Annotated in this window: 52 protein-coding genes; 28 read left to right on the top strand and 24 right to left on the bottom strand. The window is 62.1% G+C overall.

Going from position 1 to position 56,745, the window contains the following annotated elements; genetic code table 11:
* The first annotated feature begins 110 nt into the window (after positions 1–110).
* Together VGM61_RS16995 and VGM61_RS16990 are read left to right on the top strand one after the other, a co-directional pair.
* The gene (locus VGM61_RS16995) at positions 111–713 is read left to right on the top strand and encodes a DUF6338 family protein (protein ID WP_331524082.1); all 603 of its coding nucleotides are present in this window, start codon (positions 111–113) and stop codon (positions 711–713) included.
* Positions 714–950: 237 nt separating this feature from the next.
* Positions 951–1,922, top strand: a complete 972-nt coding sequence (locus VGM61_RS16990; RefSeq protein WP_331524081.1) for a glycoside hydrolase family 43 protein — start codon at positions 951–953, stop codon at positions 1,920–1,922.
* Here VGM61_RS16990 and VGM61_RS16985 read toward each other — a convergent pair.
* On the bottom strand, positions 1,916–2,836 hold the full coding sequence (locus VGM61_RS16985) for a LysR family transcriptional regulator (protein ID WP_331524080.1): 921 nt from the start codon (positions 2,834–2,836) through the stop codon (positions 1,916–1,918). The genes VGM61_RS16990 and VGM61_RS16985 overlap by 7 nt on opposite strands.
* 102 nt (positions 2,837–2,938) lie before the next feature.
* On the opposite strand from VGM61_RS16985, the gene VGM61_RS16980 reads away from it, so the two are divergent.
* A complete protein-coding gene (locus VGM61_RS16980; RefSeq protein ID WP_331524079.1) occupies positions 2,939–3,814 on the top strand; it encodes an SDR family oxidoreductase in 876 nt (291 codons plus the stop codon).
* 41 nt (positions 3,815–3,855) lie between these two features.
* Here VGM61_RS16980 and VGM61_RS16975 read toward each other — a convergent pair whose 3' ends face one another.
* The 4 genes from VGM61_RS16975 to VGM61_RS16960 all read right to left on the bottom strand — a co-directional run bounded on the left by VGM61_RS16975 (position 3,856) and on the right by VGM61_RS16960 (position 10,796).
* The gene (locus tag VGM61_RS16975) at positions 3,856–6,792 is read right to left on the bottom strand and encodes a TonB-dependent receptor domain-containing protein (RefSeq protein WP_331524078.1); all 2,937 of its coding nucleotides are present in this window, start codon (positions 6,790–6,792) and stop codon (positions 3,856–3,858) included.
* A gap of 233 nt (positions 6,793–7,025) precedes the next feature.
* Positions 7,026–8,003, bottom strand: a complete 978-nt coding sequence (locus VGM61_RS16970; protein ID WP_331524077.1) for a hypothetical protein — start codon at positions 8,001–8,003, stop codon at positions 7,026–7,028.
* Entirely contained in the window at positions 8,000–8,986 is a 987-nt protein-coding gene (locus tag VGM61_RS16965; RefSeq protein WP_331524076.1) for a hypothetical protein, read from the bottom strand. The genes VGM61_RS16970 and VGM61_RS16965 overlap by 4 nt, the downstream gene beginning before the upstream one ends.
* A 169-nt stretch (positions 8,987–9,155) precedes the next feature.
* Positions 9,156–10,796, bottom strand: coding sequence for a hypothetical protein (locus VGM61_RS16960; protein ID WP_331524075.1), 1,641 nt, complete (start codon positions 10,794–10,796; stop codon positions 9,156–9,158).
* A 90-nt stretch (positions 10,797–10,886) separates the two neighbouring features.
* Here VGM61_RS16960 and VGM61_RS16955 point away from each other — a divergent pair, with 90 nt between their 5' ends.
* Together VGM61_RS16955 and VGM61_RS16950 are read left to right on the top strand one after the other, a co-directional pair.
* On the top strand, positions 10,887–12,269 hold the full coding sequence (locus tag VGM61_RS16955) for an alpha-L-fucosidase (protein WP_331524074.1): 1,383 nt from the start codon (positions 10,887–10,889) through the stop codon (positions 12,267–12,269).
* 5 nt (positions 12,270–12,274) lie between these two features.
* Positions 12,275–12,724 (top strand): RidA family protein, encoded by a 450-nt coding sequence (locus VGM61_RS16950; protein WP_331524073.1) that lies wholly within the window; start codon positions 12,275–12,277, stop codon positions 12,722–12,724.
* A gap of 21 nt (positions 12,725–12,745) precedes the next feature.
* Here the strand turns inward: VGM61_RS16950 and VGM61_RS16945 are convergent, their stop codons facing one another.
* Positions 12,746–14,548: a glycoside hydrolase family 2 protein gene (locus VGM61_RS16945; protein WP_331524072.1), complete on the bottom strand. Its 1,803-nt coding sequence runs from the start codon at positions 14,546–14,548 to the stop codon at positions 12,746–12,748.
* A gap of 260 nt (positions 14,549–14,808) precedes the next feature.
* Here VGM61_RS16945 and VGM61_RS16940 point away from each other — a divergent pair, with 260 nt between their 5' ends.
* Genes VGM61_RS16940 through VGM61_RS16930 form a run of 3 tightly spaced genes read left to right on the top strand, consistent with a single transcriptional unit; the run spans position 14,809 to position 18,777 of the window.
* Entirely contained in the window at positions 14,809–15,807 is a 999-nt protein-coding gene (locus VGM61_RS16940) for an HlyD family secretion protein (protein ID WP_331524071.1), read from the top strand.
* Positions 15,804–17,354, top strand: coding sequence for a DHA2 family efflux MFS transporter permease subunit (locus tag VGM61_RS16935; RefSeq protein ID WP_331524070.1), 1,551 nt, complete (start codon positions 15,804–15,806; stop codon positions 17,352–17,354). Before VGM61_RS16940 ends, VGM61_RS16935 begins: the two co-directional genes overlap by 4 nt.
* Positions 17,344–18,777, top strand: a complete 1,434-nt coding sequence (locus VGM61_RS16930; RefSeq protein ID WP_331524069.1) for an efflux transporter outer membrane subunit — start codon at positions 17,344–17,346, stop codon at positions 18,775–18,777. Before VGM61_RS16935 ends, VGM61_RS16930 begins: the two co-directional genes overlap by 11 nt.
* Here VGM61_RS16930 and VGM61_RS16925 read toward each other — a convergent pair.
* Positions 18,771–19,079 (bottom strand): UBP-type zinc finger domain-containing protein, encoded by a 309-nt coding sequence (locus VGM61_RS16925; RefSeq protein WP_331524068.1) that lies wholly within the window; start codon positions 19,077–19,079, stop codon positions 18,771–18,773. The two genes, VGM61_RS16930 and VGM61_RS16925, sit on opposite strands and share 7 nt — an antisense overlap.
* Before the next feature lie 152 nt (positions 19,080–19,231).
* Between VGM61_RS16925 and VGM61_RS16920 the strand changes: the two genes are divergently transcribed.
* A complete protein-coding gene (locus VGM61_RS16920; RefSeq protein WP_331524067.1) occupies positions 19,232–19,813 on the top strand; it encodes a TetR/AcrR family transcriptional regulator in 582 nt (193 codons plus the stop codon).
* 10 nt (positions 19,814–19,823) lie between these two features.
* Here the strand turns inward: VGM61_RS16920 and VGM61_RS16915 are convergent, their stop codons facing one another.
* Positions 19,824–20,450 carry a phosphatase PAP2 family protein gene (locus tag VGM61_RS16915; RefSeq protein ID WP_331524066.1) on the bottom strand — a complete coding sequence of 209 codons (627 nt, stop codon included), beginning with the start codon at positions 20,448–20,450 and terminating at the stop codon, positions 19,824–19,826.
* A 145-nt stretch (positions 20,451–20,595) separates the two neighbouring features.
* Between VGM61_RS16915 and VGM61_RS16910 the strand changes: the two genes are divergently transcribed.
* From VGM61_RS16910 to VGM61_RS16895, 4 genes are all read left to right on the top strand, one after another.
* Positions 20,596–21,033, top strand: a complete 438-nt coding sequence (locus tag VGM61_RS16910; protein WP_331524065.1) for a low molecular weight protein-tyrosine-phosphatase — start codon at positions 20,596–20,598, stop codon at positions 21,031–21,033.
* 188 nt (positions 21,034–21,221) lie between these two features.
* Positions 21,222–21,902, top strand: a complete 681-nt coding sequence (locus VGM61_RS16905; RefSeq protein ID WP_331524064.1) for a YjbF family lipoprotein — start codon at positions 21,222–21,224, stop codon at positions 21,900–21,902.
* On the top strand, positions 21,899–22,693 hold the full coding sequence (locus VGM61_RS16900; protein WP_331524063.1) for a capsule biosynthesis GfcC family protein: 795 nt from the start codon (positions 21,899–21,901) through the stop codon (positions 22,691–22,693). The genes VGM61_RS16905 and VGM61_RS16900 overlap by 4 nt, the downstream gene beginning before the upstream one ends.
* Positions 22,693–24,921, top strand: a complete 2,229-nt coding sequence (locus tag VGM61_RS16895; protein WP_331524062.1) for a YjbH domain-containing protein — start codon at positions 22,693–22,695, stop codon at positions 24,919–24,921. The genes VGM61_RS16900 and VGM61_RS16895 overlap by 1 nt, the downstream gene beginning before the upstream one ends.
* 3 nt (positions 24,922–24,924) lie before the next feature.
* Here the strand turns inward: VGM61_RS16895 and VGM61_RS16890 are convergent, their stop codons facing one another.
* Entirely contained in the window at positions 24,925–26,040 is a 1,116-nt protein-coding gene (locus VGM61_RS16890) for a polysaccharide biosynthesis/export family protein (RefSeq protein WP_331524061.1), read from the bottom strand.
* 843 nt (positions 26,041–26,883) lie between these two features.
* On the opposite strand from VGM61_RS16890, the gene VGM61_RS16885 reads away from it, so the two are divergent.
* From VGM61_RS16885 to VGM61_RS16875, 3 genes are read left to right on the top strand one after another with little or no spacing between them, the layout of a single operon-like run.
* On the top strand, positions 26,884–28,335 hold the full coding sequence (locus VGM61_RS16885; RefSeq protein ID WP_331524060.1) for an undecaprenyl-phosphate glucose phosphotransferase: 1,452 nt from the start codon (positions 26,884–26,886) through the stop codon (positions 28,333–28,335).
* A gap of 52 nt (positions 28,336–28,387) precedes the next feature.
* Complete coding sequence (gene galE / locus VGM61_RS16880; protein ID WP_331524058.1) at positions 28,388–29,368, top strand: UDP-glucose 4-epimerase GalE; 981 nt, start codon at positions 28,388–28,390, stop codon at positions 29,366–29,368.
* A 2-nt stretch (positions 29,369–29,370) separates the two neighbouring features.
* Entirely contained in the window at positions 29,371–30,570 is a 1,200-nt protein-coding gene (locus VGM61_RS16875) for an acyltransferase (RefSeq protein WP_331524056.1), read from the top strand.
* Here the strand turns inward: VGM61_RS16875 and VGM61_RS16870 are convergent.
* From VGM61_RS16870 to VGM61_RS16830, 9 genes are all read right to left on the bottom strand, one after another.
* Positions 30,567–32,048 (bottom strand): right-handed parallel beta-helix repeat-containing protein, encoded by a 1,482-nt coding sequence (locus tag VGM61_RS16870; protein ID WP_331524055.1) that lies wholly within the window; start codon positions 32,046–32,048, stop codon positions 30,567–30,569. The genes VGM61_RS16875 and VGM61_RS16870 overlap by 4 nt on opposite strands.
* Before the next feature lie 15 nt (positions 32,049–32,063).
* The gene (locus tag VGM61_RS16865; protein ID WP_331524054.1) at positions 32,064–32,885 is read right to left on the bottom strand and encodes a glycosyltransferase; all 822 of its coding nucleotides are present in this window, start codon (positions 32,883–32,885) and stop codon (positions 32,064–32,066) included.
* Entirely contained in the window at positions 32,882–33,370 is a 489-nt protein-coding gene (locus VGM61_RS16860; protein ID WP_331524053.1) for a DapH/DapD/GlmU-related protein, read from the bottom strand. The genes VGM61_RS16865 and VGM61_RS16860 overlap by 4 nt, the downstream gene beginning before the upstream one ends.
* On the bottom strand, positions 33,363–34,592 hold the full coding sequence (locus VGM61_RS16855) for an O-antigen ligase family protein (RefSeq protein WP_331524052.1): 1,230 nt from the start codon (positions 34,590–34,592) through the stop codon (positions 33,363–33,365). The genes VGM61_RS16860 and VGM61_RS16855 overlap by 8 nt, the downstream gene beginning before the upstream one ends.
* Before the next feature lie 67 nt (positions 34,593–34,659).
* A complete protein-coding gene (locus VGM61_RS16850) occupies positions 34,660–35,532 on the bottom strand; it encodes a glycosyltransferase family 2 protein (RefSeq protein ID WP_331524051.1) in 873 nt (290 codons plus the stop codon).
* Positions 35,533–35,574: 42 nt separating this feature from the next.
* On the bottom strand, positions 35,575–36,999 hold the full coding sequence (locus VGM61_RS16845) for a lipopolysaccharide biosynthesis protein (RefSeq protein WP_331524050.1): 1,425 nt from the start codon (positions 36,997–36,999) through the stop codon (positions 35,575–35,577).
* A 12-nt stretch (positions 37,000–37,011) separates the two neighbouring features.
* The gene (locus VGM61_RS16840; protein ID WP_331524049.1) at positions 37,012–38,250 is read right to left on the bottom strand and encodes a glycosyltransferase; all 1,239 of its coding nucleotides are present in this window, start codon (positions 38,248–38,250) and stop codon (positions 37,012–37,014) included.
* The gene (gene wcaK / locus VGM61_RS16835) at positions 38,247–39,479 is read right to left on the bottom strand and encodes a colanic acid biosynthesis pyruvyl transferase WcaK (protein ID WP_331524048.1); all 1,233 of its coding nucleotides are present in this window, start codon (positions 39,477–39,479) and stop codon (positions 38,247–38,249) included. Before wcaK ends, VGM61_RS16840 begins: the two co-directional genes overlap by 4 nt.
* A 41-nt stretch (positions 39,480–39,520) precedes the next feature.
* Positions 39,521–41,710, bottom strand: coding sequence for a polysaccharide biosynthesis tyrosine autokinase (locus tag VGM61_RS16830; RefSeq protein WP_331524047.1), 2,190 nt, complete (start codon positions 41,708–41,710; stop codon positions 39,521–39,523).
* Between the two features lie 694 nt (positions 41,711–42,404).
* Between VGM61_RS16830 and VGM61_RS16825 the strand changes: the two genes are divergently transcribed.
* On the top strand, positions 42,405–43,628 hold the full coding sequence (locus VGM61_RS16825) for an acyltransferase (RefSeq protein ID WP_331524046.1): 1,224 nt from the start codon (positions 42,405–42,407) through the stop codon (positions 43,626–43,628).
* Here the strand turns inward: VGM61_RS16825 and VGM61_RS16820 are convergent.
* Positions 43,525–44,214, bottom strand: a complete 690-nt coding sequence (locus tag VGM61_RS16820; RefSeq protein WP_331524045.1) for a TetR/AcrR family transcriptional regulator — start codon at positions 44,212–44,214, stop codon at positions 43,525–43,527. The genes VGM61_RS16825 and VGM61_RS16820 overlap by 104 nt on opposite strands.
* 199 nt (positions 44,215–44,413) lie before the next feature.
* On the opposite strand from VGM61_RS16820, the gene VGM61_RS16815 reads away from it, so the two are divergent.
* From VGM61_RS16815 to VGM61_RS16805, 3 genes are all read left to right on the top strand, one after another.
* The gene (locus VGM61_RS16815; protein ID WP_331524044.1) at positions 44,414–44,923 is read left to right on the top strand and encodes a hypothetical protein; all 510 of its coding nucleotides are present in this window, start codon (positions 44,414–44,416) and stop codon (positions 44,921–44,923) included.
* Positions 44,924–45,006: 83 nt separating this feature from the next.
* Entirely contained in the window at positions 45,007–45,519 is a 513-nt protein-coding gene (locus tag VGM61_RS16810; RefSeq protein ID WP_331524043.1) for an SgcJ/EcaC family oxidoreductase, read from the top strand.
* Positions 45,520–45,810: 291 nt separating this feature from the next.
* Positions 45,811–46,233 carry a hypothetical protein gene (locus VGM61_RS16805; protein WP_331524042.1) on the top strand — a complete coding sequence of 141 codons (423 nt, stop codon included), beginning with the start codon at positions 45,811–45,813 and terminating at the stop codon, positions 46,231–46,233.
* Between the two features lie 81 nt (positions 46,234–46,314).
* Here VGM61_RS16805 and VGM61_RS16800 read toward each other — a convergent pair whose 3' ends face one another.
* From VGM61_RS16800 to VGM61_RS16790, 3 genes are read right to left on the bottom strand one after another with little or no spacing between them, the layout of a single operon-like run.
* Positions 46,315–47,001 (bottom strand): helix-turn-helix transcriptional regulator, encoded by a 687-nt coding sequence (locus VGM61_RS16800; RefSeq protein WP_331524124.1) that lies wholly within the window; start codon positions 46,999–47,001, stop codon positions 46,315–46,317.
* Between the two features lie 2 nt (positions 47,002–47,003).
* Positions 47,004–48,038, bottom strand: coding sequence for an alpha/beta hydrolase (locus tag VGM61_RS16795; RefSeq protein WP_331524041.1), 1,035 nt, complete (start codon positions 48,036–48,038; stop codon positions 47,004–47,006).
* Between the two features lie 40 nt (positions 48,039–48,078).
* Positions 48,079–48,582, bottom strand: coding sequence for a DinB family protein (locus VGM61_RS16790; protein ID WP_331524040.1), 504 nt, complete (start codon positions 48,580–48,582; stop codon positions 48,079–48,081).
* 95 nt (positions 48,583–48,677) lie between these two features.
* Between VGM61_RS16790 and VGM61_RS16785 the strand changes: the two genes are divergently transcribed.
* The 3 genes from VGM61_RS16785 to VGM61_RS16775 all read left to right on the top strand — a co-directional run bounded on the left by VGM61_RS16785 (position 48,678) and on the right by VGM61_RS16775 (position 50,604).
* Positions 48,678–49,304 (top strand): TetR/AcrR family transcriptional regulator, encoded by a 627-nt coding sequence (locus tag VGM61_RS16785; RefSeq protein ID WP_331524039.1) that lies wholly within the window; start codon positions 48,678–48,680, stop codon positions 49,302–49,304.
* A 107-nt stretch (positions 49,305–49,411) separates the two neighbouring features.
* The gene (locus VGM61_RS16780; RefSeq protein ID WP_331524037.1) at positions 49,412–49,741 is read left to right on the top strand and encodes a metalloregulator ArsR/SmtB family transcription factor; all 330 of its coding nucleotides are present in this window, start codon (positions 49,412–49,414) and stop codon (positions 49,739–49,741) included.
* Entirely contained in the window at positions 49,738–50,604 is an 867-nt protein-coding gene (locus VGM61_RS16775) for an SRPBCC domain-containing protein (protein ID WP_331524036.1), read from the top strand. Before VGM61_RS16780 ends, VGM61_RS16775 begins: the two co-directional genes overlap by 4 nt.
* Positions 50,605–50,626: 22 nt before the next feature.
* On the opposite strand, the gene VGM61_RS16770 is transcribed toward VGM61_RS16775, so the two are convergent.
* Entirely contained in the window at positions 50,627–52,003 is a 1,377-nt protein-coding gene (locus tag VGM61_RS16770; protein WP_331524035.1) for a chloride channel protein, read from the bottom strand.
* 172 nt (positions 52,004–52,175) lie between these two features.
* Between VGM61_RS16770 and nhaA the strand changes: the two genes are divergently transcribed.
* From nhaA to VGM61_RS16755, 3 genes are all read left to right on the top strand, one after another.
* Positions 52,176–53,405: a Na+/H+ antiporter NhaA gene (gene nhaA / locus VGM61_RS16765; protein ID WP_331524034.1), complete on the top strand. Its 1,230-nt coding sequence runs from the start codon at positions 52,176–52,178 to the stop codon at positions 53,403–53,405.
* Positions 53,406–53,422: 17 nt separating this feature from the next.
* Positions 53,423–54,217, top strand: coding sequence for a TIGR04222 domain-containing membrane protein (locus tag VGM61_RS16760; RefSeq protein ID WP_331524033.1), 795 nt, complete (start codon positions 53,423–53,425; stop codon positions 54,215–54,217).
* Between the two features lie 155 nt (positions 54,218–54,372).
* Entirely contained in the window at positions 54,373–54,657 is a 285-nt protein-coding gene (locus tag VGM61_RS16755; protein WP_331524031.1) for a DUF6150 family protein, read from the top strand.
* Here the strand turns inward: VGM61_RS16755 and VGM61_RS16750 are convergent.
* Positions 54,649–55,173, bottom strand: a complete 525-nt coding sequence (locus VGM61_RS16750; RefSeq protein ID WP_331524028.1) for an SPOR domain-containing protein — start codon at positions 55,171–55,173, stop codon at positions 54,649–54,651. The genes VGM61_RS16755 and VGM61_RS16750 overlap by 9 nt on opposite strands.
* A 216-nt stretch (positions 55,174–55,389) precedes the next feature.
* Between VGM61_RS16750 and VGM61_RS16745 the strand changes: the two genes are divergently transcribed.
* Both VGM61_RS16745 and VGM61_RS16740 read left to right on the top strand, forming a co-directional pair.
* Complete coding sequence (locus VGM61_RS16745; RefSeq protein WP_331524027.1) at positions 55,390–56,382, top strand: sigma-54 dependent transcriptional regulator; 993 nt, start codon at positions 55,390–55,392, stop codon at positions 56,380–56,382.
* A 22-nt stretch (positions 56,383–56,404) separates the two neighbouring features.
* Entirely contained in the window at positions 56,405–56,641 is a 237-nt protein-coding gene (locus VGM61_RS16740) for a hypothetical protein (protein ID WP_331524026.1), read from the top strand.
* The last annotated feature ends 104 nt before the right edge of the window (positions 56,642–56,745 follow it).

The raw sequence follows: 56,745 nt of genomic DNA, 5'->3' as shown, positions 1-56,745 counted from the left end.
TTTACGGAAAGCCTTAGCACCATGATCAAAGTCCCACGGGATCGGAGCGACATGTGGTTCCCTTGCGGGGTCTGCCTGGAGCGCCAGGTGCCATCGCGCCGATCCACGCCATGCCCGAGCTTTCGAAGGACTTCATATCTTTACTGCAATACCTCGTGCCGGGCTTCATCGTGGCATGGGTGTTCTTTGGAATTACCGCATACTCAAAGCCGCTACAGTTCGAGAGGGTCGTCCAAGCGTTGGTGTATACCGTGCTGATCCAGGCATTGGTTACCCTGGAGAAAGGCGTGGCGTTGTTTTTCGGGCGGTGGATCATGATGGCATCGTGGACGAACGCATCGGATTTGCTCGCATCACTGGTTACCGCGTTCGTCCTGGGCTTCACGCTGTCGATTGCGGTCCATCGCGACTTTCCCTTTCGCCACCTGCGCAAGCGCGGCTATACGCTACGTTCGGGGCATCCGTGCCACTGGTATGCAGCGTTCTCCAGACACAACCGATACGTAGCCCTGCAACTGAAGGATGGAACCCGCGTCCTCGGATGGCCCAGCTGCTGGCCGATCCAGCCAGGCCAGGGACATTTCTTCATTACATCGGCGGCGCGAGCCGCAGGCCACGACCACCAGGACCTCCTCCACCTGGAGGGGATCCTGATCAACGCCGCGGACGTCGTGTTCGTGGAATTCTTCAAGGAAGAGGAGCCAAGCTGTTGAAAGACAAGTCCAAACGCAAGGATAGCGAGAATCCGTCCGACAACTTGTGGGAACGCTACTACAACGTCAATCCGCCACCTCATTATCCGAGGCCCCCGATGCCGCCGCCGCCGCCGATGCCCAGGCAGGGATCTATGCAACCCCTCCACATGTTGCCTCGATCTAAATGGCGAACATTGCTACGATCCGGAGCTGATGAGGGCTCGGAGATTCAATATGCGCTTTGGCAGGGTTTTGATGGGCATCACATTCGCCGCGGTGATTACCCCGTCTGCGTGGGCGGCCACGCCGCCGGCCGGGTACTCGGGTAATCCCGTGTTCCCCGGCTGGTACGCCGACCCTGAAGCGGCGATCTTCGACCACCAGTACTGGATCTATCCCACCACCTCGCTCAAGTACAGCGCGCAGGTGGGGTTCGATGCGTTCTCGTCGCCGGATCTGGTCCATTGGACCAAGCACCCGCAAGTGCTGGACATCAAAGATATCCCCTGGGCGAAGAAGGCGCTGTGGGCGCCGGCGATGATCGAGAAGGGCGGCAAGTACTACTTCTTCTTCGGCGCCAATGACATCCAGAGCGACAAGGAGCTCGGCGGCATCGGCGTGGCGGTGAGCGACAAGCCGGAGGGGCCGTTCAAGGATCTGCTGGGCAAGCCATTGATCGGCGCCTTCCACAACGGTGCGCAACCCATCGACCAGTTCGTCTTCAAGGACGATGACGGCACGTATTACATGATCTACGGCGGATGGAAGCACGCCAACATCGTCAAGCTCAAGCCTGACTTCACCGGCGTGGAGCCGATGGCCGATGGCACCACCTTCCGTGAAATTACCCCGGGGCCGGAATACGTCGAGGGACCGATGATGTTCAAGCGCAACGGCAAGTACTACCTGATGTGGTCCGAGGGCGGCTGGACGGGCCCTGACTATTCCGTGGCCTACGCCATTGCCGACAAGGTCACCGGTCCATTCAAGCGCATCGGCAAGATTCTTGAGCAGGATCCGAAAGTCGCCACGGGGGCAGGGCACAACTCCCTGTTCCATGTGGCCAGGAACGACAGCTGGTACATCGTCTATCACCGCCATCCGTTGGGCGATACCGTCGGCAACGACCGCGTGACCTGCATCGACCGCATGGTTTTCGACAAGAACGGCCACATCCTGCCGGTAAAGATCACCAACGAGGGCGTCAAGGCCAATCCGCTTCAGTGACCGCGTGTGCGCCGTGTGGCCACCGTCGGCATGGGTGTCTGTGGCGTCGGGTAGGTATCGCAAAGATAGTTCACGAATGCCGATACCTTCGGGCTTACCAGCCGGCGTGATGCATGCAGCACCCAGGCTTCCACCTGGCCATCGCGCATCTCACCCCAGGCAACCAGCCGTCCGCTGGCAAGGTCTTCATCAACGATCGAGCGTGCCATCATGGCCACGCCGGCGCCTTCGCGTACGGCCTCGCGTATCAGCAGCGGCGTGGAGAACCACATCACGCCATGTGGCCGGTAGGACATCTCACGCTTGCCGTCGATGACTGTCCACGATGATGGATCGTTGCCCGTGCGCAGCACCGCCGGTACGGGCGGCGCAGGTTTGCCGCGCGCGGCCTGGCCGGGCCGCGGTAGTGAAGGCGATGCCACCAGGGTAATGCCCGCGCGCAGGAAGCAACGGCCCACCAGGGTTTCGTCAGGCTTGGGGTTGACGCGCACCACCACGTCATAACCATCTTCGGCAAGATCGACGAAGCGGTCGTCGGCAGTCACATCGAGCTGGACATCCGGATAGGCCCTGGCGAAACCTGCCGCGATGCGACCCAGTGCCGCGTGCGCAAAGAACAGCGGCACGTTTACCCGTAGCCGGCCGCGTACCCGGCCCAGGCCCGCGGCCACATCGTTGCCGGCCTCGGCGATCTCACCGAGCAGGCCTTCGGTGCGTGCATGCAGCATCGCACCCTCGTCGGTAAGCCGCAGCGTTTGCGATCCGCGTTCGATCAGGCGCACGCCCAGGCTTTCTTCCAGGTCACGGACCCGGCGGGACAGTGTCGCCTTGGGTTGTCCTGTGGCGCGGCTGGCACGTCCGAAACCGCCATGAAGGGCCACCAGGTTGAAGTACGACAGTGCCGAGAGGTCCATCAAACTGTTCCATATTCGGGACGTGGTATCCAGATATTAGATCTTACGCATCGATTACGGAACACCTATCTTAAGGTCATTCCAAGCCAAAGGAGTTATCCCATGAGCATTCTCGTCACTGGCAGTACCGGCCGGATCGGTTCGCAGGTCGTTTCCAAGCTCGTCGCCAGCGGTTCCCAGGTTCGCGCCATGACGCGATCACCGGAGAAGGCGACATTTCCGGCGGGTGTCGAGGTGATCAAGGGCGACCTGCTCGACACCACCAGCGTTCGCGAAGCCCTGGCAGGTGTAAGCACACTGTTCCTGCTGGTCCCCAACTCGCCCGATGAAATTACCCAAGCCATGAATACCGTGGGCCTGGCGCAGGACGCCGGTGTGCGCGGCATCGTGTACCTGTCGGTGACGCGCAGTGATGTGTTCGCCGACGTCCCTCACTTCGCCTCCAAGCACGCGGTGGAACGGATGATGGCGCAGCGTGGCATCGGCGCTACCGTGTTGCGGCCGTCTTACTTCATCCAGAACGACCTTGGCCAGAAAGAACCCATGCTCGGTGGCGGGCTGTACGTATCCCCCATCGGCGACAAGGGCGTATCGATGGTGGACACCGACGACATCGCCGAAGCCGCCGCGCGCGAACTGCTTCGCCGCGAGAAGTCCGCCACGCCGCTGCCTACGGAAGTGTATGAGGTGGTGGGTCCCGACGCCCTGACCGGCGATGCCGTGGCGCGCATCTGGGCGGAGGCGTTGGGTCGCGAGGTGAAGTATGCCGGCGACGACCTCGATGCCATGGAGAACGCGATGAAGCGGTTCGCGCCTGGCTGGCTGGCCTACGACATGCGCCTGATGATGCATCGCTACCAACGTGATGGCGCGGCGGCCTCGACAGCCGATGTCGATCGCTTCACCCAGCTGCTGGGACGGGCACCACGCAGCTACCGTGACTTCGCGCAGGCCGCGGCGAAAGGTTGGAGCGCCTGATTGGGGATGGGCCCGGCGCACACGGCGCCGGGCCCATCTGTTCAGTCCAGCTTGTAATTGAGGTTCAGGAAGACCTCGCGGCCGTTGTACGTCGCTCCCTGCAGGTTCGAGATGTACTCGAAGCCACCCGCGTTATACGGGATCTCGCCAATGTTGTTGAAGATGTTGTTGACCTGAAGGCCGACACGGATCTTCGGCGAGAAGCGGTAACCCACCGAGCCGTTCCAGACGATCCAGGGTTTGAGGTCGTTGAGGTAGACCGAGCAGTCCGCATCACCCAGCGAGGGTTGGATGCCGTTGGCCAGGCGGCGACAGCTATTCCAGGCCGGCGCGCGTACCGAACCGTTGCGCTCGCCGTACAGCGAGGCATCCCAGGGGCCGTCACTCCAGGTCAATGTGCCGGTGATCTTGCTTGCCACATGCTGGTAGCGCGTGTTGAGCAGCGGATCGGTCGGCAGGATGCGCTCCTTATACGAGAGGTTGTTGGTGTACTCGAGGTCGAAGAAGAACTTGCCGTAGTCGTGGGTTTCGAAGTTGTAGCGCACCGAGGCATCGATGCCGCTTACGTAAAGCGAGCGTTCGTTGATCGGGCCGACGAAGATGTCGGTAATGTTGCCGGCGCCGTCGCGGTGTACATTTGCAATGGCAAGAGTGCAGTACTCCGAACCCGGTGTGTGGTCCGTGTATGCCTCACCGGTGATCTTCACGCCTGTTCGACAACCAGCCTCGTCGGTCAGAAGCGTTCCCTGATCAATGTAATTGATGGCATTTTTGATTCCCATGTGCCAGTAATCGGCGGCCACTGACAGGCCCTCGACACCGGGAATATCCCAGACGAAGCCATAGGTCCAGGAGTGGCCCGTTTCTGGCAAGAGGTTGCGGCTGCCACCAGAGTGCTGCGTAAAGTACGTGGAGTGTTGGCTAGCCTGGCACGAAGCATCGTGAGTCTGTGTGATACACAGGTAAGGATCGGAATAGATGCCCACCGGCACTTCCGAATCCGTCTGGTAGATCGCCTGCATGTCCGGCGCGTGGAAGTTGGTGCCATAGCTGCCGCGCAGCAGCAGGCTGTCGAAGGGACGAAACTCGATGCCGCTGCCCCAGGTGCGGGCGATGTTGGCGATCGATGCATCGCGGTACTGGTCGAAGCGGCCGGAGATGGTCCAGGTAATCATGGACGACAGCGGCACGCGGAATTCCGTGCCAACCGAATGTCGGGTACGCGTGCCGCCACCGGTGTTGTAATCCTGGAACGGGTCGCCGAACGTGGTGGTGCTGCCACGCGGGTCGGGCGACAGCTTGTAACCCTGGTAGTTCTCTTCAAGCACAGCCGCCCAACCTACGGGGCCGGCCCAGGTGTTGAAGAGGTCGCCGTTGATATTGAAGGTGGCCTGGTCCATCCAGGTGGCCGAACTGTTCTCGCCATTGACGCCGAAGGTGGAGTACTGGCCGGGAGTGATCGGGCTGTAGTAGCGCTGGGAGTTCAGTGCATAAGTGTCATAAGCGGTGCCGCCAACCGTCGTGGTGCCCAGGTTCGGCCCGAAGAAGAAATCGAACATGCCCTGTTCGTTCAGGCCCGTGTAGTCCTCGTGCACGATGTAGCGGGACGACCCCAGGTCCAGGTCCCAGTTGAACTTGCCATCGAAAATCGTGCCACGCACGCCCGTATGGAAATCCCAGTTGAGCTCGTGGTCGTGCGTGTTGCCATAGCCGCCGATTTCGTTGGGCGTGAGCTGGCGCAGGTAGTTGCTGATGACCTGGCCCGTAGTGCGATCGTAGAAATTGTTCGGTATGCCACCCATCGGATACAGGAAGGGCAGCTCGGTGTTCGAGGTGCCGATGGTCTGCCAGATACCCAGCGAAGCGTAGGCCTGCAGGCCGTTGCTGAAATCCTTCTCGCCGTAAATGTAGCCGTCGTTGCTCTGCAGTCCCGGGGTCAGCACCCAATTGCGGAAGAGGGCGTTCTGTTGGCAGAACGATCCACCGTCAGTCACCTGGTTCGGCAGCACGGTGTGGCCATCGGTGGCCACGGTGCGCTTGTGGTACAGGCTGAAATTGTTGCCGAACTGGTTGCAGGCACCGGCGGGCGGGGTGATGAATATGCCGTCGCTGTTGCCCAGCATCGCTCCGGGGTATTGCTGGAAGCCGAACAGGCGCTTGTTTTCATCCCAGGTGCCGTAGCCGGCGTCATCCTCTGAATCGGTATAGGGCCGGTCGCGACCCCAAAGCGGGCTGCGGTTGGTGTGTTGCAGGTTGTAGACCACATGCCAGTCGTCGCCGCTGCGGCCGCCGACCAGGTTGATGTCGCCATACTTGCGGCCGCCGCGCGTGGCACCGCCACCGGTGACTGTCAGGTCGTCACCCTGGTAGTTCTTCTTCAGGATGATATTGACCACACCGGCGATGGCATCCGAACCATAGATCGACGATGCGCCCGATGCCAGGACCTCCACCCGGTCGATCATGCCGCTGGGAATATTGTTGTAGTTCTGGAAGGTGCTCTTGCCATCAGCCGGCTGTGGATAGTCGGCCACGCGATGGCCGTTCACCAGAAGCAGGCTGTGGTCTGAACCTAAGTTGCGCAAATTCAGCTGGCGGGCATTGACCGAAGACGCACCCCAGCTTGGCGCGGTTTCCGCCGTCCCGGCCTGGGGGATGGACTGCGCAAATTCATTGAAGGTCTGGTAGCCCTGTGCCTTGATCTTCTCGCTGGTGACGATCAGCACCGGTGCCGGACCCTCGATCTCCGAACGGGGAATTCGTGAACCGGTCACCACCACCTTGTCCAGGTCCACCGCTTTCTGTTTCGACGCGTCGCCGGGTGGTTCAGTAGCGGGAGCCGGCGTGGACTGTTGGGCCAGCTGTGGCGAGGCGTCACCGGACGGCGCGGCAGCCGTCTGTGCGTACGCGTGGGGCGCGAGCAGCGCCAGGGCCAGCGAACTGGCCAGTGCACTCCGGCGCACGAGAATGTTTCTCATCGATTTATCCCCTCAATTGGTACCCGGCAGAAAACTGCCCCCCGGAGGCGAAGATATGAGGTAATTAAATCGTGGCAAGTTGCGATGCAACAATATTGAAATGTACCGGAGGTGCTATACCCGGCAGGGAAATCGCAAGATCTTGCGGCATAGCAGCGGCGATGGGAATTTCCAGTGTCGCGGGCTCATCGGGGGCTCGACCTGGCCCCGGGCGGGCGACGCGTGTCCGCGACTTAGTGATCGACACCGTGGGCGCGCAAGACATCGGCAATGTCGAACCGCCAGAGATTGCGGGACCCATTTAGTGGACCGGACAGGCGCGCCTGCAGCGATGGGGCCGTGTCCTGCTTCTTTGGGAAGGTGATCTCGGCGGCGCGGTCACTGGAGAGGTAGAGCTCGCCGAAGTGCCGCCCCAGCGAGGGAGCATTTTCCAGGGCCTTGCTATTGACCTCGCCACCCAGATGCTCCGGCTTGCCCCAGCTTCCATCGGCCTGGTGGAAAGCGATGTAGAGGTCCGCACGGCCAAGTGAATCACCTTCGTTGCCGGCGTATACGATGAATCGCTCCGCCGGATCGATGGCCGGATCCATGCGGTTGTTGGACACATCGCCCAAGGGAAGCTGTTCCGGCGTGGCATAACCGTCGCCCGTGCGGCGCGCCACATAGATCTGGTAAGCCTTGCCCGAGTCCGTGCGATGGGCCGAGAAATAGATATTCCCGTTGGCGGCAATGGATGGGTTGTAGATCATCGCGCCGTCGTTCAGGGCACCGTCCACGTGCACGGGTGCATCCCATCCACCACCGGCTTTGGCCTGGACGTACCACAGGTTCGTTCCTGCGAAATCGTGGCCGGCCATGCTGGCGGTGATCGGAGCAGCGCCTGCATGGGCCGGCCGGTTGGAAACGAAGTACAGTCGCTTGCCGTCGGGCGACAGTGTGGGTTCGGAGTCGTGCCACTGGCCGGAGAAGGGTGCAACGTCGGGCGCACTCCAGATCCGGCCGCGCCGGTGCGCAACCATGACCGTGTCGTCGGTCTCGCCCAGATCCGATCGCATGAAGAACAAGGTGTTGCCGTCGGCAGACATGGCGACCGACGTCTCCTGCAAACCGGTGGAAATCACGCCGGGGCCTATCAGTTCGCCCGCCCATAGTGGCCATGCGCAGAAGCCAAGGGTGACCGAAACGATGAGGGTGAGTTTCTTCATGATCATGTCGTGGTCCTTCGCGCAGGTTTGCTGCACGTGTGGTTGGGGGCATCGAGCCATGGCGCCAGCGAAACCTGCCAGATGTGGTCGTCGCCGTTGTCCCAATCAGCACCGGCATGGGCATCCGATGGTGGCAGCTTGCGGTCGCTGTAAAAAAAGAGGGTGCGATGGCCTGCACCCAACTGGGCGCCCATGCTGTGCTTTCCGCCGTTCACTGTGTCGCCCAAATCGCAAGGCGCAGTCCAGCCATCGCCGCTACGCCACGACAGGGCCAGGCGAAGCGGCTCCCCGGCTGAGTGCTTGATGCTGTAGACCACGAAGGATTGATCCGGCGCCACCGCCGGGTCGCGAACGATCGCCTGCGCATCGCCAAGTTCGAGCGTTTGGGCAGGGGCATAGTGTCCGCCCTGGAGTGTCGAACGCATGGGCTTGAAGTCGCCAGACGCGGCGCAACCGATGTAGTACACGCTGCCATCGGCAGCGACGCTTGGCGCGAAGGTCATCGAGCAGGCATTGACGGCATCGGGTAGCCGCACAGGCGTGCCCCAATCCTTGCCATGGCGGTCGACGCGCCAGATCGCCATGCCCAGGCCAGGGCGCGTCGTTCCGTTATGCACGGCATCGATCGGCTTGCCACCCGGCATCGCCGGCCGGTTGGAAACAAACAACAGGTAGGAACCATCCGGCGCCATGGCGGGGTCAAGATCGCGCCATTGGCCGGAGAACGCCGCTACCGTCGGCCTGGACCAATGGCCGTGCTCGTGATGCGATTGCATCAGGGTAAAGCTGTCGGTGCCGCGCATGAACACCACGCTATTCCCATCTGGCGTAAATGCCGCGGCGCCGTCGTCGATCGCCGCGGTGATCTCGCCGGGCGCGAACACGGTGGCGGCCGGCAACGATGGCAAGGGCTTGTCGCCGCTACCCCACGACAGCAGCGGGAGGGCCATCAGGCCCAGCAGCAGCACGGAACCACTTGGACGTAGCATGCAGGCCCCTCATTCGACTTGTCCCGGCAGCGCGACACGCGTCGCCACCGACCCGGGAATGAAACGAAGGTTGCAAGATGAATGCGGCTGCGTCTGCATCGATGTGACGAACGGCTTGCCGGGCGTGACCAACGGGATGACTGGCTGGGCAGGACGGCTTGCCGGGCGGCTAGTCGTGCTGGGCCAGTTCCATCACGATCGATGCCCTTTCGGCTGCGACTTTCCAGCCTGTCGGGGTTCTTGCGACGCGCCCCTTGCGCAGGGCAACGCGGTAATCGAAAGCCTGCCACCGATAGGTCGCCGATCCTGGGCCCAGATCCTTGAGGGCAGCCTTCGCCGGATCCCATCGGAAGGAAATCTCAAGCGTGGCCCCGTCGGCCGGACCAAGTTCGCATGTGATCATCCGTTCACCAAAATGCACGGTAAGCGTACGGCCGTTACCCACCGCCATCGTCACCACCATGCTTTGGCCAGCTTCAGTAATGACGGGCATGCCAGCCAGCACCAGTGGCTCGCCATTGATAAGTAAATACCCACCTGCGGCGTCATCATCGGTAGAGCCCGGATGCTTGCTCCAGTGATAGCCATCCACCACGGCCAGCATCTTCTGTTCCACGTTTTTCTCGCGCGTGGGCTCGTGCAGGAAGGGCTGGGCAAAGCGATCGCTATAGACGGTGATATCCCTGAAGAATGGAATATTGCCCCGCAGATGCAGGTTGGCCCGGTAGAACCGGCTCTGGTACCAGATGCTCCGCTGCACCGGGTCGGTATTGCCGAAGGGATCGACCAACTGGACTTGCGCCTGGGCGGGGGTCTGCCTGAAGGCCTGTTGGAAGCGCCGGCCGGAGCTTTCCATGGTTTCCACATGCACCGAGCCGCCGTCGCGCAGCTTCGCCAGCGCGGCCATCTGCATGGGATAGGCCTGGCTTTGCCGGCCCCAGGGGAAGGTGTTCTCCTGGCCCAGTTGCGCGTAGGCGAAGTTGAGCGATGGCCCCCTGGCAAGCATCGCCAGGAAGGCATCGACGAAGGCTGTGGACTGGCCCGACACCCAGACCGGTTCCAGGGTGTCCGGTTGCTCAAGCTGTGTTCCGTCGGGCAGGCGCCACTGCTTGGTGTAGTAGTAGACCGGATCCTGGCCCAGCATGCGGAAGACCGGTGCATCCACCTGGTTGGCGGCATTGAGCGCCGGGCTCCAGGCGTTGGTCTTGCTGGGGTAGTAGCCGGCTATCGGCGCGCCCCAGATGGTGAAGCCATCGGTGGCGATCTGGTCGCGGCACACGGCGAAGGCATCCACGCTGTAACGATCGGCCAGGTGCTGCACCACCAGCGCATCAAGGTTCCAGCTCGCCACCGAACGGGGATGGTGTCCCCATATCGAGTGGAATGCTTCCATCGCCGCATCGGCCAGCCTGATCCGTTCGGCTGGCGTGTAGCCGATGGTAAAGGCGACGGTGGGATCCGGATCCCATTCGTAGTCGGGCCGGCCGCGCCATGGAATGCCCGCGGCTGCGCAGATCTTCTGGTTCATTTCGAACCAGAACCCCACCTCGTGGTTGTCGGCCATGTGCTGCTTCAGGAAACCGACGAAGGGGCCATCCACCAGCGCATCGAACTGCAGCAGCCAGGTGGCGGGCAGGGCGTGGGCGCGCACGAGGGCCATCTGTTCGCGTACCGGCTGCAGCATGTCCGTCGCGAAGCGCGATTCAACCAGGCGGATGAAATTCACCACATTGATACAGCGAAGGGTGCCGTTGGCGGTACTTGCGAAGGCCGTGGCCAGGGGGGCACCACGAAGGGCCAGGGCGGCCACGGAGGCAGCCTTGATGAAATGACGTCTCGATACCATCGGCAAAATGTACTACAAACTTAATTCCTCTTACGCCGAAACTGGAGCCGCCGCATGCCCCTGCCAGCCATCCGAGCGCACGCCTTGTCCTTGTTGCTGACGCTGGCATGGCCTGCGATGGCCCTGGCGGATGGCCAGAACTTCGCCACTACGCTCCCTTCGCCGCAGCAGGTCGCCTGGCAGGACCTTGAGTTCGGCGTGATCGTGCACTTCGGCACAAATACCTTCCTGGACCGGGAATGGGGCGATGGCACGGCACCGGCGTCAGTGTTCAATCCCGATCATGTCGATCCGGGCCAATGGGCCCGGGCGGTGCGCGCCGCGGGTGCACGTTACATGGTGCTGGTGGCCAAGCACCATGATGGCTTCAGCCTGTGGCCTACCGAACAAAGCGATTACTCGGTGAAGTCCAGCCCATGGCTGCACGGCAAGGGCGACCTGGTGAAGCTTGCATCCCAGGCGGCGCGCAAGGCGGGCCTGGGTTTCGGCGTGTACCTGTCGCCGTGGGACCGCCATGAGCCGAAGTACGCCGACAAGGTTGCTTATGATAAGTACTACGCCGCGCAGCTGGACGAACTGGCCACCGGCTACGGCCCGCTGGTGGAGTGGTGGCTCGATGGCGCCGGCAGCGCCGGACACGTGTACGACTTCGACCACTACATCGAGGAATTGCGTACCTACCAGCCCAACACCATGGTGTTCGCCGACGTCGCGCTTTTCAGCTACGGCGATATTCGCTGGGCGGGGAATGAACACGGCGTCACGGAAGGTGAAACCTGGAACGTGATCGACCGCCATGGCGAGCTGCGCTGGCGACCGGTGGAAGTGGACACGCCCTTGCACAAGGACCATTGGTTCTTCAGCTCCAAGCCTGATTTCGCCGCCAGCCTTAAATCCGTGGACGAGCTGGTGACCACCTGGGAGACGAGCGTGGGACGGGGCGGTCAGTTGATGCTGGGCATCGCGCCCAATACGCACGGACTGCTGCCGGATGCGGATGTGAAGCGGCTGGCCGACTTCGGCGCGGCCCTGGAACGCCGGTACGGCAATGCATCGAACCTCGTTACCGGAGCCGGTGCGGACAATGCCCAGGCCAAACGCGCCCTGGACAACGATCCTTCGACCTTCTGGTCAGCGCCAGAGGGCAGCTCGCACGCCCAGCTCGATGTTGATTTCCCCAAGCCCGTCACCTTCGACAGCGCCATCGCCATGGAGCGTCTTGACGCAGGCCAGCATGTTCGCCGTTATGCCATCGAAGTGATGCGCGGCGACACCTGGGTGACCGTGGCCCAGGGCCAGCCCATTGGCCATCTCAAGCTCGACAGGTTTCCCGCCGTCACGGCATCGCGAGTGCGTCTGGACATCGAATCCAGCGTAGGCACAGCGCAAATCCGCGAGTTCAAATTGTTCAACACTGGCATATCTGCAACGGAGTAGAACGCATGCACTTGAAGATCGTTCTTGCCACCCTTCTTATCCTGCCATTCGCTGCCGCGGCGCAGGATGCCCAATTCATTAATCCGCCCGGCCTTTCCAAGCCGATGGGATACACGCATGTCGTAGTGGCGCCCGCGGGGCACACCATTTACCTATCCGGCCAGGTGGCGCTGGACAAGGATGGCAAGCTGGTCGGCAAGGGCGACTTCGCAGCGCAGGCCGCACAGGTGTTCGCCAATATCGATACGGCCCTGAAGGCATCACACGCTTCATTCGCGAACGTGGTCAAGCTCACCTTCTATGTCACCGACACGACCAGTCTGCCCGCGCTTCGCGCCGCCCGCGACAAATTTGTCGACACGGCGCATCCGCCGGCCAGTACGCTGGTGGAGGTGAAGCGGCTGTTTCGCGACGACCTCCTGCTTGAGGTCGACGCGATCGCAGTTACCCGTTAGGCGTTTGCGGAAAGGTGAGCGTTACTGGTCTGGCTCTTTGGCGGCATCGATGGCCGCCTGGTTCGCCTTCCTCACCCGATCGACGGGCATCTTCATGACCTTTCGATCGTAGGTGAGGTAGCCGTTGAGCTCGGTTTCCACGTCGGTCATCTGGGTGTAGATCGCGGCGGACAGGCCGAAGGGTACGCGCCTGGCCACCTTCGCCAGCAGGCCTTCGTAGCGTGTGGTCATGGCTTTCGCGTCGGCTTGGTCTTCGTAGTCGAATTTCTTTTTCGCCGGCCACAAGTGCCCCGGTACCACCAGGCCCAAGCCGCCAAATTCCCCGAGCGACGCGGCACGCGTGGCGGTGGGTACGGTCTCGCCCGGACCCACATAGATGTGGTCGTCCTTGAAGTCGCCGTTGCCGCCATCGAAGCCGCAGCAGTTGGACCCTGAGTTGTTGCTCACCAGGCGGGTTGGATCCTGTTTCTTTACCTCGTCGGCCAGGCGGTCGGGATCGTATTCACCCCATCCTTCGTTCATCGGTACCCAGGTGACGATCGAGGTGGTATTGCGCAGCTGCTCGATGATCGTATGCAGTTCGTGTTCGAATTGTTTCTTGCCCGCGCTATCGGGCACGTGGTGGTCGCGGGTGGCGGGCATGTCCTGCCACACCAGGATGCCCAGGTGGTCGGCCCAGTAGTACCAGCGTTGCGGCTCGATCTTGATGTGCTTGCGCAGCAGGTTCAGGCCCATGGCCTTGGCCTTGTCGATGTCCGAACGCAGGGCTTCGTCGGTGGGCGCGGTATAGATGCCGTCGGGCCAGAAGCCCTGGTCGAGCGCGCCCATCTGGAACACGAATTTGCCGTTGAGCACCGGGCGGAGGAATTTACCCACCTTCGCAAGCTTCATGGTGCGCATGCCGATGTAAGAGCCCACGGTGTCCACGGCCTTGCCGCCGTCGAGCACTTCGGCCTTTACGTCATAGAGGAAAGGATCGTCCGGCGTCCACGGATGGGCATGCGGCACCGGCACGTCGATGCTGCCATTGGCGATACCGGTAGCCTCGCCGACCTTCGTGCCTTTGGACGTGACCGTCACGCGTACCTTCGTGTCCGCTCCGCCGTCCAGGTGCGGCACCACGACAAGCCTTGCGTGATCGAGGTCCGCCGTCATGTCCATGCGTTCGATGTGCACCGGTGCCACCGGTTCCAGCCAGACCGTCTGCCAGATGCCCGTGGTGGGGGTGTACCAGATGCCATCGGGCTTCAGCCGCTGCTTGCCCAGCGCGCCCTGGCCATCGTCGGTGGGGTCGTAGACACGAATAACGATGGTATTGGCACCGGGCTTGAGCGCATCGGTGATGTCATAGCCAAAGCTGTCATAGCCACCCACATGGGTTTCGCCTGCTTGCTTGCCGTTGACCCACACGGTGGTCTGCTGGTCCACGGCGCCGAAGTTGAGCTTCACGTGACGGCCGGACCAATCCGCGGGGATGTCGACCTTGCGCCGGTACCAAACGGCCTGGTCGCTGCCGACCGGGCGCTGCACACCGGAGAGCGCGGATTCCACGGCGAACGGTACGCGGATCTGCATCGGCCATTGGGCTGGTTCAGTGGCTGATCGCGGGGTGATCGCCAGGTCCCACAGGCCGTTGAGGTTCTGCCAGTCGGGACGGGTGAGCTGCGGACGCGGGTATTCGGGGAGGGGATGATCCACCGGGACCTTGTCGGTCCACGGCGTGGACAGCGGCGGCTTGCCCGGTGCCCAATCCGCAGCTTGGGCACCGGAGGCTGCCAACACCATGACCATAAACGAAAATCGTCCGACGGCTAGCCTGGTCATGATGGTCCTTGTGTGTGAAATTGTGTGATTTAATCAAACCACATAATGCCACGCGCGGGAAGGCGTGTGCCTCGGCATGAGGGGGCAAATGCAAGCATCCGTTGGTCATGGCGGCCGTGCCGAAGAAGCCCTTGATTATTTATATGATGACCATAATGTTAAGCGCATCCTCCCGATGCCCCGAGTGCCCCGTGTCCGCCACCGAAACCGAATCCGCCATCCTGAAGCCTCCCCGACGAAAGGGAATCAAACGCACAGCGGTGTCCATCCTCGCCGTTATCGCCGTGGCTTATGGCGTGCACTGGTGGACCATCGGCAGGTTCATCCAGGACACCGACGACGCTTACGTCGGGGGCGACGTTACCGTGATCGGCTCGAAGGTGCCGGGGTATATCCAGACAGTGGCCGTGGTCGACAACCAGCGCGTAGGCAAGGGCGATCTGCTGGTGAAGATCGATGACCGCGATTACCGGGCCGCGCTGGAGAAGGCAGATGCGGCGGTCGCCGCCGGGCAGGCCTCGCTGGGCAACCTCGATGCCACGGCGGACCTGCAACATAGCGTGATCGCCCAGGCGAGGGCCGGCGTAGCCGCTGCCGCCGCGGAAGCCACGCGTTCGCACCTGGATGATGCGCGCTATGCGGACCTCTCGCGGAAATCCGCCGTATCTATCGAAAGCGCCCAGCGCGCGCGCGCGGACTATCAAACCGCGCAAGCTGGGATGGCTCGTGCCCAGGCAGCGGCACAGGCCGCCGAGCGCCAACTTGCCGTGATCGCCAGCCAGCGGCGGCAGGTGGAAGCAGCGCTCGCGCAAGCCGTGGCCGAACGCGACACGGCGCGATTGAACCTTTCCTACACCGAGTTGCGCGCCCCGATCGATGGCGTGATCGGCAACCGTCGCGCACAAGTGGGAGCCTATGCCACGGCGGGCAGCCAGATGCTGGTGGTGGTGCCCGCGCACGGCCTTTGGGTGGACGCCAACTTCAAGGAAGACCAGCTGTCCCGCATGCATGTGGGACAGGCCGTGGACGTGCATGCCGATGTGTTGCCGGGTCATCCGTTCAAGGGGCATATCGCAAGCCTCGCTCCGGCTACGGGAGCGCAGTTCAGCGTATTGCCGCCCGAGAACGCCACGGGGAATTTCACCAAGATCGTGCAGCGCGTACCGGTGCGTGTGCGGCTGGAAGGCAAGGACGGCGACCTGGACGTGCTTCGGCCAGGCCTGTCGGTCACCGCATCGATCGACACCCGCGCCCCATGAACACGTCCATCGCGCACCTGACCCAGGGGCAGAAGATATTCGCCTTCGCCAGCATGTGCCTGGGGATGTTCATCGCCTTGCTGGACATCCAGATCGTCTCGGCCTCGTTGCGCGACATCGGCGGCGGTCTCTCGGCAGGTGCCGACGACACCGCCTGGGTGCAAACCAGCTACCTGATTGCAGAGATCGTGGTGATTCCCTTGTCCGGCTGGCTGAGCCGCGTATTCTCCACGCGCTGGCTGTTCGCCGTCTCTGCAGCGGGATTCACGCTTACCAGTCTGCTTTGCGGCATCGCCTGGGACATCCAGAGCATGATCGTATTTCGCGCCCTGCAGGGATTCCTGGGCGGTTCGATGATCCCGACCGTGTTCACCACGGCCTTCATCTTCTTTGAAGGCAAGCAACGCGTGGTGGCCGCCGCCACCATCGGTGCACTGGCATCACTGGCACCGACCCTGGGGCCTACGCTTGGCGGATGGATCACCGACCATTATTCCTGGCACTGGTTGTTCTTCGTCAACCTGGTGCCCGGCGCGTTCGTCACCATCGCCGTGCCGATGCTGGTGAAGATCGACAAGCCGGATCTGTCGCTACTGAAAGTGGGCGACTACCCCGGTATCGCGCTCATTGCGATCTTCCTCGGCTGCCTTGAGTACACGCTCGAGGAAGGGCCCCGCTGGAACTGGCTGGAAGACCACACCATCCTTGCCACCGCCTGGATCGCGGCGATTTCCGGCGTGCTGTTCGTCTGGCGTGGCCTGACCGCCGAACACCCGGTGGTGGACCTTCGGGCCCTCAAGGACAGGAATTTTGCCCTCGGCTGCTTCTTCTCTTTCATTTCCGGCATCGGGCTTTTCGCCACCATCTACCTGACACCCTTGTTCCTGGGACGGGTAGAGGGTTACAGCGCGCTGCAGATCGGCCAGGCGGTGTTCTCTACCGGCGTGTTCCAGATTCTTACCATCCCGGTGTACGCGCTGCTTGCCAATCGCGTTGATTTGCGCTGGATCATGATGGCGGGCCTGGCGTTCTTCGCGGTATCGATGTTCGAATTTTCGCCGATCACCCACGACTGGAGTGCCCGCGAGTTGCTATGGCCTCAGGCGCTGCGTGGTATCGGCCAGCAACTGGCGATCCCTCCCATCGTCACGCTTACCCTGGGCGGCCTGGCACCATCGCGGCTGAAGCAGGCGTCGGGGTTGTTCAACCTGATGCGCAACCTCGGCGGCGCGATGGGTATCGCAGGCTGCGCCACCATCCTTACCGACCGCACGAACCTGCATTTCTTCCGCCTGGCCGAGCACCTGACCCCGGCCAACGAAGCGATGAACGGATTCCTTGCTCGTCATGGCTGGGCCGAGGGCGACCCGGCCGCACAAGCCACATCGTTGAAACTGCTGTGGTCATTGACCTTCCGTGAAGCGCAGACGCTGACTTACGCCGACGCCTTCCTAGCCATCATGGTGTGTTTCATCATCGCCACCGTGATGGTGCCGCTCATGCGCAAGGTGATGCCACCGAAAGGACCTTCCGCCGATGCGCACTGAAATCATTACCGCTGCCCTGGTCGTCATATTGGCCGGATGCACAGTGGGCCCGGACTATGTGCGGCCAAACCTTGCTGCCGCCGGTCATTACCATGCCGTCGCGGACAAGGCTGCATCGCCCGCCTCGCCGGCACCCGCGCTCGACACATGGTGGCGAGGCTTCGACGACCCGGAACTGGTGGTGATTGTCGAGCGCGTGCTTGCGCAAAACCTCGATCTTGAAGCCTCCGCAGCGCGCATGGAGCAGGCGAGGGCGGCCGCGCAGTTCGCCGGTGCGTCGCGCCTGCCTGAAGGGAGCCTCGACGGTGACATTGCCCGGCAACGGCAATCAATCGTGAGTCCACTAGGCAAGATCGCCAGCGCCTTCCCCGGTTATGAACGCAAGCAGACGCTTTCGGAGCTTGGCGTCGGCGCCAGTTGGGAACTGGACATCGCAGGCTCCCTGCACCGTCGCTCGGAAGCGGCCGATGCGGAATACCAGGCTGCCGAAGCGGCGCACGCGGGTGTGCGTATTTCCCTGGTGGCGGAGGCTGCCGATGCCTATTTCCAGGTGCGTGGCGCCCAGGCGCGGATCGCCATTGCCCAGGACCAGATCCGCAATGAATCGGGCCTCGTTGATTTAGTGAACGTGCGCAGGGAAGGCGGCGTGGCGACGTTGCGCGAGTCCTCGCAGGCCCAGGCATTGCTGCTGCAGGCACAGGCATCGCTACCACCGTTGCAGCGTGCGCTGGCCGCGCAATTGAACCGGCTGGACGTGTTGATGGGTGCTGCGCCCGGAACCTATGCCAGCGAGATCGAATCGGCGCCAGCGGCCTTTACGCTACCGGCCATTGATACCGCAGGCGGTCCGGCACAACTACTGCGTCGCCGCCCGGACGTGATCGCCGCCGAACGCAAGGTCGCCGCCAGCAACGCCGTGGTCGGTGCGGCGATCGCGGAGTACTACCCTTCGTTTTCGTTGTCCTCGGTGCTGGGCTTGAGTTCACTGCAAAGCGGCAAGCTCTTTACCGGTGATGCATTCCAGCCTGCCGCGATGCTTGGCCTGCACTGGCGCCTGTTCGATTTCGGGCGCGTGGACGCGCAGGTAAAACAGGCACGAGGCGCCAACAGGGAGGCCTTGCTGGACTATCGGGCGTCGATGCTTCGCGCCACCGAGGATGTCGAGAACGCCATTGTCGCGCTGAACGAACTTGCCCGGCAGCAGGCTTTGCTCGAGGCTGAGGTCAAGGCGCACGGCCAGGCCCGGGATGCAGCGCAGGAAGCCTATCGTGGTGGCGCGGTGAGCCTGCTCGAAGTACTCGATGAAGACCGCCAGCTACTGGCCGCGCGCGACCTGCTGGCACAAGTCCGGGCGGATGATGCGCGATCGGCCGTGGCAGCCTTCCGCGCCATGGGTGGCGGCTGGAGCGGCGCGCTTCAGTAAAACCGAGGAATCGGGCCCAGTTGGGGTGTCATGCGGTCGCTCAGGTCGAACATCACTTCGTCGACATAGCACCACCCCCAGCCTTCCGGCGGATCGTAGCCCTCGATGACCGGATGCCTGGTGTGATTGAAATGCTTCGCTGCGTGGCGGCTGGGTGAGTCGTCGCAGCAGCCGACGTGGCCGCAGGTACGGCAGATGCGCAGGTGCACCCATTCGCCGCCGGCCTTCAGGCATTCCTCGCAACCGCGGGCGCTGGGGGTAACATCCCTGATGGTATCCATATGGTTGCAGTCGATAGTCATGGGGCATGGCCGCTAAGAAGGAAGGTCAAGCCGGGATCATAATCCCAGGCCGGCAGGGCCGTATCGCTCGGCGCCTGGCTGGCGATGCATGGATAGCGTCGGGCCTTGCCATACCCTTGCGATCACGATGACCCGAAGTATACGATGTATACATGACTCGCCTCACCACCGCTGAGAAAATACTCAAGGCCGCACACAAGCTGTTCGATCGCGAAGGCCACGAGGCCCTGACGATGCGCCGGGTGGCTGAGGCGGTAGGTATTACGCCAATGGCCATCTACCGCCATTTCCCCAACCGCGAAGCGCTGCTCAAACGGCTCTCCGATGACAGCTTCAATGCGGTTGCGAAGGATTGGACCGAGCGCGCGCGCAGCCCCGACATAATAAAGCGGCTGATGGCGCTGGGCCTGCCTTACCTCGACTATGCGCTGGCCCACCCGCATTTTTTCGATCATGCCTTTTCGTCTCGCCGGGAAGATGCGCGACGTTATCCGGAAGACTTCCGTGCCGGACATTCACCCACCTTCAACGTTCTGATTCAGACCGTCGTCGAAGGCATGGAGAAGGGCGTGCTTAAACGGGATGACCCGCACGATGTGGCGATGGCCATCTGGGCGCAGCAGCATGGCCTGATCGCGCTCTACCGCGGTGGCCGCTTCAGTTACGACGAAACCCGGTTCCGCGCTTTCTACCTGCAATCACTGCGCAGGCTGGTCGACGGCATCAGGGCTTGAGCCTTTCCGGCTAGCCCAATCGTACCCGTCGCGTGAAGACGTTCGGGTGGCCGCTTAACCACACAGCAATGTCCTGGAGCACGTATTGCGAAGGGAACACGCGGCCGTAGCAGGTCAGTCCGATCGCCAGTGCGCCGCCTGCCAGCAGGAGAAGCTGCCACGCGGGTCGTTGCTGCGGCTGTGCCTGCGAAGCTGCAAGCCCACCCACGAACCAGGCCGCCACGGCGATGCCAAGCACCGCACCCATCCACACCTCCGACGGGCTGTGCACTTTCAGTGCCAGTCGCGACACCGCCACGCCGGCGCCGACCAGGGCGCCCAGTGTGATCGCCATCACGCGCAGCGGCGTGGATGCCTCGCGTGCGAGGATGCCCGCATAGGCAGGCCAGACCACGATGGCCAGTGCCGTATGCCCGCTCAATCCGGTGTAGTTGAGGCCCGGCGGTCCGATGCCCCAAGCCATGAACAGCACCTTGGACAACACAACCATGCCGCCACACACAGCAACGGTCAACAACCAGCGGCGGGCATCGCGCCAGCTGGATGGGGAGAGGAACAGCCAGATGGCCATCCATGCGATCAGCGGCAGCAGCAGCGCACTGTCGCCGAGGCTGGTGACGGCGCGCCAGATCGTCATGCGCCAGTGTCCGGCAGCGTCAAGCGCGTTGCATCATAGTAGCCGGGGAATTGGTTTCCCCTGCAACCTTACCATCAGGTGTCGCCAGCATGATCATTGCGCCCATCGTCTATGATTTCTTCGAAAGAGGAGTATTGCAGTACCTATGTTCGAACGGATACTGATCGTCTGCGTGGGCAACATCTGCCGCAGCCCTACCGCGGAATACCTGTTGCGACACCGTCTGGGCGATGCCCACGCCAGCGAAGTCACCAGCGCCGGCCTCAGCGCCGTGACCGGCTATCCCATGGACGACACCGCGCTGCAAGTGTTGCTGGAACATGACGTCGACGGCGGGCAACACCGCGCGCGCCAGCTCACCACCGCGCTCCTGCGCCAGTCCAGCCTGATTCTTGCCATGGAGAAAAGCCATGTCGCCGAGATCGGCCGGATGGCGCCGGAGGCCACCGGCAAGGTGTTCCTGCTTGATCGATGGCTCAAGGGCGGTGATATTCCCGACCCCTATCGCCAGCAGCGTCCCGCATTCGAACATGTGTTCGCCCTGATAGACCAGGGCGTTAGCAGTTGGTTGCGTTATCTGTAAGCGTGTCTGGTGACGCCAGTCAGTTTTCAGTTTGGTTCGGTGATGTAGTGTTCGAGGACGTACCGGTGTCGAAGCATTGAGACTGGTACGCCAGTGAAGTGCTGTCTTTGTCTGGTCCTGGCGGTAACGCCGCCTTTTTCGCCCGACATCATCCCCGACCGGACCCCTGACCGACCTTGGCCTGGCCTGTGAAAAAACGCGCGTGTGCCGCGCTACGGCATTTCCTGCCCGGTTCGCTTGCACTGGCGATGTCATTGCTCGCCGGTTGCTCGTCGGTCTCGCGCGGAAGCCTCGAAAGCATTCGCCTTGCCGTGCGCGGGGAGAAAGTGCAGCCGACCGCCGAATCGGTGGCCGCCACGCCGTATTTCCAGCTGCAGGTGAACGCGCCCGGCGGCGAGGCCATACTTATTCTCGCCAGCGTGGAACAAGGGCGGCAAGGCTGGTACGGCAGCGGACACGACATCGTCTTCACGCGTGATGGTCTGGTGGTGAAAACCGTCGGCCTGGCACAGAACCTGGATGATTCATCATTCCCCTCGGGCAATCCTTTCCAGGCGGGCCTGCAGCGGCTGCAAGCTCCCGTCGACTACACCCGTCGCATGGATTTCTCGCCCGGTTATCGCTATGGCGTGATCGTGCAGGCCCATCTGGAGCCGAAGTCGATCGAGGACGTCGAGATCCTCGGCACGGTGCACCGGTTGCGGCGTATCGACGAGGAACTCTCCGCACCCGGGGTCGGCATGCATGTCACCAACCACTATTGGGTCGACCCGGCCGACGGGTTCATCTGGAAGAGCAAGCAGTATGTGGCGCCCGGTTTTCCGCTCGAGCTGATCCAGCTGCAACCTTACCGGGAGACCGATTCGTGAGGCGCGGCGCGTGGATGGTTGGCCTGGCGATGGCTATTCACGCCTTGCCGTTGATGGCGCAGGCCCAAACGACGATCAAGGTTGACGCCGAGGGTGCCGTGGGGCGGCCCGGATCGGCCGTCTATCCGTCCGGCGCCCGCCTGTCTGCCGTAACGGCAGCGGCCGGGGTCGACCATGCAGCGTATGCGTTGGGCGCGGCTTGGCTGCAACCGGGCCTGGCGCGCGAGCAACTACGCCTGCGCGCCGGTCTCGTTTATGAGCTGGGCGCGATCCGCCGACAGGCCATGGCTGCCGACAATGCGCTGCTGGCCGAGGGCAGCGCTGCATTCCAGACGTGGTTGTCCGGCCGGCCGATCACCGGCCGTCGTACCGGTGCGGCGCTCGACCCCGCCCGGCTGGAGGTCACACCCGCCGATGACTGGCCGGTGCACGAGGGCGACACGCTGTTCTATCCGCGGCGCCCCGCCGATATCCGCGTGGTGGGAGCAGTGGGCAAGGCCTGCCGTTTGCCCCATGTACCCATGCAGGACGCGCGGCGCTACCTGGCGTCGTGCCCGTCGTCCGCCGCCGCCGATCCAGACCTGATCTACGTCGTCCAGCCCGATGGCGCCGTGTTCGAGCAAAACATTGCGCTGTGGAATCGTTCCGAGCCTCGTCCGCTGGCGCCGGGTGCGTGGATCTACGTGCCGTTCAACCGGCACGCGATCGCCGGGGCGGCCGATGATGGATTCAACCAAGATGTCGCCAATTTCCTCGCCACCCAGACCCTGGGTGAAGAGGGGTGGCAGTAGTGCGGGCGAAAAGGTCCAGGCGCCGGGGCTGGTATGGCGCCGGCCTGGCCTTGCTGGCAAGCGGCGGCATGACGTGCGCGCATGCGCAGCAGACCCCGACCCAGAGCGATTTCGGCGGGGTCGGCCTGATGCAGACGCCGACGGCGCGCATGGCCCCGGAGGGCGAATTCAGCTTCGTGTTGAGCCGCACCACGCCATATACCAACTACAACGTGTCGATACAGCCGTTACCCTGGCTGGAAGCATCATTCCGTTACACCAATGTCAGCAACCGGCCGTACGGGCCGAAGTCGCTTAGCGGAAGCCAGACCTACAAAGACAAATCGATCGATACCAAGATCAGGTTGTGGGAAGAAAGCCGCTGGTTGCCGGCCGTGGCGGTCGGCGCGCGTGATATCGGCGGCACCGGCTTGTTCTCCAGTGAATATGTCGTCACCAGCAAGCGGGCCGGGCCACTCGACTTCAGCCTGGGCCTTGCCTGGGGCTACATGGGCGCGCGTGGCGATATTGCCAATCCGCTGGATTTCATCAGCGACCGGTTCAGCACGCGCCCCACCGGCGGCACCGGCACCGGCACATTCAGCATCAATAAGTTTTTCCGTGGCCGGCCGGGTTTTTTCGGCGGGGTGCAGTACCAGTCGCCGCTTCGATGGATGCTTCTGAAGGCCGAACTCGACGGCAATGACTACAAGCACCAGCCGCAGAACAACAACCAGCCGCAGCGCTGGCCGGTGAACCTGGGCGCCGTATTCCGCCTGAACCGGAATATCGACCTTACCCTGGGATACGAGCGCGGCGAGGTTGCCACCGCGGCACTGAACCTGCACAGCAACCTTGCCAATCACGTGGATCCGCCAAAGACATACGACCCGAAGCCCGAGCCCGTGGCCTTCGAAACGACAAGGGTGGATACCGCACACGCCGGTGTGGCGGCGCCGGCTCAGGCTCCCGATCCGGTCCAGGCCCAGGCCCCCGGTCCGGCGCCTGCCGGTAGTAGTGCGACGCCGCGCCAGTCACCTGACCACGTGGACTGGGCGGAGGTGTCGAAAACCTTGCACGACAATGCAGGCATCAACGTCAGCAGCATCAGCCGCCGCGGTTCCGAACTTGTCATCCATGGCGAACAGCAGCGCTTTTTCTATCCCGATGAAGGGGTGGGGCGCGCCACCCGAATCATCGACAACCGGGTGGACGGCAGCATCGACTGGCTCACCGTGGCGAGCGAACGCAACGGCATGAAAACCGTGGAAACCAGCGTGCACCGGCCGCGCTTCATTGAATTGCTCGATCACCAGATCGACCTTGCCACCTTCCGTCGCAGTGTCGAGCAGGACCCGGTGACCACGCGCGATGAAGACGTGCTGTACCGTGCGCCGCTCAAACGCTTCACCGGTGGCGTGTCGCTGGGATACCAGCAGAACCTGGGCGGGCCCGATGCCTTCGTGCTGTACCAGGTGTACGGGGCGGCTTCGGGTACGTTCAACTTCAGCCGCAACCTGTGGCTCGACGGCGTGCTCGCGGTGAACCTGGCCAACAACTACGACAAGTTCAGGTATGACGCGCCCAGCAACCTTCCGCGCGTACGCACCAACGTCCGCCAGTACCTGACCAGTTCCGACATCACCATGCCGAACCTGCAGCTCACCGGTACCCGTCGGCTGGGCCAGGATCTCTACGGGCTGGCATATGCCGGCATGCTGGAAAGCATGTACGGCGGCGCCGGTGGCGAAGTGCTGTACCGGCCCTTCGGCGAGCGCTGGGCGGTGGGTGCGGACATCAACTGGGTCAAGTCGCGCGGGTTCGACCAGGATTTCTCCTACCGCCGATACCACGTGATTACCGGCCAGGCCACCGGGTACCTGGATACCGGCTACCACCATGTGACCGTGGCGGTGAGTGCCGGCCGGTACCTTGCCGGTGACTGGGGCACCACGATCGATGTATCGCGCGAATTCGCCAATGGCGCGCGCATGGGCGCCTATGCCACCGTCACCACCAAGTCAGGTAGCGCCGGTTACGGCGAAGGCAGCTTCGACAAGGGCATCTACGTGTCGATCCCGTTCGACATGCTGTTGCCGCACTCCTCGCGCAGCCGCGCCACCTTGCTATGGGAGCCGTTGCTTCGCGACGGCGGTGCCCGCCTGAACAAGCGCTACACCCTGTACACGCTGACCAACGACCTGGACAGCGACCTGTTCGACAAGAACCTGGAAAAGATCACGCAATAGCCACTACAGCTGGCTATCGCGATCCAGGTTGTACTGCGCGTTGGCCGCGTTGCTGATCAGGCCCGAAAGGGGCAGCAACTGGCTGAGGAAGCGATTCCAGCGGGTGATGCCAGCCGGCCCGACGAAGATCACGTCGCCAGGCTTGACCGAGAACTGCGCGGCCACCGCGTAGGCAGAGGGTGATGTGTTGTCGAGCTGGTAGATCGACGCAGGCGCCTTCTCCATGTTCTCCACACCGCGGATCACGTAGACGGACTTCCCTCGGGAACTGGTCTGGTTCAGGCCGCCGGATCGTCCCAGCGCCTGGGTCAGGCTGAGGTCGCTGGTCTTGAACGAGATAGCCTGGGGACGCAGCACTTCACCGAGCACATAAGCTTCATGGCGGTCGTTATAAGGCAGGTAGATGCTGTCGCCGCCCTTGAGGTAGATGTCCTGGGCGCCTTGTGGCGCATGCGACAGGGCATCGAGGTCCAGATGGTATTCATGGCCATCCCGGCGCAACACCACATCGGAGAGATCGGCCAGCTGCGCATTGACACCAGCGGTGCCCACCGCTTGCGCAAGCGTCAATGGAGTTACCGTGATGTCCTGCGGATCGGTCTTGACGAAAGCGCCGCCCAGGGTCACCCGCTGGCTGGCGTAGTTGACGATGCTGATGTCGACCTGTGGTTTCTCAACGTATTTGGTAAGGCGGTCGGTGATCGCCACGCGCAATTCTTCCACTGTCAGTCCCGATGCATGCAACAGGCCGACATACGGATAGAAAAGCGTGCCGTCCGGGCGCACCAGGCGGCCATTGGCGGCGGTCTGTTGTTGCGACCCGGCCGGCGAGGTGAGTTCGGGGTGCTCCCACACCGTGATGTACAGCGAGTCGCCCGGGCCGATGCGATAGGAATCGGGCTGGTAGGCGATGAGGCTCGGATCAACGCCGGGCACGGTGCTGCTGGCCCGATCCATCGCGATCAGCTTCGGCGTGATGGGAATCAGCTGGTAACGGCTGCCAGTGGCGCTTTCCTTGTCGTTCAACTCACCGGTTTTCATGTGCTGGCCGGGCGCCAGGATGCATGCGTGCAACATAAGGCAGCACCCGGCCAGACCGAGAGTTGGCAGGAACTTCATCGTGGGCGGGATCCTATTGTCGAGGCACCGTGGGGCCGGAGGCCATCGACACACTAAAACCGATCGATCATTAACGGCAAAGGAATGCAACTGGACATTTAGACGTCTAAATTACCGTGAGAATGATCAATGCGTGCCGCCCGTACCCCCCGTTCCCCCCGTACCTCCCGTGCCGCCCGTACCTCCGGTACCGCCCGTCCCATCGTTGCCCGTGCCATTGGTGTCGTTCGCGGTAGCGCCTGAGACCGCCGCCATGGCGGCCGTGCCGGGCCCCACACGGGCAGGTGTCAGCGTGCCTTTTGAAGCCTGGCGTGCCTGGTTCGGATTGGCGATGCGCGGCCTGTTCTGGTTGTCCTGCGTACGAGCGGGGGCATTGGAAGGTTGTTGGTCCTGTGCCCACGAAGGAACAGTTCCGGCAAGAACTATGCATGCGAAGAATAAGCGTCTCACTGTCGGTTTCTCCTGGCAATGTTGGTTCGATGGGCAACACGCGCATGAATGCGTTCAGCTACACGTACACGCAGCGCAGGTTGTATTCACTGCCAACGATCACCGATGGTCAAGTCAACCAGCTGAACAAGGAAATCCGAGCACTGTTTTTGTGATACGACCCGCAAATTCTCGGTTGACGGATTGATGCTTGTTTCGTCGCGGTGCAACATGAGGCTTCGCAAGTAGAAAGCGCGAACACATTGCAGGTCGAAATCCGTTCCCAATGGTTTCGATCGAAACGTGTTGGGCTTTGGTTGTGTCCCCTGGACGGGACACGCCGGCTCTACGGGGGGCACGTCACTGGACACGCCGGCATTGCCGGTGTTGGCACGCCAGCACGAGGCACCTGTCATGCAATTGACAAAATTCAACGCTTTATTGGATCTTGAACTCCGCGTGAGCGATCCACTTTGCGTGCTGGCAGCGGGCTACCTGGCCTATTTCATCCGCTTCGACACGATGCGGATGAATGGCATCTACGGCGTTGCACTGCTCTTCCTGGTGATCATGACGATGGCCGTTTCGGTCGTCCTGAAAGTCTACGACCAGCCCCTTGGCGAGCGGCCGTTAAGTCAGTATTTGTGCATTGCGGCATCGTGGTCCATGGCCTTCGCAACCTTGATTGCGCTTGCGTACCTGCTCAAGGCAAGCCAGTTGTACTCGCGTGCATGGGCGTCGCTTACATTCTTCCTCGGCCTGGCATTCCTTGCATTCGTACGGCAGCTTGCTGTCGTTGCGTTGCAGGATCTTCGTCGTCGCGGCATCGGCATGCGACGTTGCCTTTTGATCGGCGCCACGGATGCCGGCATCCACATCGTCCGCGAAGCGGAGGCCAATCTCGGCCTGGGCATGAAGATCACCGCTTACGTCAAAACGCCTTATGACCACGCGGTCCCGGCGGGCATTCCCGTTGCCGGTTCCCTCAAGCATATCGAGGAGATCCTCAGTCGCGGTCAATGGGACCAGGTTCTGCTCGCGCTTCCCGTCAGCGCAAACCGCGCCATCAGCTACGTCCTCGATCGCATGGACGAACACGTGATGACAGTGAAGTTCGTGCCCGACATGCTGGGTCGGAAGTTGATCAACCATCGCATGGAAGACTGCGGCGGCTTGCCTGTGGTCACCCTTCGCGAAAGCCCCTTGCTAGGCCATGCGTGGATCCTCAAGGGCTTTGAAGACCGCGTGATCTCAGGTTTGATCCTGCTCATGATCAGCCCGGTGATGGTGGCGCTGGCACTGGGCGTGAAGCTTTCCAGCCCCGGGCCGGTGCTCTATCGCCAGCGTCGCGTGGGGCTCGACGGCAAGGAATTTGAAATGCTGAAGTTCCGCTCCATGCCGGTGGACATGGAGAAGGGCAAGAGCGTGCAGTGGGGCGGGGCGCAGACCAAGACCACCACGCGTTTCGGGTGCTTCATCCGACAGACCAGCCTTGATGAGCTGCCCCAGTTCCTCAACGTGTTGCGCGGGGACATGTCCATCGTCGGTCCTCGCCCCGAGCGCCCCATGTTCGTGGAGAAGTTCAAGAGCGAGATCAGCGGCTACATGCACAAGCACCTGGTCAAGGCAGGCATTACCGGGTGGGCGCAGATCAATGGCTGGCGCGGCGATACGGACCTGGTCAAGCGCATCGAGCACGATATCTACTACATCAATCATTGGTCGCTCGGGTTCGACCTTCGCATCATCTTCCTGACGATCTTCAAGGGATTCGTGCACAGCGAAGGGAAGGCGGCATCCGTCCTGCAGGTGTCCGACGCACCACTTGCCACGGCGGAGCCTGTGGTGGTCGAGGAACCCAGATAGGGAAGCGCTGGTTCATTGCAATTGAACTCATTACCGTGAACTGGGGTGTCGCTTGAAGGTTCTGATCTGTGGCGGGGCAGGGTACGTCGGTTCGCACATGGTGCGGTACCTGGTTGCAAACCAGCATGAAGTGGTGGTCTATGACGACCTGTCCACCGGGCATCGGGAGGCAGTACCGGCCCAGGTGCCCTTCGTCCACGGCGATATCGGCGACGCGGCGCGGCTGTCACGCCTGTTCGCCGTGCACCGTTTCGATGCAGTCATCCATTTTTGCGCGCGCTCGCTGGTCGGCGAATCCGTGGTCGACCCGTATCTTTATTACCGTAATAACGTGGCCAATACACTTGTATTGCTGGGCGCCATGCGCGATGCCGGCGTGGACCGCCTGGTGTTCTCTTCCACCGCGGCCGTGTTCGGGCACCCGCAGGCCGATACCATCGACGAGACCCATCCCACCGAACCGATCAATCCCTACGGTCAGAGCAAGCTGATGATCGAACGGGTACTCACCGACGCCTTCGCAGCCTATGGCCTGCGCTCGGTGGCGCTGCGTTACTTCAATGCGGCAGGTGCGGATCCATCGGCGTCGATCGGGGAGGCGCATGATCCGGAAACGCACCTTATCCCCAACGTGCTCAAGGCGGTACTGGGGCAGGTTGCGGCGTTGAAGGTGTTCGGCGACGACTACGACACGCGTGACGGAACCTGCGTGCGCGACTACATCCATGTCAACGATCTTGCCTCGGCGCATCTTCTGGCGATCGAATACCTGGCCGGGCACGAGGGCGCATTCACCTTCAACCTGGGAAACGGCGAGGGTTTCAGCGTACGTGAGGTGATCGCCGCCGCCGAGCGGGTGACCGGCCGGCCGGTACCGCATGCCATCGCGCCACGCCGTACGGGCGACCCCGCCACGCTGGTGGCGTCGAGCTTGCAGGCGCGCCAGCGTCTTGGCTGGAAGCCGCGCATGGCCAGCCTCGATGAGATCCTCGCCAGCGCCTGGCAGTGGCACCTGGAACCCCACTGGCGTTGACCATGCAAGCCAGGCCCAAGGTCCAGCTCGACTTCATCGATGCATTGCGCGGCATCGCGATCATCGGCGTGCTGATAAGCCATGCGCAACGGAACGTGGAGATCTACCAGGCGATGGGCCATCAGGCGTTGATGTCGCCGTGGCTTAGCCGCTATGCGGCGCAGGGTGCCCGTGGCGTCCAGCTTTTCTTCGTGGTCAGCGCGTTGACCCTGTTCCTTTCCGCCGGCAAGCGCGCCAGCGAGCGCAACGAGTGGCTGAATTTCTACGTGCGCCGGCTTTTCCGGATCGCGCCGATGTTCTACCTCGCCTTTGGCATCTACTGTGTGGCGCCGGCATTGTTCAAGGGCCACGCATTCCCGCCATGGCCTACGGTGCTGGGCACCCTTAGCTTCACCAACGGCTGGAACCCGTCCTGGCTACTGGGCGCCAACGACGTCGTGCCAGGCGGCTGGTCGATCGGCGTGGAGATGTCGTTCTACCTTGTCTTCCCCCTTGTGTTCCTGGCGCTCAAGGATTTCCCCCGCGCCTTTGGCGCGCTGCTGCTATGCCTGCTGCTGAACGTGTGGGGATGGCCGCTGTTGCTGCAACATCCGCCGATCGACGACCCTGGCCTGTGGGAACGCTTTGTATTCGTCTGGCTGCCCAACCAGCTGCCGATCTTCCTCTTCGGCATCTGCGCCTATTTCGTGATGTTCGGCCAGGCGGGGCGGGTGGCCACTTTCTTCAGGCAGACCAGTCGCGGTGTTAATGCGTGCCTGTTCATGCTGGCGGTGGCCACCCTGCTGGTGTTGCCGCCATGGTTGGACGACCCGCGTGCCGTGTTCGTCTATGGCGCCGCATTTGCCCTGCTGGCGTTGTGCCTGTACCGGCAGCCTTACCGCTGGTTGGTCAACCGGCCGTTGCAGCACATTGGGAAGATCAGCTTCAGTGGTTATCTCACCCACTTCTTCATGCTGCAGGTGGCGCGCAAACTCCTGGCGAAAGTCCATGCGGGCGATCACCTGACCCCCGATCTGTACTTTGTCGCCACGGTGCTGGTCGCGCTGGCAGGCACCGTAGTGGTATCGAGCCTGACCTATCGCCTGGTGGAAGTGCCGGGACAGGCGCTCGGCAAGCGCCTGATCCAGGCATTGGCGTTGCGCCGGGATGCCGCGGCGGCGAAATTCACGGGTGACGCCGCCGCGGAACGAAGCGCCGGTTAAGTCATCCTGTCAATGAGTTCAAGGGCGTTGGGCACTGCCTTCCCGTTGGCGAAACATGCCTTGGCCAGGGCGTTCACCTGCGCAAGCGAAGGACGGTGCTGCTTGAAGCGGTCCAGCATCTGTACATTCGCGCGCGCGGCGGGCACCTTATCGTTGCCTGCAAAGAAATGGTTCTCGCCCAGCTGGGTTCCCGTGGCCAGTTTCATGTCGACGCCGGGGGATTGCGGCGATACCACGATGTTGTCGTGGATGGCCGTGCTGTTGGGAACGCCCTTCCAGCTGGTGGCCTTGAACACAGTGACCTGGGCGCCGGCGATAGGTTTTTCGGGAATGATGATGATGTTGTTGTAGATCTGGCTGCCATCCACGGGCCCTGAGATGCGCAACGATGCGCTGTCGGTTTTGCGCAGGGCATCGTTGATGCTTACATTGAAGCGCACGATAGTCCCGGTGTTACCGATGCCACCGGCGCTTCGGCCATCGTTGCAAACCAGGGCCATACCGCCGACGTTGTCGTGGCTATAGTTGTACTGGATCACCGTGTGCCGGCAGCGGAAATCCGAATCGTAGCCCTGGCCGTCGGCGTAGGCCTTGTGATCACTTACCTCGTTGTACTGCACCATGGTGTTGTCGCAATCGAAGGGCCATATACCGGCCGCTGCTTCGCCGCGCGGAAGGGCGCCGCAACGGCTCACCGTGTTGTGCTCCACCAACGCACCGTCGCAGCCCTTGACCAGGATGCAGTCCCCAGGAACCTCGCTGATCCGATTGCCGCGTACGACGACACCCGTGGCAAGGCCGCCGGTGCGGTTGCCAGCGGCAAGGAACAGGATGCCGTCGCGCTGGCTGCGCTCGATGGTGTTGTCGGCGATGGTCAGGCCCTGGTAGCGCGTGGCCCGGGTCTTGCCACTTGCTTCGACGAGGATGGCGCTGCCGCCACCCTGCTGCTTGATCGCCACGCCATTCACGTCGTGCACGTGCAGGCCCTGAAGCACGATGCCGTGGGCGATGCCGAAGTCCTTGTGGAACAGGTGCACACCCGTGCGTCGCGGGCCGGGTTGCGGCCCCCGGTTGGAAATCTCAAGGTTACGCAACGTCCAGTACTCGACGTTCTGCAGGCGCACGGTGGACGGGGCGCGGCCATCGGCATGCAGGTGGGGCAGGGCGCCACTGCCATAAGCATCCACCACCACCGGTGCGTCGGCGACGCCTGAGCCCTTCGGCTGGAACACGCCGGGGAAGTCGCCGCCACGCTTGAAGAGAATCTGGTCCCCTGCGCCGAACGTGGCCTTGTTGAGCCGGTCGAGGCTTCGCCAGGCCTGCGCCTGGCTGCTTCCGTCGTGGGAATCGTTACCGGCGCTACTGTCGAGGTAGTAGTGCTTGCCGGCAGCGGTGGCGGCGTGGGCATAACGCAGGGGCAGGGCGGCCAGGGCACCCATGGTCCACAGTGATTGGACGATAAAATTCCGACGATGCACGATGTGTCTCCTGTTTCAACGCCGTTCGCTCAGCGAGTAGCGATAGACCCCTCCATGCTTCTTCAACATGTAGGCGAATCCGGCGAGGTGCTTGATGGCCAGCTTCGAAAACTTGCGCGTGCGCCGCTTGTAGTCGTGCACGATGGAAATCTGCTGGCAGTAATAGTTGCGCAGACCGAGCTTGTGCGTGCGAACGCAGAACTCGGCGTCTTCGGGTCCGAAGAAGATCCGCTCGTCGTAGCCCATCAGCCGGGCGGCGACATCCTTGGTGAAGGTCTGGTTGGCGCCGAGCACGTAGTCCACTTCCAGCGGGTCGTTGCCGTCGTCGAATGGCGTGTCCAGCATCAGGTGCCGTTCCAGTTCCCTTTTGACGAAACCGAGCTTGCGGCTTACGGGAATGCGCGCGGCGATCGGCTGGTAGAAGCGCGGGAAGCGCCGGGTTGAATCCTGCCGGCTGCGATCGACGTTAAGCAACTGGAAGCCGACCACCCCGGCATCGGGATGGGCGTGGAAGAAATCCTCCACAATCGTGCCCGGGTCCCGCGTCAGGAAGATGGTGTCGTTATCCAGGGTCATGCAGTACTTGCCACGCGACAGGAACAGGCCGCGGTTGCGCGCCGGACCCACGCCGAAATTGCGCTCAAGGGGAAAATAGCGGACCTGTGGCAGGGTGGCGACGAATTCGGCGCTGCCGTCTGCCGAGCCGTTGTCGACCACGATCACTTCATCGCGGGAGAAGTCGACCTTGTCCATCAACGAGCGCAGGCAGCGCTCAAGGTTTTCCCGCTCGTTCCAGGTAATGATGATGATCGACAATCTCACGTCTGCCGCGCTCATGACGGATCTCCGGAAGGGTGGGCGCTGGCGCGCAGCGAAGAGGGGGTGATGACCTCATTGGCCTTCACCACGAAGTTGTCGGGAATCACCACCGGACCGAAAATGCACGCGCCGGTACCGATGGTAACGTTGTCCCCGATCACCGGCGTGCCGTCGCCGGGCCAGCGATTACCGATGCAAACACGGGCATATAGCGTGCAGTTCGCACCGATGGTGGTCTTGCCGTTCACGATCACGCCGAATGCGTGGTAGATCACAAGGCCAGGGCCAATGGTGGCTGTGGTGGGCAAGTAACACTTGAAGACGAACTCGGCCACTTTCTCCAGAACGCGCAGAGGCGCGTGCAACCAGGTGCCGCGGCAGGTGGCGATCAGACGGTAGCTCAGGATCACCCAGAACGACTGGTCGAGCATCCACCAGACCATCCCGCGGAAGCCGGGAAGCGATTTAAGTCGGCGGACGTCGGCGCGAAAGTCATCAAGCATGGACCGGATCCTGGCTGGGCTCGGGTTTCGGCAACGTCCGTCTTTTGTTCCGTCGGACTTTTTCCCTTTCGGCGGCGTCGAGCTGCGCCTGGGCGCGGCGCATGTCGTTGCGCGCATAGAACATCCCGACGAAGAACCAGAAGTAAGCCTCGTAGCCATTGAATTCGATGAAGGCCAGCATCAGGTAGCACACCAGGAAGGCCTTGACATTGCGTTGCTGGCCTTCGGTCGGGCTGAACACAATGTGGGCTGTCATCACCAGGAACAGCAGCAGCGATTGCACGCCGCCTTCGAGCAGGAACTGAAGGTAGATGTTGTGGACGTTGTTCTCGACAAAGGTAAGGCCTGAAATCTGCTCCATCAACGGCACGCCATTGCCCACGCCGTAGCCCAGGACGTTCTGCGCCAGCGCGGTACCGGCGGTGGTCCACAGGGCAAGGCGGCCGACATTCTTGTGTTCGAGGTTTGTTTCGGCCTGGAGGTTGAAACGGTCCAGCACCGGGATGTCGATCACCGAGGACAACACCATCCCTGCCACCAGCACCACCATGGCCATGGCCAGGAAGCTGTACAGATAGTAGTAACGGGTTTTGCGCGTGCGATAGGCGGCGATGCCGATCGATATCGCCGTACCCACCAGGCCTGCGCGGGAAAGCATGGTGGCGCTGGTCAGCAGGGCAATGCCGGCGGCGATCGGATAGGCGCGGGTACCGAGCAGGAGGATAGAAAGCAACGCCAGCAGGCTCGCTTCGATATTACGTCCGCCAGTGGACATGTAAAGCACGCTTGATGCTGTTTCGCTGCGCGCATAAACCGCTCCAAGTTGGCCGGCGTAGACGGCATCCCGCACGATCAGGAATGCCAGGCAACAGCCCAGTATCCAGATGAAGATCTTGCGCAGTTCCATCTCATGCAGTTTCCGACCGAATACCACGCCGAGGAAATACGATGTGGCCACGAACAGGATCAGGGTGGAGCGAAGGCCGCCGCCGTAGGTGGCGGCCGCTGCCAACGAAGTCACCGCCATCACCGCGATAAATGCGGTGGCGGGGTTCAGTTTCAGGTAGCGCAGCGCCGGAAAGTAAAGCATCGGCATCAACAACAGCAGGATGTGATAGACATTGACATGCGACTTGCTGGCGGTGCTATGCGTCAGCGGTATCTGCACGAATAGCATGGCCATCAGCGTTATCGCAGCCACACGCGTCTTGTTGATCAGCATGCGGCAGCCTCATCGCCCACATGCGTGGTGCAGCTCAAATGCGTAGCGGCGGGCCAGGACATCACCATCATCCGATGGCCACGCCAAAGAATTTGTGCACCAGTACCTTCACGGTCGATTTATAGCCTCCGAAGGAAATATTGCGGGCAATCTCGCCCAGTGGCGGACGCTGCCGGTTCATCACGTACTGGATGTTCCGGTGATTGCGCTGCTGGTCGGGGTTCATCAAGCCCGCATGCTTGGCGATGAACCGTTCGCTGCCCTCGGCGCGTTTGTTCGAGTTGCGGATGCGCGCGCGGGAACGGTCGTCATCAACGAAGGAGAGCAGCGGTCGTGTACGCACGGCCGCACCATACCGATGAACCAGGCGCACCCACATGTCGTAGTCCTGCCACGACGGCATCGACTCGTCGAAGCCACCCAGCTCGCGCATCCGCGATAGCTCGGTCAGCACCTGGTTGCCGGCCAGGTTCGCATACAGCAGGGCGGGAAGGGCAACGGTATCGACCCTGGCAAGCTCCGTGTCGCCAAAACGACGGCCGAGCAACGAGCTGATCTGCGCCGGTACCTGGAAATACTTGAAGCGGCTGCACGCAAACGACGGTGAATGACGGCGATAGAGGTTTACCAGGCAACTGATCCGCTGTGGATGGAAGAGGTCATCGTCGTCCAGGCCGGTGACATAGGTGCCCACGGCATGCTCGATGCAGCGATTGCGTGCACGGCACGCTCCCTGGGGCATTTCATTGCGCAGATAGGTGAACCTGCCGGGGTAACGGCGGACATAATCGGCCACCACCTCGGCAGTGTCGTCGGTGGAGGCTTCGTCGCAGATCAATACCTCGATCTCGGGATAGTCCTGTGCCAACACTGAATCGACCGCCCGGCGCAGCAGCGCCGAGCGATTGCGGGTGGGAATATAGACGCTCACCAGCGACATGGCAGCCTCACTCTTTCGATGCGGTTCGTTTCCCGTTTCATCTCAGGCGACCACCGGTTGAACCTGTTGTTTGAAGAACACATGGCGCCCCCGCCAGATGACCCAAAGCAGCGGCGGGGTTACCAGGACCAGGCGCACAATGCTGGCTTTCCAGTCGTTCGCCGGGTACAGCGCCACCGCCAGCATCAGGAAGATGTAGGGCACGAAGCTTTCCACCATCCAGGAGCTGAAGAACTCCCGCGCGGTAAGGCTGACGATCTTCGATGCGAAGAAGTAATAGGACAGCACCGTGGCCAGCAGCTGGCTGATCGCCAGCGCCACCGCCATGACCTCGAGCGAGCGCGACAGCGCACCAGCCACACTCACCAGCAAGGTGATCCCGCAGATCTTCAGGTTCCAGCCGAACTCGATGTCCGAGCGGCCCAGGCTTTGGCTTAAGGCGCCGATCAACGAACCGAGGGGGCGCAACATGCCAAAGAGCAGCATCAGGGGGATGAGTTCGGACACACCGGCATAGCGATGGCCATACAGGATCGCTACCGCGGGCGGTGCAAAGACAGCCAGCATGATGAACACGCTGGCGCTGAAGATCGACACCGCGCGCAGCCCGGTCAGGTAGATCTGGCGCATCGCCAGCGGGTCGTTCTGGCGCATCGCCAGTCTCGGCAGGGCCAGCCGCTGCACCACCGGCATGATCAGCTTGGTCGGCTGCAGTATCAGTTCCTTGGCCAGGGAATATACGCCCAGCGAGGCAAGGCCCAGGAACTTGCCCAGGATGATCTGGTCGGCCTGGCTGCGCAGCTGGTTGATCACCTGCGATCCAAGCTGGAAGGCGCCGTAGCTCAACGCCTGGCGGATAATGCCGCGATCGAAGCTACGGCCTGGATGCCAGCTGCGTTCGGCAATCGTGACGAAACACACCAGGCGCACCAGGCTGTTGACGATCATCGCGTACACCGCCGCCTCGATCGAGGCGCCATAAGCGAACACCAGTACCAGCAAGGTGATCAGTCCTGATACCCGGCCGATCATCTCGATGCGCGCTAGCCTTGGCAATTCGAAGGCCTTGATCAGGCTGGCCTGGTATTGCGAGGCGAACCCCAGCAACACGAAGTTGACGGTGGAGAGCCGAAGCAGGTGGCCCAATACATCGGAGCCATAGAAGTACGCAACACCGTAGGAAATCCCGAACAGCACCAGTGCGGAGGTCAGGCCCAACCCCGCGCTGATCATGAACAGCGACGTGCGTTCAGGCCGGCTGATGTTCTGTCGATGGACCAGATAGCTGCTCAGGCCCATGTCCTGCAACAGCATGGCGATGGCATTGACCACGTTGACGATGGCCAGTGCGCCGAGCAGATGGGCGTCGACGTGATGGGCGAGCACCGCGATCTGCATCAGCTGGCTGGCCGCGCTGACCATGGCCGACCCTGCAGTCCAGAAGGCGTCGCGTCTGGCGGAGATCATGGCGGGGTCGTCCTAGGTGAGGCGCGCGGCGAGCTGGTCATGCAACCGGCTCTGGTTGAAATGGATTTCGACAGTGGTTCGCGCGCACCGCGCGATCGCCGGCAGGTCGAAGTCACCACGCTGGATGCTGGCAAGCTTGTCGGCCAGCGCGGACACGTCGCGTTCGGGTACCAACCAGCCTGACCGGCCATCGTCGATCAGTTCAGGAATACCGCTGTGCACGGTAGACAGGCAAGGCACGCCGCTTGCCATCGCCTCCATCAGCGACACCGGGATGCCTTCCTGGTCACCATCGGCCGCCGTGACGCTGGGCAGTGCGAATACGTCGGCGCGGCCAAGCGCCGCCTGCACATAGGCTTTGTCGCGGCGACCACGGATGGCGATCTGCTGCCCGAGCTTTTGCCCGGCAACAAACCGCTCCAGCTCCTGCTGATGCGGCCCGTCGCCGATCACCTCAAGCTCCACCGGAATCCGCCGCTGCGCCAGTAGGCCAATGGCCTGGCACAGGAAGATCACGCCTTTTTTCTCGACCAGCCTCGCCACGCAGACCACCCGCAACGCTCGGCCGTTCGACGGCGCCGTATCCGCGGGCGGCTGGAAGGGGAAACTATCCAGGTCCACGCCCATACGGTGCACCTGGATTTTCCCAGGCTCGCACCCCAGCGCCTGGAGTTTGCGCTCGAAGAGCATGCTGATGGGAAGCATGCGTTCACCGCTGGCGAACAACCGCTGGTAGTCGCCGCCATGCCGCGCCAGCACGCTATGCCGCGACAGGTCGTAACCGTGGAATACAGTGAACAGCGGCCCGTCAAGCAAACCCAGCTCACGCAGGTTCGCCGCCAATACACCCGTGGGCCCGAAGTGCGCGATGATCGCCCGCGCCCTGAGCGGCTGGTGCAGCCGTCGTACCGCGCCGGCCAGCATCAGGGTCTTGGCGCTGTGACCGAAGCGACGCACCGACAATGCCCGTCGTACCCGCGCGCGGGGAAGGCCGGGCAGCACCTGGCGCAGGCGCCGCAGCATGATCTGCCAGCCGGCCGAGCCACTGGCCGGATGATCGAAAATGAAAGTGGCGCGGTCCATCAACCCGCGCGTCGCCACGATGTCGTCGGCGGCAGGCGACGGACCGCGGCTGATCGCCAGGATGCGCACGTCGAAACCGCGGTCGAGCAGGCCCACGATCTGGTCGATGACGAAGGTCTCGGAGTACCGTGGAAACTCGGGAAGGACAAACAGGATCGGCATGGTCATGGCCCGATCGCCAAGGTGGCGAGCAGGGATTCCCTGGCGAAGGCTTTCTCGCGGGCCACGGCCGCCGCCACCCTCGGTCGCAGCGTGTCGTCCTTGAGCAGCGCCAGCACCTTATGGCGCAAGCTGCCGTCCAGCAGCGAAGGTACCGGCACCGCCAGGTCGTCCACGCCAAGCCGCTTCATGATGCCCTCGGACTTGTGCTCGTAGTTGAGCGCCACCGAAGGCGTACCGAAGTTCATCGAGATGATCGCGCTGTGCAGGCGGGTACCGATAGTCAACACGCAGGCGCCCAGCCGGTGGCCGAGTTCGATGTCGTTCAATTCATTCATCTCGACATGGAAGCTTTCCGGGTGGCGTAACCGCGCCCGTACCTTGAGCGCGATCATGCGGTCGTCCTTCGGGTAGCCATCGATCGCCGTGCAGGTAGAGAACGCCGCCACCCGGTACCCGGCCTCGATCACCGCATCGAGGAGTTCGGCGAAGGCGGTTTCATACTGCGCCTGGGTGATACCCAGGCGCTTGTCGAACGGCGCCAGTTCACGGAAGGTCACCGCCACGGTAGGTTGCGCCGTATCGACCGCCACGGGCGTACCCGGATGCACCAGCCAGGCCGTATCTGAGGTCCAGCGCACCTTGTCCTGCGGTATCGCACTGTCGTGCATGTGGCGCACGCTCACTTCCTCGCGCAGGGCAAGTGCGTTCACGCGCTGCATCACATCCTGCGATACCCTTCGGAAGAAGGCATGTTTGAAGGGGCCAACGCTGTGCCCGATCATGTACGTCGGCCGTTCCGCCAGCAGGGCGCAGCTCACCAGGTCGTACTGGGTTGCACCGTAAAGGTCGACAAAGAACGAACCACCCACCTGGATCACCAGGTCGTATGCCTTGAGCGAATCGATGTACTGGCGGTGATGCCGCGGCAGTTTCAGCCAGCGTGCCCACCAGCGTCTTCGCAGGTGCCCGTGCAACAACCGGGGCACCAGCCTTCTCAACAACACCGAACGCATGGCGCCCAGGCGCTGCTTGCCGGCATCCTGGTAGTAGGCGTTGAGCACGTCGGGAAGAAGTGCACGGCCGAGCAGGTACTGCGAGCTGGTCGGAAAGCGGCTGGTGACGTCGATCCGGCTGTCCGGCAAAACGTCTTCCAGGCATTGCAGCAGGCCGCGCAGGATGGCGCAGTCGCCGCGGTTGCCGCAGGTATGGTTGCCGACGATCAGGATACGCGCCATGGTGCTCGATTCATGCAGTGCCCCTTGCCCAGGGAGGCGGTTCAGGCCGGATCGGCCTTGTACTTGTAGTAGGCATAGGTGGAATAGCCCGACGAACGACGCTCCACCGCGTTGAAGATCGCGCCCTTGAGCTCTACTCCGTTGTGTTCGAACCGTTGCTTCGCCAGTGCCAGCTCGCGTGCCTTGTTCAGGCCAAAGCGCGCCACCAGCAGGCTGGTACCGGCGTGGTGGCCGATCACGGCTGCGTCGGTGACCGCGAGGATCGGCGGGGTATCGATGATGACCAGGTCATAGGCCGACACCACGTCGGCGATGAACCTGGTGAAGTTCTCGTGCATCAGAAGTTCCGAGGGGTTGGGCGGCACCCGTCCCCGGCTGATGAAATCCACTTTCGGCAATGGCCCCTGCTGCAGAACCTCGGAAAGCTCCGCTCCGCCCACCAGCACGTCGGACAGACCCATGGGGGGCTTGATTCCCAACAGGTGATGCAAGGTGCCGCGGCGCATGTCGCCATCGACCAGCAACACACGCTGGCCTGCTTGCGCGATCACGGCGGCAAGGTTCGCCGAGATGAAGGTCTTGCCGGCGTTGGGGCTGGAGCCGGTAATCATCAGGACGTTGTTCTTCGCCTCGAGCCGGGCGAAATGCAAGCTGGTGCGCAGGCTGCGGATGGCTTCCACTGCCAGATCAGCCGGGTCGGAGATCGCGAGCAGGGGGCCACGGCCGTTCCGGGGACGATGCCCATTGAATGAGCGTGAAGTCTGGCTGGGGCTTAAGGGTACCGACGCGTAAACCGGCAGGTCGAGATCTTCGATGATCGCGGGATCCTCGATGCCGCGGTTGAGGATCTGCTTGAGGAATACAAAGGCCAGCGCCACGAAGCCGCCCAGGAAGGTGGCGATGATGATGATCAGGGCCTTGCGCGGCTGTACTGGCTGGGTCTTGTCCACCGCTGAGGTATCGACGATGCGCACGTTGCCCACGGTGCCGGCACGGGCGATATCCAGTTGCTGGGCCTGGTTGAGCAGGCTCGTATAGGTATTGCTGCTTACCTGCACATCACGATTGAGCTTGAGCAGTTGCTGCTGGCTGTCGGGCAGGCCGCCGACCTCTTTCTGCATCTGGCTTTTCTGTGCTTCAAGTTGGCCCATCTGTTGCTGCAACGCCTTGTAAGCCGGATGATCATGGGTGAAGCGCCGATCGATGTCCGCTTCCTGCAGGTGCAGCTGCTGGATGTTGGTCTCGACGGCCACGATCTGGTCGAGCAGGCCCTTGGTCTGCATGCTCAGGTCCACCGCGTGCGTCTGGGTCTGGAAGACGGTCATCGCTGCCTGCGCCTTGTCCAGGTCCTGCCGTACCTTGGGCAACTGATCCTTGACGAATTGCAGCTGGCTGGCGGCTTCGGCGGAATTGCGCTCGACGTTCTGGCGAACATACGCGGTGGTGATGTGCGCAAGTACCTGCTGCGCCAGCACCGGGTCGGCGTTGTTGTAGGTCAGGCCGATAATGCCCGAATCATTGCCTTCCTCCAGCGCCACGACATCTGTCTGCAAGTGGCCGATGGTGGTCAGGGCCGGCTGTTCCACGACGTCGAAGCGTGTACCGGGGTTCGCCGTGAGCTGCTTGACCTGCATGGTCACGCCCCGGCCATGGATCAGTTCGCCGACCGCGCCCTCAAGGATCCGCTTGCCCTTGTCGTCGTACAGGCTGAACTGATTATGCTCACCCGTGCGCAATTCAAGCTTGCTGCCGACCATGGTGTCGGGCAGGTCGAGCTTGAAGATGTCCAGCACCTCGCCGCCCCACCCGTAGCGACTCAGGCCAAAACGCGGAGACCCAAGATGACCGGGGTCGTGGCCTCGCGACAGGTAATCGCCCACGATGGGCAAGCGCCAGGGCTGTGTCTGGATGTCCAGGCGAAGATCGCCCACGGCCTGGCCGATCACCAGACGCGAGGTGATCAGTGCGATCTCGGTGACTGCCTGGGATGCTGTGGTTCCCAACGACTGGGTAAGGTCGGTGAGCCCGGGCAGGCTGGGCGTTTTCTGCTCTACCTGCACCACCGCCGTCGCCTGGTAGATCGGCGTAGCGAGCAACGTATACAGCAGACCCACCACGAAGAACGTTCCAGTGATGGCAACGATCAGCCACTTGTGGTCGAGCAGTGTGCCGAGCAACGCATTGAGATCGATGGTGTCGTCGTCATGAGCCTGATCAATCTTCGTCGTCATGCGGCAGCATGTTTCCTGGGGAGTGAATGGACGTCTAGCCGTTTATATCTCACCGATGATGAATGGGTAGAAAAGCATGGGTGTGGCACGTTTATCGATGTTCGAGATGCGTCGCGCAGCCGAAACCTTGCGCCTGCATGACACGCAAGCACACCTCGCATCGCGCAGATGCGTTGTTTTAGTCACATGAGGCGGACGTCTTTTTTTCAGCGACGGGCAATGACGATGCCCGTGCAGACGCCATTCGTGATCGCACGATGTCCTTCGCCACATCGACCTGGGGGACAAAGATCGATGAAGGGATTCAGCATAGACGGCCCGTCGGGCGCCTTAAAGCGACGTGGTCGTTTTTTGCGACCTGCATCAAGTTAACGACGTGTATGTGGCGGCATCAAGGCAAAAATGCAGTTTTGTCGTGAGGAATTTCCGGATATTCGTACACGAATTAATAACAACTCATTCAGTCTCAGGCGCTTTCTTGCTGCGATGCGATACCCGCCTGGGAAGGGTCGGGTACGGCAACCGCACAATGCACGGGATGTTTCACGACCGGATCATCCCGCAACGCAGCATCGCCTGCTCGTACGAAATGCCGACCCCACCCCACGCAATCATTTGCGAAAGGCAAGGGTAGCGAGCTGCGTGCGACCTCATATAATCGCCCCGCTCACACGGGGCCAGGGAAGGGGCGGGGATGACGGACCAACGGAACGTGCATATCGACATCCTGCGGGGGATTTCGATCGTGCTGGTCATGCTGCTGCACTATTCACTGGCCTACCGGTTGCATGGAAGCCCGTTGAATGAATGGATCCCCGTGCAGACGTTACGCACGATCTTCTTCAATGGTAACTATGGCGTATCGGTGTTCTTTGTGATCTCAGGCTTCCTGATCACAACAAACATCCTGCGTCGTTACGGCTCGCTGGCTGATACAGACGTTCTGCACTTTTACAAGCTCCGGCTGTTTCGCCTGTATCCATCGGTGGTGCTTGCCCTGTTGGTCATCACGGCACTGGGACTGGCCGGACTGCCGAGCTTCTCGAACATCGTCCATGGGAAGAACCTCGGCAGCGGGTTCTTCCTGGTTGCCAATGTCTCGGTGCTGACTTTCTGGCACAACCTCTTGATGGAGAGCGTGGGCTATTTCAACTATGCGATGAATATCTATTGGTCGCTGTCGGTGGAGGAGGTCTTCTATCTTGTCTACCCCCTCGTCCTGGTGTTCGCCCGGCGCCGTTGGCCATTAGTGGTGGTGGGTTGCCTTGGGCTCATCGTCGGGCCTGCCTACCGGTGGATCTATCGCAGCGACGAACTGTTCTTCATGTATGGCAACCTGGCATGCGTGGACATGCTGGTCTATGGCTGCGCCGCAGCAGTCGCCGCCGGGTCGGTGCAGTGGGGCAACGGGTACCGCCGGATCCTGGCGTGGCTCTTCCTGGGTGCCATGGGATGGATATACATGCGCGGGATCGACGGCAACGAGGCATTCGGAGCGACCCAGATGGGTGTTGCCGCAGCCATATTCCTGGTGGCTGTGTCGAAGCTGCCCGCCGGCGCCCTGGCCACTCGCGTGGGAGGTCCGCTAAGGTGGCTGGGTTCGCATAGCTACGAGCTGTACCTGTTTCATATCGTGGTACTTGGGTTGATGCAGCAAGTCATACCGAGGGCTGCGATGGATGCCGGGCGGAAGCTGCCAATGCTGGGGGTGTACTTCCTGGTGTCGGCCCTGATCGCCTGGGCAGTGGCCCGTTGGTATGGAAACCCCTTGAACCGCTGGTTGCGGACCATCAGCGCTGCTGGAAGCAAGCCCTCTACGATTCATCGGCTTCCCGCTGCTTCGCACGTGCCCGGCGCTGTCCGGCCTGGCGATCGGCCAGGCTCTGCTTCAGCAAGGCCCGCGCCATCCAGTGACTGACTTGCACGGCCTGCGTGGCCGACAAGCCGCGGATGTCACGAAGCACCAGCAGTGCTTCGATCCCGGTGGTTAATGCAAGTGCCGACACCAGGCGTGCATAGGCGGCCGGGCCCAGACGCGTACGCAAGGGCGAGACGGCGGCCTCGATCCACTCGACACGGCGCGTGCCCCGTGGAGGATGTGTATCGCTGGGCAAGTGCAGCACGGTTTCGTGGATCATCGTGCGCAGAAGCGGTTCGTTGGCCAGTGCCAGGCGCTGCATCTGTTCCACCAACGCGTCAACGCGTGCCTCGATCGCGCCGGTGGTGGTGCCCGATGGTGCGGCATCGAGCGCTGACTCCATCGACGGCCGGAGACCTTCCAGTGCCGCTTCCGTCATGAGCTTCACTTGCGTCGGGAAGTAGCGATAGGCCGTGCGTCGCGAAACCTCCGCGGCATCGGCGACTTCCGTTACGGTCGGTCGTTGCCCTTTGGCAATCATCACAGCAGCGGTTTCAAGCAGCGCACGCCGCGTGCGCAGTTTCTGGTTGGCACGGCCCTTGCGCAACCCGGCAGCCGAAAAATCATTCGATTTGGTCGTTGACATGGCGAAATACTAGCATTAGTGTTCGTGACACTAGAGTGCCATAAAGGCACCAGTATGTCGTAACGGCATGGAGCTGAGGCCAGTAACGCCGCGGATCAATCGGCACAGGGTGGGTTCTCGCTTCGAAGGGGCGGCAAACGGGGATCGGGCACGAAACCACGGTTTCACGCCCGACGAATTCACTCAGTGGAGAAAAATCATGACCGCAAAATACCAAGGCGTTCCTGCAGCACTGGCACTGGCCTGTGTCATTGCCATGGCCTGCACTTCAGGCGCGGCAGCCCACGAATCGGACGATCGGGGCGACCCAGGCGACCTGGCCGGAACGTGGCAGGTGCAGATAACGCTGCGCAACTGCACGTCCGGTGCGCCGATCGGCGCCCCGTTCTACTCGCTGCTTACCTTTGCCGACGGGGGAACGATGACCGAGACCACGGCCAACTCGATGTTCTTTCCAGCCATACGCGGGCCGGGTCATGGTGTCTGGAGCCGTGGCCGGCACAAGGGCGAGTACAGCGCTGCGTCCATCGCCTTCATCACCATGGACGGGGCGCTGGTCAAAACGCAGACGATCACCCAGGTGATCGACATGGGACCCGGGCCGAACCGGTTCACCACACCCAAAGCTGCGGTGGAGTTTTTCGATCCCGCCGGCAACCTGTTGACGACGGGTTGCGCCACGGCGGTGGCCAGTCGCTTCGGACTATAGTGGGATGCGGCAAGTGGATGGCGGCGCCTGACGCCGCCATCCACTCAACACAATGTCATTAACCGGTTGTCGGGAGATCACTCATGACAAGCAGGTTTTTATCCATCATCGCCGCAAGCGCGCTGTTCTTTGCCGTTGCCCTGCCCAGTAGCGCGGACGAGTCAGCCGAGAGGCCCCTTCGTCAGTCCCTTGATCGCCTCGCGCAGGCCTGGAATACCGAGAACGCAGCCATGTGGGCCAGTGAGTACTGGCCCGAGGGCGAGCTGGTCAATATTCTCGGCGGCATCATGCCGAACCCCACGGCGATCCGCGAACGCCACGCCGCAGTTTTGGCCGGCCCGTTCAAGGGCAGCCATTTCGAAAGCACGGTACGGCGAATCCTGTTCCTCGGTCCGGATGTCGCCATCGTCGATACCGATATCCGCGTGACCCGGTTTCGGGCCTTGCCGCCAGGCGCAGTGGCCACGTCGCCAGGTGTACTGCTGACGCGCATGAAGCATGTCTATCAACGCCGTGATGGCGTATGGCGCATTGCCGGCTCGCAAAACACCGCTGTGCTCCCCAGCGTCGATGCCCCGCTGACGCAACAAAACTGACATCCGGGAAGGCCATCGAACCCCACTCCAGCGGCGACCGGCTTCGGTCGCTGATGATGTATCGCAGGAGGTGTAAGTTTTTACGATTCGAGTGAGATCGATCTAAGAAATTTCACTTGCAACTTTCCAAATTCCCTCGCTAAAGTGCATGGCATTCCGCGCGAGGGCGCGGGGATAAGTCTGGGGTGCGTCCAGGGTTGGACGCTTGGGGGAGCAAGTGAATAATCATTCTCATGTCGACGCCGCCAGTGCGGTGGCGGGTAGTCGTGTTCGCTGTTTTTCAGGCGCGCAATGGACCTCCTGACGTCGCTGCACGCGTTACCTTCGATTGAGGACACCGTGGACGCCGTCCTTGCGTCTGCGCTGATGCCGGTCGTGCGCGACGTTGCTGGGCGGTCCCGGCAGGTCATCGAGCTTCGCACCTGTTCGCTTGCACCCCACCGGGTGGAAGAAAAGGTCGTGCGGGTTGGGAATGATCCCGGCGAAGGAGTGCTGGCCAAGGGTGAGGCGCGGGTCATCCTGCAGGGGAGGGCCCATTGCTACAACTTTTCCCTGGAGGCGATTTTTGCCCGCCTGGCGCTCGAGTCCGGTTACTCGGGCGTGAGCATGCGGGGGAAGGTGTGCTGGGATAGGGGGCGTGCAGTCGTGGATATCCTTACCCAGTCGAATCGTTACAACACCTGGGAATGGACGCGGGAATTTCGGGCGCCATAGCCCAGCGCGGATGACCTCGCCATCTTGGATCGCCCAGACCGAGTTCCTCCAATGGTGTGCCTTTCGCGCGTGGCTTTCGTCTCAACCCAAAGAGACTCCAAAAAGCCTGTCCAAATCGCGATGCCCCTTTACCGTGACCGTCAGCGCACGACCATCCAGTTGCCGCCGCAACCAGCCCCGGCGAACGCCCAGGTCCAATAAAGCGGCGCCAAGTGCACCACCAAGATGTGGCCGGCGCATGCTCCAGTCCAGGCACGGATAGGCGAAGCGTCGTCGACCTTGCATGGTGGTGCCGAGTCCAAGTTCGGCGAGGGCTTCCCTGCCGGCATCGCCCAATAGATAGTCGTTGCCACCAGCGGCCGGTTGCAGCCATTTCATGGCAAGCAGCCGATCGTGCCACGCCACGCCCCATTCTCCCGCCAAGTGGTCGTAGCAGCTGCGTGCCGACTGCAGATGACGTGGCGTTGAAGGCCTGAAGGGTGGGGCGTCATGGTTGCTTACCACCAGCAGGGCTTCCAGGGCCCGTCCGACTTCCGGACTGGCCAGGCGATAATACCGGTGCCGTCCCTGGACGATGAGCTGAAGCAAGCCGGCTTCTTTCATTCGCAGCAAGTGCGCGCTTGCCGTGGGCCCACCGATCCCGGCAACCGCCGCCAGTTCCGTACTGGTGCGCGCGTGTCCGTCCAGCAGGCAGCAGAGCATGCGACTGCGCGAAGGCTCGCCGATCGCTGCCGCCACGAACGACAGGCGCGCATCGGCGTGGTCCATCTTCACGGCGCTAGTTCCGTGGCGCTGATGAATGCATTGACGCTCGCATACAAGGATCGGCGGATTTTTTCCAGGTGCATGACGTGAGTCCCATCATCCAGTCGCAGTTGCCACTTCAGTGGCGACGCTGAGAACCTGGCCAGGAATGCCTTGGCTCCGGAATCGTTCACCACGACGTCGTAATTCCCATAAACCACGAATAAGGGCAGTTTAAGAGCCTTGGGGTCGTAAGGGTAAGCACCCGTGCCCACCGCACTTATATCGACATTCGGGCCCTCGGGAATTCTCAGCACGCCTGGCTTGTCTCCGGTGACATGGGGTACGGATGCTTCGAACTGGGCGGCCCAGCGCTTCTCAACGGCCGGATCAAGCAACTGTTTACCGGCGGGGAGCACCTTCTTGAAGCGTAACTGCTCCAGTCGCTCCTGGGCCGTGAGTGCAAACCAGGCAGGATGTTCAGAGCCGGCATCGTCATCTGGCCGGCCCGGAACGATCGGCCCGAACAAGGTCAACGACTTCAGCGCCCCGGGATGACTGGCGGCAAACGCCGTGGCGGGAATGGTGCCCCAGGAATGAGCCACCAGATGGATCGTCTTCATGCCGGGCTGCTTTTGCAGGTAATCGACCGCCAAGGCGATTTCATCGGCGGCCTCGGCGGCGCGTGTCACGGGCGCAGCAGCATCGGCAGCGCCAAGCATGGCGGGCGGCCGGCTTGATTCACCAAAACCCAGGAAGTCCAGCCCGCATGCGAGAAATCCTTGCCGGGCCATGAACCCCATCCACGAATCACCGGGGCTGAATTCGTAGCCCGCTGCCAACCGGGTAGGGAAGCTCGCACCATGGATAAACAGGACACTCTTATGTGTCGGCCTCTCCGGTGCGATGCAGTGAAGGGCGAGCCGCTGCCCGGGCGATCCCGGGACGGGAAGGTAGGTGGTTTTGAATAAGGCCGCCACGGTGAACGCGAACATTGCCATCATGAGAATCACGCATCGAGGGAGGAAAGCGCGATGGTATCGACGGCGGCGAAGGGACAATTCGTTGTTGACCGAAGTATGTCCGGCACCTCAAACATATTCACGCCGCCGCGCGCCCTCTCGTCGACGCCTCGGCCTCATGCAGATAAGTCGTAAGGCCGTCCTTCGCCACCGGAAGCGCATTGAGCAACATAACTGCACTGACCTGCCCGCGATGCCCTATGCCGTGGGTGATCACATGCATGAGCATCTCCTCGCGCGACATGCGTCCCGGGGCGCCGTCGGTAAACACGAAGTCGATACGTTCTGCCAACAGGTCGCTATCGAGCGTCGACACATAGTCGATATATTCCCGATCGACTTTCCTGATGTCCGCGGATAGATCTTCCAGCGCTGGCATCTGGGTTGAATTGGCCGACGTGTATGCGTGAGCCTGTCGCCTCACGTGCGCCGCGAAGATCCGGTCGACGATATAGCTGTGGCTCAGGGCCTTGATCGCCAGCCCAGTGATGGGGGAGTCACCACCCAGCCTGGCCAACGAGGTCAACAGTTCGTCGTTCGCCCAGGCTTTGTATCGGAACAGGCGCTGCATGGTGTCGTGCATGTCATTTTCTCCTGGAGTATTGCCTTGTCATTTCCACTGCGAGCAGAATACGAGCGACCATTCGCTTTTCAAACTCGCATTGGCGGCGTAGAAAAATGGCACGCAGAGCGCCCACGGAACCCAGGAAATTCGCCTCCCAGGAGCGATCGCGCGCGACGGTCGACGCACTGGTTGAAGCAACCGCTCGCATTCTTGTCAAGGAAGGCTTCGACAAGGCCAGCACCAACCGCATCGCAGAAGTGGCTGGGGTGAGCGTGGGTTCGCTCTACCAGTATTTCCCCGGCAAGGAAGCGCTTGTGGCTGCCGTCGACGAGCGCCACAAGCAGCAGGTCATGCAAACGGTCCGGGGCGAGTTGGCGGGAATCCTGGACCAGCCGGTGGAGCAGGGCGTGCGCAAGATCGTCGCCCTTGCGGTCAAGGCGCACCGTGTCGATCCTAAATTGCATCGCGTACTCGCCGAGCAGATTCCGCGCGTGGGCAAGCTCGAGGCGCTGGGAACCTTCAATCGCGAGAACTACACACTGTTCCGGACTTACCTTGAAAGCCGCCAGCACGAACTTCGTGTCGATGACCTGGACCTCGCATCATTTGTATGTGTGACCACGATCGAGGCGCTGACGCACAACGCGGTACTGCACCATCCAAAGATGCTCTCGGGCGACATGATGGAAGCGCTCATTGACGAGGCCGCGCGCCTGGTAACTGGCTACCTGAAGAGGTAGTTCAATGCCCCTGCCGAACGCGGCGTGGTCCCGGCGTCCAGGCTTTCACAAGTCGTGCCATAAAGATTAGTGTTGACTAATCAATAAGCAGGTACTAATGTTTATTCATGACCCCAGCCACAGCCATCACCACCGTCATGCGCGCCCTGGCCGATCCGACCCGGCGGGCCGTGTTCGAGCGGGTGGTCGGGACGGATGAGATCAGCGTCGCCGAGCTCACCCGCGGGAGCGGGGTGACTCAGGGCGCGATCTCCCAGCACCTGAAATCGCTCAAGCAAGCGGGGCTGGTGGTCGAGCGTCCCGAGGGACGCAACGTCTATTACCGGGCGCAACCGGAGGGCCTCACGCCGTTGGTCGACTGGATGAGCCACTACGGCGTCTTCTGGCGCGAGCGCTTTGCGGACCTGCGCACACTTCTCAAGGATATCGACCCATGAACGATCTCGCAGTGCAGACCGACACCCAGGCCATCGTGGTCGACGAAGTCTTCCCCCATGCCCCGGCGACGATCTGGAAGGCGCTGACCTCGGGCGATCTGATCGCCCGCTGGCTGATGGCGCCCGAGGGCTTCGAACCCGTGGTTGGCAACCGCTTCACTTTCCAAACGACGGCCGGTGGCAAATGGGATGGCGTCATCCATTGCCAGGTGTTGGAAGTGGTGCCCTGCGAACGATTCGTCTATGGCTGGCAGGGCGGTCACGCAGGCAACGATGGCTACGGCGCGCCGCTGGATACCATGGTGACGTGGACGCTAACCAGGATGGACCACGGTACGCGTGTACGCCTGGTGCATTCGGGCTTCGTGCTGCCAAAGAACGAAACCGCCTACCGGAACATGAGCGACGGCTGGAAGAAGGTGCTTCGCAATCTGGACAACATCTCGGCCGAAAGCCACCTTTACACCGGCGGCTGCGCCTGCGGCGCCGTCCGTTACGAAATCAACGGCGAGCCGCTCTTCATGAACCATTGCCAGTGCCGCGACTGCCAGCACATCAGCGGCACCGGCCACGGCTCGTACCTGACCTTTGCGGGCGATGGCGTGAAACTCGAAGGCCAGGCGACGCATTGGGACATCATCGCCGACAGCGGCAACGTCAAGACTTGCGCCTTCTGTCCGACCTGCGGTTCGCCCGTCTACATGACCTTCGCCGCCAATCCCGGTGTATTCACCGTGCACACCGCGAGCCTGGCCGACCCAGGCCGCTATCAGCCGCAGGTAGTGACATATGCGATGCGCGGCTACGCCTGGGACCACCTCGATCCGGCGATGGCGAAGTTCGACAAGATGCCGCCGGGTTAAGTGTCGGCGGACGCGCGCTCCATCACGGACTTGCGGGTTTCTCCGCGGACTCTTCGGGCAGCGCCGCCTTGCGCTCCGCTTCATAGCCTTCGATGAGATTGTTCGCCAGGGCCTTATACACGGGCACTCGGCAGAAAATGCCAGACACGGCACGGGCGAGAAGGCACGCGGCCATGATTGGCAGCGCCATTTGGCGGTTTGAGGTCAGTTCCAGTGAGATGACCGCGGCGGTCAGCGGTGCCTGGGTCACACCGGCAAGATAAGCGGCCATGCCCAGAAGGACGACCGCTGAGCTATCGGCACCGGGAATAAGCTGCGCTATGTTATTGCCAAGTCCCGCGCCGACGGCCAGCGCCGGGGAGAAAATGCCGCCGGGAATACCGGCCCATGACGAGGCTATGTTGCCGAGGAATTTCAGCACGCCGAATAGCGGGCCGGTGTCGCCATGGCCCTGTAGAATGTCACGCGCCTGGACATAGCCGGTGCCGTACAGGCCGTTGGCACTGAGCAAGCTCAGCAATACCAGAGCCACGCCGCAAGCGGCCGCGAAGACAATAGGCTGGCGGGCACGCAGACGCTCCATGGCACCGCGAAAACCAAAGGTCGATGGAATGATCAAACGGGCGAAGATGCCGCCAGCCAACCCGCCCGTGACCCCCGTGAGGGCGACGGCGATCCACGCGTTGCCCAATGGCAGGGCGGCTGTGATGTCGCCGAAGTAAGCGTAATTGCCGACAACGCCCAACGAGACCACGCCTGCAACAATAACCGCGGTAAGCAGCGTGCCGCTCATGCGGTGTTCGAAGGTGCCGGACATCTCTTCGATAGCGAAGACCACGCCGGCCAGCGGCGTGTTGAACGCCGCCGCCAGGCCTGCAGCGGAGCCGGCCAGGATGAAGCGGCCGGCAGCGGTGGGGTCGTCGAAGCCGAATCGCCGGCCCATGGAGTAGAGCAGGCCGGCACCCACATGCACCGTGGGGCCTTCGCGACCTACCGAGGCACCGCCGAGCAGGGCAGCGAGCGTCAGCGCCATTTTCCCGATCGACACCTTCAGGGACAGCAACCGCGCACGGAAGGCTTCATCCTCGATTTTCAGCGCTGCCATGGCCTGGGGAATGCCTGAACCGCGCGTGGCCTTCAATGCACCCTGGGTGAGCCAGCACAGCAGGGCGAATATCGTAGGAGTGATCAGCAGCGGCACCCACCAGCCATGCGACGCCACGCGGCCAAAAAGTGCGAATGCGTAATCCGCTGCCTTGGCGAAGAACACGGCGGAAAGCCCGACCACGACAGCGCCCGTCCAGAACAAAATGCGCCTTCGCCAATGACTGAACGACAGGAATTCATGAGATGCGATCTCCTGAAAACGAGTCTTCGTCCACCGGCGGAAATCACTCATTGATGCTGCTCAGCATGTTCGGAACTCGTAATCTTGGCCCTATATCATAGCCGCGCAGCTTCTTGGTGCCTAATTGACTACTTGCGGGCGGGCACGGTGGAGGAGCCTTCCGGGTTTGCACGGTAGCCCCGCCAATGTGACCATACCGGCAGTCCGAAGGCGGGAGAGTTCGTTGCTGAAAACCCTGATCTGGCGTCCGTTCCAGCGGCTCGTCGACTTCGCCTCCGGTTCGGCCACGGGCGGTCTCGTGCTGATGGCTGCTGCCCTGCTTGCCATCATCGTTGCCAACTCCACGCTGGGGCCGTTGTACTTCGATCTGCTCAATCGCCACATGGGTCCATTAAGTGCCTTGCACTGGATCAATGATGGCCTGATGGCAGTGTTCTTTCTTTTGGTGGGCCTTGAGATCAAGCGTGAGCTCATTGACGGCGAGCTCGCGACCAACCGCCTGCGCGTGCTTCCGGGCCTGGCGGCGCTGGGCGGGATGCTGATGCCCGCCGTTATCTACCTTGCCGTGAACCACGGCGATGCTGCTTCGATGCGCGGATGGGCCATACCATCGGCAACGGATATTGCCTTTGCACTGGGCGTGGCTTCGCTGCTGGGAAAGCGCGTGCCCTTATCGCTCAAGGCGTTCCTTGCCGCGCTGGCTATCATCGACGACCTGGGTGCCGTGATCATCATCGCGGCTTTCTATACGCCGCATATCAATCTGTTTTATCTCGCGCTTGCCATCGCTGTTGTCGTGGCACTCGCGGGCTTGAATCGCGCCGGGGAACGCAGGCTTTGGCCTTATCTGGCACTGGGCTGCGTATTGTGGATCCTTGTACGCAGTTCAGGCGTGCACGCAACGCTTGCCGGAGTGGCCACGGCGTTGTGCATTCCACTGAGCGATGAAGCGGGCAGGCTTCCGTCCAATGGTGACTGCACGCACTCGCCGCTTCTTCGCCTGGAACACGCGCTTCATCGATGGGTGCCGATTACCGTCCTGCCGTTGTTCGGCTTCGCCAACGCAGGCATCTCGTTCGCCGGCCTGGGCATGTCGCAGTGGTTTGCCTCCACCACGCTCGGCGTGGGCCTGGGGCTTGTGGTAGGTAAACTCATCGGGGTATTCGGTACTGCCTGGCTTGCGATCAGGCTCGGTTGGGCTGAGATGCCGCGTGGCGCATCGCAGGTACAGCTGTTCGGCACGGCCTTGCTGTGTGGCATAGGTTTTACGATGAGCCTTTTTATCGGCACGCTGGCCTTTCCGGATCATCCGGAACTACAGGACGAAATGAAGCTCGGCATCCTGGCGGGCTCGATCACGTCGGGAATCGCAGCGTGGCTCGTATTTAAAGCGATTGCCAACAGATCGCTCAGTCTGTCCCCCAGCGTGCCTGTCGAATCGCCACATAAATGATAACCACAATCTTCAGCATGGGCGCCGTCACGATCGCCTGCGGTGTTGGTTTTGTCGTGGCTCTATACATGACATTGGTGTGGCGGATGCTCATGGCGCGGTGGATCTGGCGCGCGGCCGCAACGATGAAAATCGCCAGGGTATCGGCGTACCAGATGGCCTTGATGAATGGCGGTGTGCCCCGGGTCGCGCTCACGGGCGTCGTTCGCCTGTTGGGACGCGGGGCATTTGAGGCAGGCGTTTCGGGCGTTCTGACGCTCAACGACACATGCCACGATGAGCTCGACCATGTCGAGCGCGAGGCTGTCGCGGAAACAAGGAATCCGGCAGTGTTCAGGGAATTCCTGATCCGGCTCGAGGCACGTCTCAAGCGAAACGGGGTAGCAAGGCAGCTGCGAGGTGAACTGATCGCCATGGACTATATGCGGGCCTGGGGATCGAAAGCATGGTGGACGAACTATGCATCGAACATGCTGCCGTTCGCGATATTGACGGTTGTGGCATGGGCCGCCATGGCATCGGTTTCCATGACGCCGGATGCGTACCATGCACTGATGGCATTTAGTGGGTTCTGTGTCCTGATCATGCTGGTCGTTGCATTGCCCAGGCAGGTCACCGCGTTAGGGCGATATATCGTGTGGTCGGCCACACAGCACCATCCGGACTTGAAGGATGCACGGGCATCACAAGGTGATGCGCTTGATAACAAGACGCTGGGCCAATCCGTAGCGTTATATGGCGCAGACGCACTGGCGGGCAGTGATCTGGCGTGGATTCCGGGTGTTTTGTCGCAGGTCAGCAGTTCGGATTGAAGTGAGAGCAGCTCCTCTGCCGTCGACAGAAATTGCCGGATATTCATAACTCAATATCAGGACGCCGGAATAATGGGAAACAGCCGAGGTCGCTTCGCCAGATACCATCAACATCGGCACGCGAAAGCCGTTAGCCAACAGGCCACGGGGCGGATATGGCACGCATCTATGTAACGGACACCATGGGCGAGGCGGAGGTGCGCGTGGCCATCCTCAGCACGCGCGGCAATGCCGACCTATGGGTCTGCCGCGTTTCCTCCTGGGGGCTCGCCGTTGGCGACGAACGCTGGTTCGTGACGCCCGATCGGCAGTCGGCAACCAAGCGGGTGTTTTTCACCTCGCAGGGAATGGCCCAGGTCACGATCTGCTTCGTGCCGACGCTAGGTGAGGCCGGGTGGCGCGATCCCGCGCGTGCAAGGCGGGGATTGTTCTTACGGTGAAGGTTTACCGTCGGCCGGCAGGCGTATGACCGGCGTGCTGGCGAGCTTGAGCACCGCCTGGACACGCGCCGCAGCATCTTGCGCCGCGGCGGGCGAGGGGAAGCGGCCTGCGGCCAGGACGATCCAGGACGTATGGTCCGGGTCGACGGCGGAAATCCGCCTGAGTGGAAGGCCCAGCCCCTGCGACTGGCGTTCGAGCGCGTCCGCGTCACCGGCGACGACGAACTGGCCAAGCTGCAACGCATAGGCGGGCTGGCCGGGCGCCGGTAACGGCGCGGCTACATCGCTGGCGACTAATAACGATGCGGTGGAAACGGCGCTTGCCGATGGCGCCGGAGTGGCGGCGGTCGCAGGCGATGCAGGCACGAGCACCGTGGGAGGAGCTGCATGAGCGTGCCAGGATGCAGCCAATTCGAGCATGGGCGCGCGCCAGTGATCAGGTGCCGCCATGCCGCCGGCGAAAGCGAGTGCCCCAAACAACACGATCAGCAAGATAAGGCCGAGCTTGGCAAACATGGATGATCCCCTGTCGCAACGTGAAACGGCGGCGCCGCTCCATTTACCAAAAAACTATTTGCCGAATTCGTGCCCACCTGTCCCGACATCAAGTTGCCGCGCATGTGATTTTCTTTGACGTGTGCATATTGTGATTACGAAGAGCGAAGGGCAACATTGCCAGTCCGGGGCATCGCCATCGAGGCAAAGGATGCGATACCCGGTACAGGGGGCATCATGGTTGACATCGCGGAACTTAACCTGCTTGGTTCCTCGCCGCAGTTCGCACACGTCATCGCACAGATACGCCGTATCGCGAAATTCGACGTCGCCGTGCTGATCGGCGGCGAGACGGGCACGGGCAAGGAGTTGGGAGCCAGGGCCGTGCACTATCTTAGTGCGCGTGCATCGCGGCCGTTCATCGCCATCAACTGCGGCGCGCTGGCCGATTCGCTGGTCGAGAGTGAACTGTTCGGGCACGAGCGCGGGGCGTTCACCGACGCCCGGCAGGCGGCGCCGGGACTGGTCAGCGAGGCCGAAGGCGGCTCGTTGTTCCTCGACGAGGTCGACACGCTTTCGCTCAAGGCCCAGGCATCGCTGCTGCGATTCCTTCAGGACGGTACGTACCGCCGCGTAGGCGGCACGCAGACGCGTTCGACCGACGTGCGGTTGATCGCGGCAAGCAACGCCAACCTCGACGAGCTGGTCAAGGCACGGCAGTTTCGCCGCGACCTGCTGTACCGGCTCAAGGTCATGCCTTTGGTGATGCCGCCGTTGCGCGAGCGCGGCGGTGACGTAGTGGAACTGGCCGAGGCCTTCCTGCGGCGGCTCAACCGCCAGTATGGCGCGCAGACGACGTCGAAGCATTTTGACCCGGGCTTTCTATCCGCGTTGCGGCATTACAGCTGGCCGGGCAATGTGCGTGAACTGGAGCACTTCGTGCAGCGCGAGTACCTGATGTGCGACGGGCAGCTGATCCAGAGCGGTCCTCCGCGGGATCTGCCCGAGCCAGCATCCCATGCCTGCGACGACGCTGCGTTCAAGCAGGCCAAGGCACGAGCCGTCGCGGATTTCGAGCGTAACTATGTAGCGTCGGCCATGGAACGGGCGCGGGGCAACATCACCCAGGCAGCACGCATGGCAGGCCAGGATCGAAGTGCATTCAGCAAGCTGGTGAGCAAGTACAGGCTCGCTTCCGTTGCCGAAAAGGTGCAAGATTCCGGCGAATAAAATCACCCGGTGAGGCGGGCGAATGACCGGCCAGTCCGTACGTGTCGTTGCCAATGCCATCGCCTGCTACCTGGCGACGCGGCCAGGTAGTGCCGATTCGGCCGAAGGTATCCAGCAGTGGTGGCTGAGACCCACGGGCGTGGAGGTGCCGCTGGAGGTGGTTTCCGAAGCGTTGCGGCTGCTGGAAGGGGAGAGCGTGGTGGAGTGCCGGCAGCTTGGGGCGCGCGAGGTTTGGCGTCCGCGGCGCGGTGAAGGCTGACACCCGTTCTTACGCGCTGGGGTTTCCCCTCACACCAGCGCCTTGCACCTGGCGTGCAAATCCAACCACGGCGTGATGTTTTTTTCTCACCCGATTGCTGAGTG

Origin of the sequence: Pinirhizobacter sp., from assembly GCF_036499745.1 — a bacterium.
Lineage (GTDB): Bacteria > Pseudomonadota > Gammaproteobacteria > Xanthomonadales > Rhodanobacteraceae > Pinirhizobacter.
Note: the sequence above shows the minus strand (reverse complement) of the source record. Positions and strands in the feature narration are given on the sequence as shown.

Coding starts and splice junctions, on each gene's coding strand:
- VGM61_RS16995 (WP_331524082.1), top strand. CDS start 111: ATGCCCGAGCTTTCGAAGGACTTCATATCTTTACTGCAATACCTCGTG.
- VGM61_RS16990 (WP_331524081.1), top strand. CDS start 951: ATGGGCATCACATTCGCCGCGGTGATTACCCCGTCTGCGTGGGCGGCC.
- VGM61_RS16985 (WP_331524080.1), bottom strand. CDS start 2,836: ATGGACCTCTCGGCACTGTCGTACTTCAACCTGGTGGCCCTTCATGGC.
- VGM61_RS16980 (WP_331524079.1), top strand. CDS start 2,939: ATGAGCATTCTCGTCACTGGCAGTACCGGCCGGATCGGTTCGCAGGTC.
- VGM61_RS16975 (WP_331524078.1), bottom strand. CDS start 6,792: ATGAGAAACATTCTCGTGCGCCGGAGTGCACTGGCCAGTTCGCTGGCC.
- VGM61_RS16970 (WP_331524077.1), bottom strand. CDS start 8,003: ATGATCATGAAGAAACTCACCCTCATCGTTTCGGTCACCCTTGGCTTC.
- VGM61_RS16965 (WP_331524076.1), bottom strand. CDS start 8,986: ATGCTACGTCCAAGTGGTTCCGTGCTGCTGCTGGGCCTGATGGCCCTC.
- VGM61_RS16955 (WP_331524074.1), top strand. CDS start 10,887: ATGCCCCTGCCAGCCATCCGAGCGCACGCCTTGTCCTTGTTGCTGACG.
- VGM61_RS16950 (WP_331524073.1), top strand. CDS start 12,275: ATGCACTTGAAGATCGTTCTTGCCACCCTTCTTATCCTGCCATTCGCT.
- VGM61_RS16945 (WP_331524072.1), bottom strand. CDS start 14,548: ATGACCAGGCTAGCCGTCGGACGATTTTCGTTTATGGTCATGGTGTTG.
- VGM61_RS16935 (WP_331524070.1), top strand. CDS start 15,804: ATGAACACGTCCATCGCGCACCTGACCCAGGGGCAGAAGATATTCGCC.
- VGM61_RS16930 (WP_331524069.1), top strand. CDS start 17,344: ATGCGCACTGAAATCATTACCGCTGCCCTGGTCGTCATATTGGCCGGA.
- VGM61_RS16925 (WP_331524068.1), bottom strand. CDS start 19,079: ATGACTATCGACTGCAACCATATGGATACCATCAGGGATGTTACCCCC.
- VGM61_RS16920 (WP_331524067.1), top strand. CDS start 19,232: ATGACTCGCCTCACCACCGCTGAGAAAATACTCAAGGCCGCACACAAG.
- VGM61_RS16915 (WP_331524066.1), bottom strand. CDS start 20,450: ATGACGATCTGGCGCGCCGTCACCAGCCTCGGCGACAGTGCGCTGCTG.
- VGM61_RS16910 (WP_331524065.1), top strand. CDS start 20,596: ATGTTCGAACGGATACTGATCGTCTGCGTGGGCAACATCTGCCGCAGC.
- VGM61_RS16890 (WP_331524061.1), bottom strand. CDS start 26,040: ATGAAGTTCCTGCCAACTCTCGGTCTGGCCGGGTGCTGCCTTATGTTG.
- VGM61_RS16885 (WP_331524060.1), top strand. CDS start 26,884: ATGCAATTGACAAAATTCAACGCTTTATTGGATCTTGAACTCCGCGTG.
- VGM61_RS16875 (WP_331524056.1), top strand. CDS start 29,371: ATGCAAGCCAGGCCCAAGGTCCAGCTCGACTTCATCGATGCATTGCGC.
- VGM61_RS16865 (WP_331524054.1), bottom strand. CDS start 32,885: ATGAGCGCGGCAGACGTGAGATTGTCGATCATCATCATTACCTGGAAC.
- VGM61_RS16860 (WP_331524053.1), bottom strand. CDS start 33,370: ATGCTTGATGACTTTCGCGCCGACGTCCGCCGACTTAAATCGCTTCCC.
- VGM61_RS16855 (WP_331524052.1), bottom strand. CDS start 34,592: ATGCTGATCAACAAGACGCGTGTGGCTGCGATAACGCTGATGGCCATG.
- VGM61_RS16850 (WP_331524051.1), bottom strand. CDS start 35,532: ATGTCGCTGGTGAGCGTCTATATTCCCACCCGCAATCGCTCGGCGCTG.
- VGM61_RS16845 (WP_331524050.1), bottom strand. CDS start 36,999: ATGATCTCCGCCAGACGCGACGCCTTCTGGACTGCAGGGTCGGCCATG.
- VGM61_RS16840 (WP_331524049.1), bottom strand. CDS start 38,250: ATGACCATGCCGATCCTGTTTGTCCTTCCCGAGTTTCCACGGTACTCC.
- wcaK (WP_331524048.1), bottom strand. CDS start 39,479: ATGGCGCGTATCCTGATCGTCGGCAACCATACCTGCGGCAACCGCGGC.
- VGM61_RS16830 (WP_331524047.1), bottom strand. CDS start 41,710: ATGACGACGAAGATTGATCAGGCTCATGACGACGACACCATCGATCTC.
- VGM61_RS16825 (WP_331524046.1), top strand. CDS start 42,405: ATGACGGACCAACGGAACGTGCATATCGACATCCTGCGGGGGATTTCG.
- VGM61_RS16820 (WP_331524045.1), bottom strand. CDS start 44,214: ATGTCAACGACCAAATCGAATGATTTTTCGGCTGCCGGGTTGCGCAAG.
- VGM61_RS16815 (WP_331524044.1), top strand. CDS start 44,414: ATGACCGCAAAATACCAAGGCGTTCCTGCAGCACTGGCACTGGCCTGT.
- VGM61_RS16810 (WP_331524043.1), top strand. CDS start 45,007: ATGACAAGCAGGTTTTTATCCATCATCGCCGCAAGCGCGCTGTTCTTT.
- VGM61_RS16805 (WP_331524042.1), top strand. CDS start 45,811: ATGGACCTCCTGACGTCGCTGCACGCGTTACCTTCGATTGAGGACACC.
- VGM61_RS16800 (WP_331524124.1), bottom strand. CDS start 47,001: ATGGACCACGCCGATGCGCGCCTGTCGTTCGTGGCGGCAGCGATCGGC.
- VGM61_RS16790 (WP_331524040.1), bottom strand. CDS start 48,582: ATGCACGACACCATGCAGCGCCTGTTCCGATACAAAGCCTGGGCGAAC.
- VGM61_RS16785 (WP_331524039.1), top strand. CDS start 48,678: ATGGCACGCAGAGCGCCCACGGAACCCAGGAAATTCGCCTCCCAGGAG.
- VGM61_RS16780 (WP_331524037.1), top strand. CDS start 49,412: ATGACCCCAGCCACAGCCATCACCACCGTCATGCGCGCCCTGGCCGAT.
- VGM61_RS16775 (WP_331524036.1), top strand. CDS start 49,738: ATGAACGATCTCGCAGTGCAGACCGACACCCAGGCCATCGTGGTCGAC.
- VGM61_RS16770 (WP_331524035.1), bottom strand. CDS start 52,003: ATGAGTGATTTCCGCCGGTGGACGAAGACTCGTTTTCAGGAGATCGCA.
- VGM61_RS16760 (WP_331524033.1), top strand. CDS start 53,423: ATGGGCGCCGTCACGATCGCCTGCGGTGTTGGTTTTGTCGTGGCTCTA.
- VGM61_RS16755 (WP_331524031.1), top strand. CDS start 54,373: ATGGCACGCATCTATGTAACGGACACCATGGGCGAGGCGGAGGTGCGC.
- VGM61_RS16750 (WP_331524028.1), bottom strand. CDS start 55,173: ATGTTTGCCAAGCTCGGCCTTATCTTGCTGATCGTGTTGTTTGGGGCA.
- VGM61_RS16745 (WP_331524027.1), top strand. CDS start 55,390: ATGGTTGACATCGCGGAACTTAACCTGCTTGGTTCCTCGCCGCAGTTC.
- VGM61_RS16740 (WP_331524026.1), top strand. CDS start 56,405: ATGACCGGCCAGTCCGTACGTGTCGTTGCCAATGCCATCGCCTGCTAC.